The organism is Commensalibacter sp. M0355 (genome assembly GCF_016101365.1).
Taxonomy (GTDB): Bacteria; Pseudomonadota; Alphaproteobacteria; order Acetobacterales; family Acetobacteraceae; genus Commensalibacter; species Commensalibacter melissae.
The window spans coordinates 288357-346027 of the sequence record NZ_JACFQQ010000003.1 but is presented as its reverse complement, the minus strand read 5'-3'; the positions used below and the strand labels follow the sequence as shown (position 1 = coordinate 346027).

Annotated in this window: 56 protein-coding genes (1 of these 56 only partly in view); 23 read left to right on the top strand and 33 right to left on the bottom strand. The window is 39.1% G+C overall.

The features are described from left to right. Positions 1 to 646, bottom strand: the 5' portion of a protein-coding gene (locus H3T44_RS07470; RefSeq protein ID WP_198196771.1) for a diacylglycerol kinase family protein. It extends 329 nt beyond the left edge of the window; 646 of the gene's 975 nt are visible here — the first part of the coding sequence; the start codon lies at positions 644 to 646; its stop codon lies beyond the left edge, outside the window. A gap of 195 nt (positions 647 to 841) precedes the next feature. Between H3T44_RS07470 and H3T44_RS07465 the strand changes: the two genes are divergently transcribed. From H3T44_RS07465 to H3T44_RS07445, 5 genes are all read left to right on the top strand, one after another. After that, positions 842 to 1729 carry a metallophosphoesterase gene (locus H3T44_RS07465; RefSeq protein ID WP_198184992.1) on the top strand — a complete coding sequence of 296 codons (888 nt, stop codon included), beginning with the start codon at positions 842 to 844 and terminating at the stop codon, positions 1727 to 1729. 67 nt (positions 1730 to 1796) lie between these two features. After that, positions 1797 to 2954, top strand: coding sequence for an LptF/LptG family permease (locus H3T44_RS07460; RefSeq protein WP_198196770.1), 1158 nt, complete (start codon positions 1797 to 1799; stop codon positions 2952 to 2954). Next, positions 2954 to 4051, top strand: coding sequence for an LptF/LptG family permease (locus H3T44_RS07455; protein ID WP_155565976.1), 1098 nt, complete (start codon positions 2954 to 2956; stop codon positions 4049 to 4051). The genes H3T44_RS07460 and H3T44_RS07455 overlap by 1 nt, the downstream gene beginning before the upstream one ends. Beyond that, the gene (locus tag H3T44_RS07450) at positions 4048 to 4872 is read left to right on the top strand and encodes a sterol desaturase family protein (RefSeq protein ID WP_230873472.1); all 825 of its coding nucleotides are present in this window, start codon (positions 4048 to 4050) and stop codon (positions 4870 to 4872) included. The genes H3T44_RS07455 and H3T44_RS07450 overlap by 4 nt, the downstream gene beginning before the upstream one ends. 17 nt (positions 4873 to 4889) lie before the next feature. After that, the gene (locus H3T44_RS07445) at positions 4890 to 5663 is read left to right on the top strand and encodes a nucleotidyltransferase family protein (RefSeq protein WP_198184994.1); all 774 of its coding nucleotides are present in this window, start codon (positions 4890 to 4892) and stop codon (positions 5661 to 5663) included. A gap of 60 nt (positions 5664 to 5723) precedes the next feature. Here the strand turns inward: H3T44_RS07445 and H3T44_RS07440 are convergent, their stop codons facing one another. Together H3T44_RS07440 and H3T44_RS07435 are read right to left on the bottom strand one after the other, a co-directional pair. Continuing rightward, entirely contained in the window at positions 5724 to 6614 is an 891-nt protein-coding gene (locus H3T44_RS07440; protein ID WP_198196769.1) for a formyl transferase, read from the bottom strand. A gap of 13 nt (positions 6615 to 6627) precedes the next feature. After that, entirely contained in the window at positions 6628 to 6924 is a 297-nt protein-coding gene (locus tag H3T44_RS07435) for a putative quinol monooxygenase (protein ID WP_110439034.1), read from the bottom strand. Positions 6925 to 7090: 166 nt separating this feature from the next. On the opposite strand from H3T44_RS07435, the gene H3T44_RS07430 reads away from it, so the two are divergent. Both H3T44_RS07430 and H3T44_RS07425 read left to right on the top strand, forming a co-directional pair. Next, positions 7091 to 7879: an inositol monophosphatase family protein gene (locus H3T44_RS07430; protein ID WP_198196768.1), complete on the top strand. Its 789-nt coding sequence runs from the start codon at positions 7091 to 7093 to the stop codon at positions 7877 to 7879. Positions 7880 to 7948: 69 nt separating this feature from the next. Further along, the gene (locus H3T44_RS07425; RefSeq protein WP_232347561.1) at positions 7949 to 8809 is read left to right on the top strand and encodes a lipid-binding SYLF domain-containing protein; all 861 of its coding nucleotides are present in this window, start codon (positions 7949 to 7951) and stop codon (positions 8807 to 8809) included. 38 nt (positions 8810 to 8847) lie between these two features. Here the strand turns inward: H3T44_RS07425 and mltG are convergent, their stop codons facing one another. The 9 genes from mltG to H3T44_RS07380 all read right to left on the bottom strand — a co-directional run bounded on the left by mltG (position 8848) and on the right by H3T44_RS07380 (position 17317). Next, positions 8848 to 9807: an endolytic transglycosylase MltG gene (gene mltG, locus H3T44_RS07420; protein WP_198196767.1), complete on the bottom strand. Its 960-nt coding sequence runs from the start codon at positions 9805 to 9807 to the stop codon at positions 8848 to 8850. Positions 9808 to 9841: 34 nt separating this feature from the next. Continuing rightward, entirely contained in the window at positions 9842 to 11122 is a 1281-nt protein-coding gene (gene fabF / locus H3T44_RS07415) for a beta-ketoacyl-ACP synthase II (protein WP_155568531.1), read from the bottom strand. Positions 11123 to 11170: 48 nt separating this feature from the next. Continuing rightward, positions 11171 to 11413 (bottom strand): acyl carrier protein, encoded by a 243-nt coding sequence (locus H3T44_RS07410; RefSeq protein WP_110439039.1) that lies wholly within the window; start codon positions 11411 to 11413, stop codon positions 11171 to 11173. A gap of 191 nt (positions 11414 to 11604) precedes the next feature. Next, entirely contained in the window at positions 11605 to 12348 is a 744-nt protein-coding gene (gene fabG / locus H3T44_RS07405) for a 3-oxoacyl-ACP reductase FabG (RefSeq protein WP_155568532.1), read from the bottom strand. A gap of 24 nt (positions 12349 to 12372) precedes the next feature. Then, entirely contained in the window at positions 12373 to 13326 is a 954-nt protein-coding gene (gene fabD / locus H3T44_RS07400; protein WP_232347560.1) for an ACP S-malonyltransferase, read from the bottom strand. A gap of 23 nt (positions 13327 to 13349) precedes the next feature. Then, a complete protein-coding gene (locus H3T44_RS07395) occupies positions 13350 to 14603 on the bottom strand; it encodes a bifunctional 2-polyprenyl-6-hydroxyphenol methylase/3-demethylubiquinol 3-O-methyltransferase UbiG (protein ID WP_122124067.1) in 1254 nt (417 codons plus the stop codon). Further along, positions 14603 to 15364, bottom strand: coding sequence for a glycine betaine ABC transporter substrate-binding protein (locus tag H3T44_RS07390; RefSeq protein WP_198196766.1), 762 nt, complete (start codon positions 15362 to 15364; stop codon positions 14603 to 14605). The genes H3T44_RS07395 and H3T44_RS07390 overlap by 1 nt, the downstream gene beginning before the upstream one ends. Before the next feature lie 34 nt (positions 15365 to 15398). Beyond that, positions 15399 to 16226, bottom strand: coding sequence for an acyl-ACP desaturase (locus H3T44_RS07385; RefSeq protein WP_198196765.1), 828 nt, complete (start codon positions 16224 to 16226; stop codon positions 15399 to 15401). A 101-nt stretch (positions 16227 to 16327) separates the two neighbouring features. Continuing rightward, positions 16328 to 17317: an enoyl-CoA hydratase/isomerase family protein gene (locus tag H3T44_RS07380; RefSeq protein ID WP_198196764.1), complete on the bottom strand. Its 990-nt coding sequence runs from the start codon at positions 17315 to 17317 to the stop codon at positions 16328 to 16330. 209 nt (positions 17318 to 17526) lie between these two features. Here H3T44_RS07380 and bioB point away from each other — a divergent pair, with 209 nt between their 5' ends. Then, on the top strand, positions 17527 to 18534 hold the full coding sequence (bioB, locus tag H3T44_RS07375; RefSeq protein WP_198196763.1) for a biotin synthase BioB: 1008 nt from the start codon (positions 17527 to 17529) through the stop codon (positions 18532 to 18534). A gap of 50 nt (positions 18535 to 18584) precedes the next feature. On the opposite strand, the gene H3T44_RS07370 is transcribed toward bioB, so the two are convergent. Continuing rightward, positions 18585 to 20807, bottom strand: coding sequence for a cation-translocating P-type ATPase (locus H3T44_RS07370; protein WP_198196762.1), 2223 nt, complete (start codon positions 20805 to 20807; stop codon positions 18585 to 18587). Between the two features lie 109 nt (positions 20808 to 20916). Here H3T44_RS07370 and H3T44_RS07365 point away from each other — a divergent pair, with 109 nt between their 5' ends. Further along, positions 20917 to 21108: a heavy-metal-associated domain-containing protein gene (locus tag H3T44_RS07365; protein WP_155565989.1), complete on the top strand. Its 192-nt coding sequence runs from the start codon at positions 20917 to 20919 to the stop codon at positions 21106 to 21108. A gap of 37 nt (positions 21109 to 21145) precedes the next feature. Here H3T44_RS07365 and H3T44_RS07360 read toward each other — a convergent pair whose 3' ends face one another. Genes H3T44_RS07360 through H3T44_RS07350 form a run of 3 tightly spaced genes read right to left on the bottom strand, consistent with a single transcriptional unit; the run spans position 21146 to position 22929 of the window. Next, positions 21146 to 21778: a phosphoribosylanthranilate isomerase gene (locus tag H3T44_RS07360; RefSeq protein ID WP_155568540.1), complete on the bottom strand. Its 633-nt coding sequence runs from the start codon at positions 21776 to 21778 to the stop codon at positions 21146 to 21148. 4 nt (positions 21779 to 21782) lie between these two features. Then, entirely contained in the window at positions 21783 to 22484 is a 702-nt protein-coding gene (gene pyrF / locus H3T44_RS07355) for an orotidine-5'-phosphate decarboxylase (RefSeq protein WP_198196761.1), read from the bottom strand. Positions 22485 to 22536: 52 nt separating this feature from the next. Beyond that, positions 22537 to 22929 carry a LapA family protein gene (locus H3T44_RS07350; protein WP_198196760.1) on the bottom strand — a complete coding sequence of 131 codons (393 nt, stop codon included), beginning with the start codon at positions 22927 to 22929 and terminating at the stop codon, positions 22537 to 22539. A gap of 193 nt (positions 22930 to 23122) precedes the next feature. On the opposite strand from H3T44_RS07350, the gene H3T44_RS07345 reads away from it, so the two are divergent. The 6 genes from H3T44_RS07345 (at position 23123) to H3T44_RS07320 (ending at position 27699) form a co-directional block, all read left to right on the top strand. After that, the gene (locus H3T44_RS07345; RefSeq protein WP_122124076.1) at positions 23123 to 23422 is read left to right on the top strand and encodes a hypothetical protein; all 300 of its coding nucleotides are present in this window, start codon (positions 23123 to 23125) and stop codon (positions 23420 to 23422) included. 77 nt (positions 23423 to 23499) lie between these two features. Then, entirely contained in the window at positions 23500 to 24003 is a 504-nt protein-coding gene (locus H3T44_RS07340; protein ID WP_198196759.1) for a protein-export chaperone SecB, read from the top strand. Positions 24004 to 24029: 26 nt separating this feature from the next. Next, positions 24030 to 24632, top strand: coding sequence for an NUDIX hydrolase (locus tag H3T44_RS07335; protein WP_198196758.1), 603 nt, complete (start codon positions 24030 to 24032; stop codon positions 24630 to 24632). A gap of 67 nt (positions 24633 to 24699) precedes the next feature. After that, positions 24700 to 26010: a dicarboxylate/amino acid:cation symporter gene (locus H3T44_RS07330; RefSeq protein ID WP_110439054.1), complete on the top strand. Its 1311-nt coding sequence runs from the start codon at positions 24700 to 24702 to the stop codon at positions 26008 to 26010. Positions 26011 to 26061: 51 nt separating this feature from the next. Beyond that, positions 26062 to 26931, top strand: coding sequence for a bifunctional methylenetetrahydrofolate dehydrogenase/methenyltetrahydrofolate cyclohydrolase FolD (gene folD, locus H3T44_RS07325; protein WP_198196757.1), 870 nt, complete (start codon positions 26062 to 26064; stop codon positions 26929 to 26931). Positions 26932 to 27105: 174 nt separating this feature from the next. Continuing rightward, positions 27106 to 27699 (top strand): hypothetical protein, encoded by a 594-nt coding sequence (locus tag H3T44_RS07320; protein WP_198196756.1) that lies wholly within the window; start codon positions 27106 to 27108, stop codon positions 27697 to 27699. Between the two features lie 36 nt (positions 27700 to 27735). Here the strand turns inward: H3T44_RS07320 and H3T44_RS07315 are convergent, their stop codons facing one another. Then, on the bottom strand, positions 27736 to 28239 hold the full coding sequence (locus tag H3T44_RS07315; RefSeq protein ID WP_232342155.1) for a lytic transglycosylase domain-containing protein: 504 nt from the start codon (positions 28237 to 28239) through the stop codon (positions 27736 to 27738). Positions 28240 to 28348: 109 nt separating this feature from the next. Between H3T44_RS07315 and H3T44_RS07310 the strand changes: the two genes are divergently transcribed. Further along, a complete protein-coding gene (locus H3T44_RS07310; protein ID WP_110439058.1) occupies positions 28349 to 29095 on the top strand; it encodes a methylenetetrahydrofolate reductase in 747 nt (248 codons plus the stop codon). Here H3T44_RS07310 and H3T44_RS07305 read toward each other — a convergent pair. Then, complete coding sequence (locus H3T44_RS07305) at positions 29092 to 30468, bottom strand: dipeptidase (protein WP_198196755.1); 1377 nt, start codon at positions 30466 to 30468, stop codon at positions 29092 to 29094. The genes H3T44_RS07310 and H3T44_RS07305 overlap by 4 nt on opposite strands. A 63-nt stretch (positions 30469 to 30531) precedes the next feature. Here H3T44_RS07305 and H3T44_RS07300 point away from each other — a divergent pair, with 63 nt between their 5' ends. Together H3T44_RS07300 and H3T44_RS07295 are read left to right on the top strand one after the other, a co-directional pair. Continuing rightward, a complete protein-coding gene (locus tag H3T44_RS07300) occupies positions 30532 to 31737 on the top strand; it encodes an MFS transporter (protein ID WP_198196754.1) in 1206 nt (401 codons plus the stop codon). Between the two features lie 24 nt (positions 31738 to 31761). Beyond that, positions 31762 to 32322: a TIGR00730 family Rossman fold protein gene (locus tag H3T44_RS07295; RefSeq protein ID WP_122124083.1), complete on the top strand. Its 561-nt coding sequence runs from the start codon at positions 31762 to 31764 to the stop codon at positions 32320 to 32322. A 64-nt stretch (positions 32323 to 32386) separates the two neighbouring features. Here H3T44_RS07295 and H3T44_RS07290 read toward each other — a convergent pair whose 3' ends face one another. From H3T44_RS07290 to hpnA, 7 genes are all read right to left on the bottom strand, one after another. Next, positions 32387 to 33040, bottom strand: coding sequence for a hypothetical protein (locus tag H3T44_RS07290; protein WP_198196753.1), 654 nt, complete (start codon positions 33038 to 33040; stop codon positions 32387 to 32389). Continuing rightward, positions 33040 to 35004, bottom strand: coding sequence for a squalene--hopene cyclase (gene shc, locus H3T44_RS07285; protein ID WP_198196752.1), 1965 nt, complete (start codon positions 35002 to 35004; stop codon positions 33040 to 33042). The genes H3T44_RS07290 and shc overlap by 1 nt, the downstream gene beginning before the upstream one ends. 90 nt (positions 35005 to 35094) lie before the next feature. Further along, complete coding sequence (gene hpnE, locus H3T44_RS07280; RefSeq protein ID WP_198196751.1) at positions 35095 to 36384, bottom strand: hydroxysqualene dehydroxylase HpnE; 1290 nt, start codon at positions 36382 to 36384, stop codon at positions 35095 to 35097. An 11-nt stretch (positions 36385 to 36395) separates the two neighbouring features. After that, a complete protein-coding gene (gene hpnD, locus H3T44_RS07275) occupies positions 36396 to 37271 on the bottom strand; it encodes a presqualene diphosphate synthase HpnD (protein ID WP_198196750.1) in 876 nt (291 codons plus the stop codon). A gap of 128 nt (positions 37272 to 37399) precedes the next feature. Continuing rightward, positions 37400 to 38287, bottom strand: coding sequence for a squalene/phytoene synthase family protein (locus H3T44_RS07270; protein ID WP_198196749.1), 888 nt, complete (start codon positions 38285 to 38287; stop codon positions 37400 to 37402). A 3-nt stretch (positions 38288 to 38290) separates the two neighbouring features. Then, entirely contained in the window at positions 38291 to 39547 is a 1257-nt protein-coding gene (locus H3T44_RS07265; RefSeq protein WP_232347559.1) for a glycosyltransferase, read from the bottom strand. 49 nt (positions 39548 to 39596) lie between these two features. Next, positions 39597 to 40589: a hopanoid-associated sugar epimerase gene (gene hpnA, locus H3T44_RS07260; protein ID WP_198196781.1), complete on the bottom strand. Its 993-nt coding sequence runs from the start codon at positions 40587 to 40589 to the stop codon at positions 39597 to 39599. Positions 40590 to 40745: 156 nt separating this feature from the next. Here hpnA and H3T44_RS07255 point away from each other — a divergent pair, with 156 nt between their 5' ends. The 3 genes from H3T44_RS07255 (at position 40746) to H3T44_RS07245 (ending at position 44446) form a co-directional block, all read left to right on the top strand. After that, a complete protein-coding gene (locus H3T44_RS07255; protein ID WP_198185019.1) occupies positions 40746 to 41798 on the top strand; it encodes a flippase-like domain-containing protein in 1053 nt (350 codons plus the stop codon). A gap of 39 nt (positions 41799 to 41837) precedes the next feature. Beyond that, complete coding sequence (locus tag H3T44_RS07250; RefSeq protein WP_155566012.1) at positions 41838 to 42740, top strand: prephenate dehydrogenase/arogenate dehydrogenase family protein; 903 nt, start codon at positions 41838 to 41840, stop codon at positions 42738 to 42740. 86 nt (positions 42741 to 42826) lie between these two features. Then, positions 42827 to 44446, top strand: a complete 1620-nt coding sequence (locus H3T44_RS07245; RefSeq protein WP_198196748.1) for an ATP-binding protein — start codon at positions 42827 to 42829, stop codon at positions 44444 to 44446. Between the two features lie 31 nt (positions 44447 to 44477). Here the strand turns inward: H3T44_RS07245 and pyk are convergent, their stop codons facing one another. After that, the gene (gene pyk / locus H3T44_RS07240) at positions 44478 to 45923 is read right to left on the bottom strand and encodes a pyruvate kinase (RefSeq protein ID WP_198196747.1); all 1446 of its coding nucleotides are present in this window, start codon (positions 45921 to 45923) and stop codon (positions 44478 to 44480) included. An 88-nt stretch (positions 45924 to 46011) separates the two neighbouring features. Beyond that, complete coding sequence (locus tag H3T44_RS07235; RefSeq protein WP_158523885.1) at positions 46012 to 46692, bottom strand: SH3 domain-containing protein; 681 nt, start codon at positions 46690 to 46692, stop codon at positions 46012 to 46014. Positions 46693 to 47146: 454 nt separating this feature from the next. On the opposite strand from H3T44_RS07235, the gene H3T44_RS07230 reads away from it, so the two are divergent. Next, positions 47147 to 47677 (top strand): DUF2939 domain-containing protein, encoded by a 531-nt coding sequence (locus H3T44_RS07230; protein ID WP_198196746.1) that lies wholly within the window; start codon positions 47147 to 47149, stop codon positions 47675 to 47677. A gap of 11 nt (positions 47678 to 47688) precedes the next feature. Here H3T44_RS07230 and H3T44_RS07225 read toward each other — a convergent pair whose 3' ends face one another. The 6 genes from H3T44_RS07225 to zapE form a co-directional block, all read right to left on the bottom strand. Further along, positions 47689 to 47916: a DUF3126 family protein gene (locus H3T44_RS07225; RefSeq protein ID WP_110439075.1), complete on the bottom strand. Its 228-nt coding sequence runs from the start codon at positions 47914 to 47916 to the stop codon at positions 47689 to 47691. A gap of 93 nt (positions 47917 to 48009) precedes the next feature. Further along, complete coding sequence (locus H3T44_RS07220; protein ID WP_198196745.1) at positions 48010 to 49020, bottom strand: L,D-transpeptidase; 1011 nt, start codon at positions 49018 to 49020, stop codon at positions 48010 to 48012. A gap of 82 nt (positions 49021 to 49102) precedes the next feature. Continuing rightward, the gene (lpdA, locus tag H3T44_RS07215; RefSeq protein WP_198196744.1) at positions 49103 to 50827 is read right to left on the bottom strand and encodes a dihydrolipoyl dehydrogenase; all 1725 of its coding nucleotides are present in this window, start codon (positions 50825 to 50827) and stop codon (positions 49103 to 49105) included. Between the two features lie 45 nt (positions 50828 to 50872). Further along, complete coding sequence (gene odhB, locus H3T44_RS07210; protein ID WP_198185023.1) at positions 50873 to 52078, bottom strand: 2-oxoglutarate dehydrogenase complex dihydrolipoyllysine-residue succinyltransferase; 1206 nt, start codon at positions 52076 to 52078, stop codon at positions 50873 to 50875. A gap of 44 nt (positions 52079 to 52122) precedes the next feature. Beyond that, entirely contained in the window at positions 52123 to 54978 is a 2856-nt protein-coding gene (locus H3T44_RS07205) for a 2-oxoglutarate dehydrogenase E1 component (RefSeq protein WP_198196743.1), read from the bottom strand. Between the two features lie 134 nt (positions 54979 to 55112). Beyond that, positions 55113 to 56216 carry a cell division protein ZapE gene (gene zapE / locus H3T44_RS07200; protein WP_198196742.1) on the bottom strand — a complete coding sequence of 368 codons (1104 nt, stop codon included), beginning with the start codon at positions 56214 to 56216 and terminating at the stop codon, positions 55113 to 55115. 216 nt (positions 56217 to 56432) lie between these two features. On the opposite strand from zapE, the gene H3T44_RS07195 reads away from it, so the two are divergent. Then, positions 56433 to 57452, top strand: coding sequence for an aspartate-semialdehyde dehydrogenase (locus tag H3T44_RS07195; RefSeq protein WP_198196741.1), 1020 nt, complete (start codon positions 56433 to 56435; stop codon positions 57450 to 57452). Positions 57453 to 57671: the final 219 nt, after the last annotated feature.

Below are 57671 nucleotides of genomic sequence, written 5' to 3'. Positions count from 1 at the left end.
CCTGATATGATTTCTTTTCATCAATGAAAAAAGAGCATATATTGCCGTTAAGCCATAAATCCCGTGTTTTTGAAAAAAATAATTTTAGTAAAGACGTTATAATGGTGATTGCCACAGCACCATCATGAGGAAAATTTTTTAAAATCGTCGGGTTATGTGCAATCTGAATAGCCTTCGTAAATGCCGCTGCACCTTGAAACATTCCCAAAACAGGCGGGCGAGAGGGATCAGACCATTCAATTTTTAATGCATGACGATGCTGAACCATAAAATGCAATCGCTGACGTTCTGCCAAAGTCCTGATACGCTTAAGAGCATTAATTCCCCGAATACCGAATCCAATATCCTTGGCTATTAAATTTGTATTTCCTGAAGGAAGAATAATGAGGCTTGGCAATTTATCATGTGGATAACAGCTATAAATAGCTGTCATGACATGACTAATCGTGCCATCTCCACCATCTATAATGATACAATCAACCCCTGTTGCGACAAAACGATTTAACGTTTGCATCATATCATCAACAGTTCGTGGCGTAGAATAATTTTCACCTAACCAGTTCAAGGCAAAATCTGTAAATTCCTTATCCTCTTTCTGATTTAATCGACTGACAGGATTTTTAATTAAGGCAATATTCTGATTCACGGATTGCTTCTAACATTCTATAGTATCTTGTTTTAATTTAATATGAGGAGTAATAAACGTTTGTATAGTTTTGATGTTATCATTCCTTCCCATTTGCTTCTTTTATGAAAAAAATTGTGCAAAAATCAACTATATTATCATGATTTCAAGTATGTTACATAAAATAGCATAGAATATATTTAAGGATAGTCTCTTTTGAAACGCTTTACAATTGCCCATATTTCGGACATTCATCTTCCCTTGGAAAGCATTCAATTTCCGAAATTATCCCTTGTCAATAAACGATTTTTAAGTTTTCTGTCCTGGAAAAAAAGACGCCTTTCTTTGCAAAAAAAGAGACTTGATATCATTATTGACGATATTTCCAGAGAATCTCCCGATCTTTTATTAATATCGGGAGATCTCACCAACTTGGCTCTGCCTGAGGAATTTAAACAGGCAGCTGACTGGTTGCATCATCTTCCTTTTAAAAATATAAATATTATCCCAGGGAATCATGATGCGCTTGTTAAAACACAATGGCACAATAGCTACGCTTTCTGGTCACCCTGGTCACAGGCTTACAATCATGACGATTACCCTATCATAACCCGTTATGGTTCTATCGCTGTCATTGGCATTAATACAGCTGTTCCCACGCCTCCCTTTTTTGCAAATGGCCAGGTTGGAAATTATCAGCTGAATCAAATCAGATATGCACTCCAACAACTTAAAAAAGATAATTTATTCAGAATTGTGATTTTGCACCATCCCCCTGTATCAGGAATTGTTTCGGAAAGAAAGGCCTTAAAAGACAGGAAAAAATTGCAAAAAATATTATATGAAGAGGGTGTCGAAATTATTCTTTTTGGGCATGTCCATCGTACCATTACCCGAAAATTTCTTAACACCAATATACCGATGCTGGGAATTGCTTCTGCCTCTTCCAATTCAAACCGTCCGTATCACCAAGCCGCTTGGCGTAAAATCGTAATTGAAAAATTGGATGATCACTTTCATACATTTTCAACGGTACGCTTTATAGACAAAAATGGTGATTTTTCTCAAACCCACTCCTTTTATATAGATCACTATTTTCAGTAAATCCTTGTTGAAATTTCATTTAAAAAACCAGAGTTTGACCAGATTTTTATCAACGATCCACATCAAGATGTTGGATTCCTACCTTTTTGCGCAAGCTCTACCAAGTTTTATTATTTCTCTTGGAGTTATCCTTGCCGCCTTGATGCTGGAAAGATTGCTTGTTTTACTTGACCTATTAGCGGCAGACAGCAGCCCCCTCAGTACTTTTCTTGGCTTACTGGCTGATCTGATCCCTCATTATCTTGGTCTTGCCATTCCGGCAGCCTTTTGCGTATCAATTTTTTCAAGTATTCGTCAGTTAAATCTTAATAATGAAATTGATGCACTATTAAATGCTGGAAAATCCCTTTTTCAATGTACACGGTCTTACATCATAAGTGGTATTGCCATCAGTTTTTTTTGTATAATATTATATGGTTATATTCAGCCATATGCCCGATATGATTTTCGCGCAGCTTTTTTTTATGCCTCTCATGCTGGATGGGCACCCCATATTCAAAGCCATATGATTGTTCAACCCAATAACCACACTGTTATGATCGTTGACAAAGCTAGCCAAAACGGAACCCAGCTTTCAGGAATCTTCATAAGACAAACAAAATTAAATGATAAAAAACAACTGGTTGAACAAATTATTCTGGCCGATAAAGGGAATTTTTATTCACTGGCCGATCATTCAAAAATAATGCTGACCCTTTATGATGGTCAAAATCTTACATTAAACCCGAATAACAACAATAATATAACAGATTTTTCCAATGCTTCACGAATAATACAAAACACAAACAAGAAAAACATTTTTAGGGAAAGAGGCAGCGATGAACGCGAACTAACCCTAACAAATCTCTATGAACAAATTCAGCACCATACCTATCAAGACATCCCAATTTTAGATATAAAGGCTGAATTTCATTTTCGTTTAGTCCGCGCCTTATCAATTATTGCCATTCCTTTTCTTGCTGTCGCCTTAGCCATTACACCAAAACGTCGTAAAAGAAATTTAGGTCTTGGAATCGCGGCAATCATTCTTGTTGCCTATGATCATATTCAACAACTGGGTTTAACCCTTGTTTCACACGGACATGACAATGCTTTTGTCGCTTTATGGCTACCATTTTTTATATTCTTGTTTTTTTGCTTTGGCTGTCTATTCTTAAAAAACAATCCTTTTCTCCTTACCTCTCGCAATTTGTTAAGACACTTTTCAAAGTCTTCGGATAAATAATGAAAAAATTATTGAAACGTTATGTGTTAACCTTTTATTTATCCAGTCGCTTGTTAGCAACGACTTTTACTACTGTCATTATTTTAACAGCAATCATGGAGGTTTTAACCCTATTGGAACAAACCTCTTCTATTTTGGAACGACAACTTGGGCTAAAAGGGGTTGTTCATTTCATGATGCTGAAATTACCTTTACTTTTTAATTCTGTTTTACCCTTAAGTACCCTTATCGGTTTCTTGATCGCCCTCACTCAATTGACAATCAACAATGAGATAACCATCCTACGATCCATAGGCCTATCGACATGGGGACTGATAAAAAAATTAATACCTGTTACGCTATTGCTAAGTTTTCTATGTTTTATTATGTCTGACCAAATTACACCCAAAACGGAACTGGATCTGGCAACATGGTGGAACAAAACCAACCCACATCCCGAAAAAGAAAATAATTTCTATTTTTACAGCAATCTTGATATCATCAATATTGATCATATTGCCTATGGAGGAAATAAAATTACAGGACTGACGATCATCAAGCGTCGTGATTTATCTCATATTGACTCGGTGCTTATTGCTGATGAAGTCATTCATAAAAACCACCAATGGATTTTCTCTCATGCAAAATTCCTGCAAAACAAACCGGATATTCCATTAAAATTTCATGAATTAACAAATGAAAAAGAAAGAATATGGAATATTAACCTGACACCACATACCCTTATAAGACTATCTTCAAAATCAATGCCACAATCCATCCATAATATGGTTCTAGAATTATCATATCAACAACCTTTCAAAATGCCTACGAATTATATAAAAACAACAATTTGGGGAAGATTGTGTTTACCCTTTACTTTTATCATGATGCTAATTATTACTGTACTTGTGACCTACATCCCGCCACGTGCCGGGTTACGTAGCTGGATCCCCATCTATTGTTTGGGATATGGATTGTTATTTATTATATTCCAAGAAGTCCTGCATGCTTTGGGGAAAGCAGGAACCATACCCGCCCCAGTGGCTTCACTTTCTGCCTTCCTTGTCTTTATGTTAGCTACATGCACTATCATTCTATCAGTTGAAGAAAAACAATGAGCAACCAATCTATCTTTCAAATTATGCGCAATCAAGACCTACGTTCCGGACGTAGTTACGATTTAGGTAAAATGGGACTAAAACAATTATGGGTGGCCTATTTGACGCATCCAACCATCCTATTATATTTCAGCCTTATTATTGGATGTATTGTCGCCGTCTGCTACACGTTCAATGGATGGGTTCCTGTCTTAAGTTCAATTATCGTCATGATATTTGGCTTTCCATTAATCTGGTATATTATCCATCGCTGGATCATGCATGTTTCGTTACTATACAGAATGAAATGGTCGGCTTCACTATGGAAACGCATTCACTTTGATCATCATCAGGATCCCCATCTTTTAAATGTATTATTTGGATCACCCTTGAATACCATACCAACCATCATTATCATTGGGGGCGGCTTGGGATATTTAGTTGGTGGATTTTGCGGTTTCTTTGCCTCTATTGGTACAGCTGTGTACATGTCATGTTTTTATGAATTTTTTCATTGCATTCAACATTTGAATTATAAACCAAAATCCAGGTATGTAAGTCATATTAAACAGGTTCATGTTTTACACCACTTTCATTATGAAAAGGGAAACTTTGGTATTACCAACTATTTTTGGGATAAAGTCTTCGGTACCTATTATGAAGATGCCAAGGCACGCCCACGGAGCCCAACTGTATTTAACATGGGATATACTGTGAAAGAAGCTGAACATTATCCTTGGGTTATGCTAAAAACCGGGGCTCCTCCACGTGATCGTCCCGCAGGATCTAATTTTCGGGAGCATAAAAAAGATTGCACCCAACACACTCAAAAAGCAGCCTAAAAGGAATTGGGGCCATTATGGAACGTGAACCCATCAATGCTTTAATTCTGGCTGGGTCAAGGCAAGGGAAACAAGATCCTTTGGCTTTGCATGCTCACGTTTCGCACAAAGCGATTATTCCCGTATTGGGAAAACCAATGATCGAATATGTTACCGAAACCCTTGCAAAAATAGAATCCATTAATAAAATTGCTGTTTCAATTGAAAAGTTCGAGGTTGTTAGGGATATTCTACCCAACTTTATTAAGTATCTTTCCACCTGTCCTGGTCCAAGTGCAAGCATCATCCAAGCCATTCAAGCATTGGGAACCCCCCTATTAATAACAACCGCTGATAACCCCTTACTTCAACCGGAATGGGTGGAATATTTCATACAGGAAGCGGAGGCCTCACAATGTGACCTTGCTGTTGGTATCGCCCTAAAGGAACAGATTGAAAAAGATGTTCCAAACACAAAAAGAACTTACATCAAATTGGCTGACGGTTCTTTTTCTGGTTGCAATATTTTTATGTTTCGAACACCAAGGTCCATTCAAGTCGCAAAACTTTGGCAAAAATTGGAAAGTTATCGCAAAAGTCCAGTAAAAATGGGCTTGCTATTGGGATATTCAATAATCTTGCGATATATCCTGCATCGCTTGACTAGAAAAGCACTTAAAAAAAGAATTTTCAAATTAACCAAGGTTAAGATCGATTTTGTAATTATACCTTGGGGGCAGGCTGCCGTGGATGTGGATAAACCTGATGATCTCCACTTGGTTAATAATTTGATGTCTGACCGATCAAATTAAATCAATTCTTACACATTTCATTGGTTTAAAATCAAAAAATCAATAAATATTCCAAGCTTTTTAAAATATTCCATGTATTTGATATCGCCTGTCAATCAAGAAACGCCTCACAGGCTGTCTAAGTATTTTTTTACCATCTATCAGACTATAGGGACCAGCCTTACTTAATGTATGCACCCCTTGATTATATTCGCCAAATATTGAACCTTTATTGAACTGGCCTGTAATTCTTGCTTCAAATTGATCAGGGGTTAATTCAATAATGTTTAAAAATGTCAGTCCCCCTCCATAAGTCAAGCTACAATCCTGTGTCGGTAAAATAATACCCTGAGATGTAATGACTGCATTACCACCAGGACGTGCACTTGAGGGGGAAATCCTTACGGGATTAAGTGAATGAGAATGCCATGTTCCTGCGAGACTTTCCGACCAGGCAACAGATAAAACGCTTTGCCGACTTAACCCTTCCCTTACAGGGGTATAAAACATCCACCATAAATCATTATAAAATAATATAGTCGGATCAATGGCCACTTCAGGAAAAGAAAAAGAGGATACCTTCTCCCAATGAAATGGAAACTCAACTGCTTTATATAAACTGGTTTCACCTGATTTGTATGCCTCTGGCAGCATGTAAACCAACCCCTGATCCTCAATTAACATTGGATAGGATAGATGCCAGGGTTTCTCCAATACAATTTTTCGATCAATAAGTGAAAGCTGTTGATCAAGAATTAATACCTCTATACGGCCATGACGATCTCTGTAATCATACGCTTCCGCAAAAACATATAGTTTATTATCTCTATAGAGGCCAAAAGGATCAGCAAGAAATTTGAACGTATCCTCCTCTTTTATCCAATGAATATCGCAAATATCACAAGCTATCACATCCTCAACCGGTGCCTTGACAATACCAATGCGCCATATATCCGTTTCAAAAATCGACATCAGAAATACAAATTTATTTTGCGGGTATTAAATTCAGTAATTCAAGGGGCTTCACAGCAAAAGGTTTTACCACGCGCATCAGATTCTGGAAATGTTCCGTTTCGCAATGCGCATCCAAAGCCTGTTGATTTGCCCAACATTCAATAAAAACAATTTTATTAGGCTTGTCACTTTGAAAATAGGCTGTATAGCTGTGATTTCCTTTTTCCTCTCTTGAACGAGAAACACACACATTCACAGCATCTGAAATTTTTGACCAAGCCCCTTCATCAATTTCCAGTATAGCAACCAAATTAACTTCCTGAGACATAATTTGTTCCTTGTTTTTTAAATAAAAATAATACGTTTCATCTTTATCAGGTTTTTATCTTAAAATAGTAAACAATCTGATTCTATAAAAAATTAAATATTTCTGATAAAATTCACTATAATCACATGATTTAAATTCATTCAATCATTTAAGGTTAAGACCAATTATGAGTGACGCACTTTCACGTCGTTTTATAGCTGCACAAGAAATTGTCAAAAATGCATCTGAAATTGCCTTACAAATGCGGCCCAGTCCAGGGGGACCCCAAGGATCCCTCAAACATGCCCAAGACTGGTTGACCGAAACAGATGGCAAGATCGAGTCTTATATTTCAAAAGCAATTCAATCCCTCTTTCCCGAAGATGGTTTTCAAGGAGAGGAAAAGGGGAAAACACGTTCAGGGTCATTAAGATGGATTGTCGACCCTATCGATGGAACATCAAACTATGCACGTGGCAGAAATCGGTGGTGTATTTCTCTTGGCCTTATGGAAGAAAATGTTCCCACTCTCGGTATTATTGCAGCTCCATGCGTAAACGAATTCTATACTGCCCGTCTAGGAAAAGGGGCATTCATGAATGAAAAGCCCATTCATGTTTCCGATGTTAAAGATCCAAAAATATCCATGATTGAACTGGGCTGGAGTCACGTCAGTAAAATCGATGAATTTCTAAAAAGTGCAGAAGCTATCTTAAAAACTGGTGCAATGATTCGCACTTTGGGTTCTGGCACCATGTCCCTCGTCGATGTTGCGAGCGGTAGACTGGATGGACATTTTGAAATGGCCATTAATTTATGGGATGTGGCGGCAGCACTCGTTTTGCTTAGAGAATCTGGTGCCTGTATTTCACCTTTCTTGGAAAATGGTGGCCTTCATCAAATGACACCTATTTTAACCGCAGCTCCAGGAATTTCGGATATCCTCTCGAAAACACTTCATATGTCCTTATCATAAATCGCTTTTATGTTAAACTACCGATCTGTTTTTTCTTTTTCATCAAACCTGAACTAAATTGTTAATCCTATGAAAAATAATTTCATCTTTAAATATGGTACGATGTTTTGCTTTTCAATGCTGTCAATTTTTTCTCTTCAGCATGCCAAGGCCAAAACTGACAAAGTACAATCTATTGTGGACCATTCTCTTTTAACAGTTGAGGATGTCTTTGCAAATATTCCCACATCCAGCCGTGTCTATACCCGTTTAAAAAACGCCAGGGCAGTGATGATTTGCCCAAATATTACACATATCTCCCTCGTGTTTGGAGGCTCCGGGGGAGATTGTGTGCTTCTTTCTAGGGATGCAAGAAATTCTTGGTCCAGTCCTGCTTTTTACAAAATGTCAAGTGGCTCTTTTGGTATACAGCTTGGTGTACAAAATACAGAAGTCATGCTTTTCATCATGAACGAACGCAGTTTGCGCAAATTGTTGGACAGCCAATTCACAATGGGAGCCAGTGCCTCTGCAACAGCAGCAAAATCCAGTAGCGATGCCAACAAGGATACAGCCGATATTTATAACCTGCAAAAAGCATCAGGATTATTTGTCGGAGCATCTCTAAAAGGATCTAAATTAAAAATTAACAGTAGTGCCAATCATAAATATTATAACCAGATTGTGGGACCAGAAGATATTGTCATGGCAATGCGCGTTAACAATCCAGCGGCAAACCGTCTGCGTAAAATCCTGATCAAATATTCAAATATGGCAAAAAATGTCCAACCTGAAAAAAAATCATCCAAAAATCATAATGTAGAGGATGATAATGGCGATGCCAATACCAATGATGATTCAGGTGCGATTGACCTTGCCCCACAAAAAGGCCCCTCATCACATAATATTAAATCTGAAAATTTGCCCGCCCCTTCAAAATCCAGAAAATAAAAAAACCATACTATATTTTAAAAGATAGTTTTTAAAAACTATCTTTTTTTCTCCGCGGCAACATTGTGATTATGTTCTGCAAGACTTGTTGAAAAACTATGTCCACCCGTTCCATTTGCAACAAAATATAATATTTTTCCTTCTGCAGGATGTGCAACAGCCTCCATAGCGGCTTCACCAGGAGAGCATATTGGTGTAGGCGGTAAAGCGCTGGTCCAATAAGTGTTATATGGGTTGACAATTTCCAGATCCTGTCGAGTTAGCCTGCGATCAAAATCATTTTTTCCATCAGTCAGGGCATAAATCACTGTGGGATCTGATTGTAATCGCATACCAAGATGCAGGCGATTGATAAATACACGGGCAACCATGGGACGTTCGCGTTTTAAAGCGGTTTCCCGCTCAACAATTGAGGCAAGGGTAACCAAATCCTGTTGCGTTTTTATCTCAGCAAGAACCTGTCGTTCACCCCAGATTTTTTGCAGTTTTTTCTGCATTGCCTGTTGCATACGGAATATCATCTTTTCACGAGACATACCCCATTCATAGGCATAGGTCTGGGGCAATACCGTTCCCTCTTCTGGTGGCTGTATCTGTCCTATCATATAGGGAGCATCATTAACCAAATTCGCAATCTGATAGGCTGTCAGCCCTTCTGGAATGGTTAATTTATGCTGTACAGGTTTTGCATACCGCAAGATATCGATAACCTGTTGAATCGATGCCTGCTTTGGAAAAGAAAACTCAGCCGCGTGTAACGTCCCGGCCTTATCTGTCAGCTTTATGCCACTACGAAAAATAAAACCGCCCCAATAGGATTGAGTGACAACCTTTTCTTTCTGAAGTTGGTTTAATATTGCCGCGACATTTCCCTTGGCAATAACCACATTTTTAGCATTATCCAAAGGACCGGGAGCAAAATAGGTATATTTTCCGTAAAAGAATACAGCAAGCAGGCATACAAGTAATGCACTGACCCCATATAACAATCGACGCATTACAATTTAACCCATGATATATCTTAGTAAATTTTCATATTCTTTTAAAAATCAGGCTCGCATTCGTGCCACCGAAACCGAAACTATTGGATAGGGCAGCATCAACTTTTCTTTGCTGGGCAGTATGAGCTATACGATCAATGACACTTTCCCTTGATGGATTATCAAGATTCAAAGTGGGAGGTACCTCATTATTACATATTGATAATAGAGAGAAGATCGCCTCAACCGCACCTGCTGCACCTAATAAATGACCAATAGCCGTTTTTGTTGAAGACATTGCCAAATGTTTGCTTGCATCCCCAAACAACCGCTCGACAGCTTCAAGTTCGAGATCATCCGCCATGGTTGATGTACCATGTGCATTAATATAATGGATATCTTCCAATGATAATCCTGAATGCTTAATGGCCGATGCCATTGCACGATAAGCACCTTCATGCCCTTCTGCTGGAGCAGTGATATGATACGCATCACCTGACATGCCATATCCAGCCACCTCACCATAAATTTTTGCGCCACGGGCTTTCGCATGTTCATATTCTTCTAACACAAGAACACCGGCACCTTCTCCCATAACAAATCCGTCACGATCCTTATCCCAGGTTCTTGACGCTTTTGTAGGTGTATCATTGAACCCCGTGGATAATGCTCTGGCAGAACAGAACCCTGCAATACCCAATTCACATACAGCCGCTTCCGCTCCTCCGGCAATCATTACATCAGCATCGCCAAGCGCAATCAAACGGCTTGCATCTCCAATAGCATGCACTCCTGTTGCACAGGCTGTCACTACCGCATGATTGGGCCCTTTAAAGCCATATTTGATGGAAACATATCCTGAAACCAAATTAATCAAGGCAGATGGAATAAAGAACGGAGAAACTTTTCGAGCCTGACCTTCATTAACCTTGATTGAGGTTTCATAAATGGTTTGCAGCCCACCAATTCCTGAACCAATCATGACACCGGTAGCCATTTGATCCGCTTCATTTTTGGGTGTCCAGCCAGAATCCTCCACTGCCTGAATAGCCGCCACTAAACCCAATTGAATAAAACGGTCCATTTTCTTTAAATCTTTAACGGGGATCCATTCAGACAGGTTTAACCTGCCCTCTCCCTTTGAACCTTCAGGAACTTCCCCGGCAATACGTGCAGCAACACGTGAAGCATCAAAACTTTTGATTTTATCAATGCCGCTTTCGCTTGCAACAAGTCTTTTCCAAACATTATCGATACCAATTCCAAGAGGGCTTACAATCCCCATTCCAGTAACAACTACCCTGCGGTGTGGCCATGAACTTGTACTCGTCATTAAATTATCCTGTAAGTTTTATGAATCGATAATGTTATAGACTTTTAATTAAGATGCTTGTTTCTGTTTTTCAATATAATCGATAGCATCCTTGACTGTTGCAATCTTTTCTGCGGCATCCTCAGGAATTTCCACATTAAAAGCCTCTTCAAAAGCCATAACAAGTTCAACTGTATCCAAGCTGTCCGCACCCAAGTCATCAATAAAGGAAGCTTCAGGCGTTACCTTTGATTCTTCAACACCAAGATGTTCAACAACAATTTTTTTTACTTTGTCAGCAATTTCACTCATTATATTCGTCCTTTTACAGCTATAAAGCTTACATGTTTATACTATATTACCAAAGTTCCAAAGAATTTTTAGAACTTTATACGATTTTATCACAACGGTATTGGGGAAATATCACATTTCCCCCAAATAACCAAGCAAAAGCAATATTATAATTTTATAAAATGTTCAAATGGTTCACAAAGCAAGGATCTTTACACCATATACATGCCACCGTTAACATGCAAACATGTTCCAGTAACCCAATCTGTCTCTTCAGAAGCCAGATAGACAGCTGCGGATGCAACATCCTCCACCTGTCCCATTCTATTTCTTGGAATTCTTTGTAATAATCTAGATTGTTGCTCTTCTGATAATACGGCAGTCATTGGTGTTTCAATAAAACCGGGGGCAATAACATTAACGGTAACGCCTTTTTTCGCCACTTCTAACGCCAGACTTTTACTCATAGCGATTAATCCGCCTTTTGCAGCTGAATAATTGGCCTGACCAACATTACCAATAAACCCAATGATCGAAGCGATATTGATAATGCGTCCTGAACGCCGGCGAACCATTCCCTTTAACGCAATCTGACATAATTGGAAGGGCACAGACAAATCCACATCCAGAACCTCGGACCATTCCGATTCCTTCATTCGGATTGAAAGATTGTCCCGCGTTAATCCGGCACTATTAACCAGGATATCGACAGGTGCATTTGCCTGCCTCTCTGCATTCGGGATAAGCGCTTTTAAAGATTCCTGATCCTTGAGGTTGGCTGTTTGAACAAATGCGTTCTGTTCACCCAACTCTTTTTGAACCTCTCTTAAAACGTTTTCCCTGGTTCCCGACAAAACAACCTTTGCCCCTTGCTGAACAAATGCCTTGGCAATCGCTTGACCAATTCCACCCGAGGCACCAGTAACCAACGCTACCTTATTATCTAGTCTGAACATAATCTTCATAATCCTTGTGTTCTTTTAAAAAGCAGAAAGAATTTTTGCAAATTCTTCAAGATCTGCAGGTGTATCAACAGAACAAACCTTGCTATCCCGTGCAGTACGCTGCATGATTTTAGACAAAACCTTACCTGCACCAACTTCAACAAAAAAATCAACTTCCTGATCAATCATATATCGCATAGTTTCTGCCCATCTTACAGAACCTGTTATTTGTCTAACCAATGAATCCCTGACAAAAGAAGAATTTTCATAAGGGCAGGCGGTTATATTTGCGATAACAGGAAAATTAAATGGTTTGGGATTTGTTTTAGCCAAGGCATCCCGCATTTCCCGGGCAGCGGGTTCCATTAACGGACTATGAAATGGTGCTGACACAGGCAATTTAACAACTCTACGGATACCAGCTTCCTTGGCTATGGCTATAATCCGTTCAATCGCGTCCATATGACCAGAAACCACAACCTGAGATGCACCATTATCATTGGCAACTACAGCAACCGAATTTCCCTGCGTGGCCTGTTTACATAAATCCTGAACCTGTCCAATCGTGACGCCTATAAGTGCAGCCATTGCTCCCTGACCAACCGGTACCGCATTTTGCATTGCACTGCCGCGCGTCCGTAACAAATTGACAGTTGTAACAAAATCAAACACATTGGCAGCACAAAGAGCAGAATATTCACCCAAGGAATGTCCTGCTGCCATTGAAACCAGATGATTGGCATCAATATTAAATTCTTTTTCCAAAACCCTGATTACGGCCATAGAATGTGTCATTAATGCAGGTTGTGTATTTTGCGTTAAAGTCAACGCTTCCACAGGCCCCTCCATCATAATTTTGGATAATGGCTGCTTTAACGTTTCATCCAGCGCTTCATAGACTTCTCTGGCAATTGGAAATGCTTCAGCCAATGCCTTACCCATACCAACATATTGGCTTCCCTGACCGGGGAATAAAAATGCACATTTCATAATAATGATTCCAATAAAATAAATTAAACGGCAGATCTTACAAAAAGCTGGTTAATACTTCGTAAAATTTCAAAAGTCTGCTTCCACAAAGGTAAAATACGGTGTTCCTCAATACCCCGTTTTTTGACAATCTCAATTATTTCTCCAACCGAACGGCGATTGTCAACAAGTCCCAAAAACCCGCGTGCCTGTGCAGGTAAAGGAAGCATAATCGTCAACATTCCAAAAGAATAAGGAAGCAGATTGGATGGTAAAATCTGATTGGCAAGTATTTCTCCAGGCGTTTCCCGCATAAAAGGAATTGAATCAGAGGCACATGGATCAGCAAATTGTATATTATCTTCCGCGCGACGCACATACACAACATGCGTTGACATATTCCCAGCCAAAGATTCAGCCAGACTAGCCTGTGTTCTTATATCAAACTGCCTGAATTTTTCTCTGATCTTTGGATCTGTTATTAAATAAGCAGGATCATAACGCGCAGGCTCCACCAAACAGTTTACCGCCAACTCATTTTTATCCAACAGATCCCATAATTCAGCAATTTTATAGGATCGGTCACGCGGGTTTAATAAAAGATCATACAGACCAGCGTCACCTCCAGTTAAATGATCACCAAAATTTCCATTAAATCTGAGCCAGGCAGTCGATGGAAGATGCTTCATGATTCTTTTTGCAACATCCAAACGCTTTACTGGTGGATCTGACAAAGAGGTCAGTTTGGATAATGCTTCCTGCACCATATAAACGCCAGTACGACCATAGGGAGCATAAACCATCAATCCCATCCCGCCGCCAGGATTTAGTTGTTCCCTTAATATTTGCAGGGCAGCAGCAGGATCAGGCAAATGATGCAAAACACCACAACAATCAATATAATCAAACAACCCGAGATTTAAATCTGGTAATTCAAGAATTGAACCCTGAACATAACGGATATTACTCAATTTCCGTGTAGCTGCCCGTTCTTTAACAATTTTCAAAACTGCCTCGGCCCGATCCAAACAGATCACTTCACCAGAACGTTGGTGTCGTGCCATTTGTTGAGCCACCATGATTGCTGCATCACCGGTTCCACAACCAGCAATCAAAATCCTTAATGGTTGCGTATAAGAACGATATCCTCCAAATACCCAATAATCAATTTCATTCAAATGGCTTGGACTGCCTATTAATAAGCGTTTGGTTTCATCCTTTGGATTGCGTTCGGGATACGGATAGGCCTCATATTGCCTTGCCAACCCCAAATCTTGCTGATCATTTTTATGGGCCATTATGCTCTTACAACCAATTTACCACGCTGCCAAGCTTCTGCCGCCTCATCGGCACTCATCCCCTGATTGCGTATTGCATTTTCCATGAACTGAACAATCTGATTACCCAACATCATTTCCTCAAGCTCATCAATCAAGTCACCCCCAAATCGCTGAATCCAATTGGGGTTTAATAGCATGGCCGCTTTTTGTTTCCGTATAAAAATATTCTCGGATTCCCTCAGACGATAAAAATTTCCTGAATCCGTGAACAATGCCGGTTCATAAAGCATCATTAACTCGGGTTCTTGTGAGTGGATTATTTCCTGATAATGAGTCAACGTCTCTTCATCTGCAATAGGTTTCAATTGATAACCAGCCTCGATCAAACCATATTCTTTCATGATTTTATTCGCGAAAACCTGCAAAGTTTCACAAACCGTGATTTCACGATGAAGAAATGAAGCTGTTATAAGTTGACCAATAGAACCTATATGTTCTTGAAACTTTTTTGGCAAAGCAAAAGAGATAGAGGGTTGATAAAGATTTCCAATCACCTTGAAATTCGGATTGGATTGAATGATATCGGCATGAATATCAGGCAACCATACACTTACAAACAAATCAATTTTCCCAGCAGTCAGCTCCTGAATCAAATCCTTACATTCACCGGTAATTAATTCTATATCCGTTATTCCATGGGCCTCTAACACACGTGTTATAACCGCTGCTGTTGCTTCATGTATCAAATTATCAAAAAAACCAAGCTTTAAAGAATCCATCCCTGTTAATGTCCCACTCTTGTTCAGAAAATTGTTATATTATAGATAAAACTTGTTTGGTATAGGCTTTCTGTTGTTTATTAATAATCATTAGTATCAATTTAGACAAATATCTTTGCCATTTTTCTGAAGGCATCCACCCAATAACCTTACAAACCATATTAACCACCCTGACAATATGATGGATTTTATATAATGACATGGCCTTTTCCATATAAAGGGCTATACATCGTTTATGATTATATGGCATTCCATGGGGCTCATTGGTGGCATGAAAGGCCGAGGCAAGCTCATCATCCTGACTTTCAATTATACGACCCAAGGCAATCCTGGCTCGTTGCAACCTGGAGAGCTTTTGAGATTTCAAATATAATTTAGCATAATCATAAAACAATTTATAATGACGATATTCATCTCCAGCAATCCGTCTGCATATCTCCTTCAGGACAGGTTCCTTTACATAATCTGCCAAGGCACTGTAATAAGATGAAGTGCCAACCTCAACCATAGCCCGGGCGATAAATTCTCCCGCCTGTGATCCACGGATTGAGTGATCCGTCTTTAAGTCAATTTTATAAAAATTTCTGAAACGCTTATAACTTTCCTGATAATCCCAAGCAGGATCAGCCATCATGGCCCATCGTCCCAATGTTTCACCATGTTGCACCTCTTCATCTTCCCATTTCCTGAAAAGCTTTGTCAATTCAGGATCATGACCAAATATATTTGTCAAATAAACCGTATAGTCTACACTATTTCGTTCAACAACAGCAGCTGTTTTTATCAAAGGAACAATATCAGCATCTATTAATGAAGGGTCAAATTTATCCCAGTTAACCTGTTCAATATCCCAATGTTTCATAGTGCCACGCTTTCCTTATCAATTTTATTTTTAATTAAGAAATTATAAAACAACTATAGTAAACCGTAGTATGAGAAAATGACTAGATATTTTTATTAAATTCAATAGTCAAAACAGGAATTAATCTCGGACTCTGAAATTGGCACCTGATTCCATTTTGGGTTATGATCCTTGTCAATAACTGCAGCCCTCACCCCTTCTAAAAAATCGGCCCGTTGGATAAGATGGTTTATCACACATTCATCACGCTTAATAACAGATTCCAAATTATATAATTTACGATGCCATGCCTGAAACGCAACTCTTAAAGAAAAAGGACAGGCCTTTAAAATAGAGAATAAATCTTTTCTTGACCATTCATACACGCTCCCCATTAATCTTTCGATTATCATATCAACTGAAGAGGCATCATACACTCGTTTTATTTGTCCCAGAAATCCATGATCAATTCGGTTTTCTTTTTTGTAAGGAGCCAAAACTTGCTTTATATTATTACTTTCCAATTCTGATAACACGGTTTCCAATTCAAACGAATAAATAAAATAATCAGCAAAACCAAGCTGAATCGCTTCCTCTGCATTTAAACGCTGCCCGGTAAGCATAGCTCTCAACCCCGTAAAACCTGGAGCTTTTTGAAAAATTAAACTTGTTCCTGCATCCGGTGCAATCCCTATCATGACTTCTGGCATTGCCAAAATTGAACATTCAGTAACAATACGATATGGAACATATGACCCCAGACCAATCCCACCCCCCATCGCAATTCCATCCATCAAGGAAATTATCGGTTTTTCATAATGGGCAACAAAACATGCAAGCTGATAATTATGCTGGAAAACACTTAATGCTTTTTTATAATTTCCCTCTCGTACAAAATTGGCAATCTGGCGAATATCACCACCTGCACAAAAAGCTTTTTTTTGACTACTTTTAATTAATACAGCATGAATGGAAGGGTCATCTTGCCATTTTTTTAAAATTGTTATTATTTGTCTCTGAAATAAATCATTAATTGCATTCAGAGCTTTGAAACGGTTTAATATTAAAATTCCTATCCCTTTTTGTTTCTGTGTAATAATCCATTCATCCATTTAAGATCTCTTATGTCACTTTTAGTTACGATCCTTACACATGAATATAATCAGGAATTATACGACCCAAAAATCACTTATCCTTGTTCAAAACCCTTTTTTATCCCATTTTTCCATATATATATTCATATAATTTTACAACAATATACGATATATAATGATTTTGATTTCATAATCATATATCTAATTTATTCATCAAGGATTTATGAATGTCACATAAGCAAGGCCATAAACTAGCGACAGAATATCATTTTCCAATTCGTCACGACTGGACCAAGGAGGAAATCGCTTCTTTGTTTCAGCTCCCGTTGCCCGAGCTTATTTACCAAGCACAAACTGCCCACCGATTAAATTTCGATCCAACACAAATTCAGGTTTCAACCTTGCTCTCGATCAAAAGTGGAGGATGTCCCGAAGACTGTGCTTATTGTCCACAAAGTGCAAAACATGAAGAAAAAATTAAGGCAGACCGTCTTATGTCCGTTGAAAAAGTGCTTGAAAAAGCACGCGCTGCCAAAGCGGAAGGTGCGACACGTTTTTGTATGGGTGCCGCCTGGCGTTCCCCGAAAGATCACGATCTCGAGACCGTTTGTGCCATGATAGAAGGCATTAAAAATCTTGGGCTGGAAACATGCGTAACCTTAGGAATGCTTAATCTGGAACAAACTGAAAAACTTAAAAACGCTGGACTGGATTATTATAATCATAATCTTGATACTTCTGAAGAACATTATGAAAAGATCATCTCAACCCGTACATACCAGGATCGTCTGGATACCCTCGCTTTTGTTCGTGATGCCGGTATCAAAGTATGTTGTGGAGGTATTCTCGGAATGAATGAGGATGAAACAGACCGTGTCAGCATGATTGCAACCCTTGCCAATTTACCCAGACATCCGGAAAGCGTGCCTATCAATATGCTTATCCGCGTCAAAGGAACACCTTTATGCAATGCAGACCCCATAGATCCTATTGATTTTATTCGTACAATTGCTGTCGCCCGAATCACGATGCCTAAAAGCTATGTCCGATTGGCAGCCGGCAGAACGGAGATGAGTAATGAAATGCAGACCTTGTGCTATCTGGCTGGAGTCAATTCTATTTTTCTGGGTGAACGTTTGCTAACCTGTCCCAATCCAGAAAAAAGCAGTGATTTGACCTTATTCAACAAATTAGGACTGCAAATTGCCAACCAGCAAAACCGGGCCATATCCTAAATTAACAACACTATTATAAGAATTAAGATTTTGAATTTTGGAGATCTTATCTAGACTCTTGCTTTCCAGCGTAATAACCTTAAAGCGTTCATAACAACACATACGCTACTTAAAGCCATGGCGCCCCCTGCAATAGCCGGATTTAAAAATCCGAGCATTGCCAAAGGAATACCGATAATATTATAGATAAACGCCCAAAACAACCCTTCCTTGATACGCTGATGAGTTCTTTTGGCAATGTCCAACGTATCAGCGACCAATTCAGGATTATTCCGCATCAATACGATCCCAGCCACCTCGGCCGCCACATCCGTCCCCTCGCCCATTGCAATGGCAAGATCCGCCTCTGCCAAGGCCGGAGCATCATTTATTCCATCTCCAACCATGGCAATTGACTGATGATCGATACCCTTTGAACCATGTTTCTTGATAAACTGTTGTTTATCTTCTGGTGTCAGATTCGCTTTAACGTCATCTATTCTCAATATATTACCAATTTTTTTGGCGACAGCTTCATTATCCCCCGTCAACATAATTGATTGGATTGAATGCTCTTTCAATCGTCGAACCGCCTCTACCGAACCAGACCGTACATGATCCTCAAAAGCTACAATACCCAATAAACGATAGGAATCTTGCATCTTCTCAAGAAGCCAGGATAAAGTTGATGATCGAATTTCTGACGGCACATCAGGAATTTTACACCCATGCGATTCAACCATCTGCTGATTGCCCAATAAGAAAACCCGTTCTTTTATCTTTCCCATGACACCACGTCCCTGTTCTTTTATAACCCGGAATTCTTCTGGTTGTTTCAAAGAAATAGTATAAGAGGAGGCTTCAGATAGCAGTGCCTTTGCCAAGGGATGTTCGCTTGATAAAGACAAACTGGCTGCATGATAGAGAATTTCTTTTTTTGAAAAATCGGATAAAGAAACAATTGAAACGACTGACAGTTTTCCTTCTGTTAAGGTTCCTGTTTTATCAAATGCCACCTTTTTGACATGCACCGCTCTCTCTAAAGTTTCAGCATCACGAATTAAAATACCAGAACGAGCTGCTGCCCCGCATCCAGTGGCTAAAGCTGTCGGCGTTGCCAAACCCAATGCACAAGGACAGGCAATCACCAATACGGCAGCGGCATGCATTAACCCTATTACAAAAAGACCGTTTATCAACCACCAACCCAGAAAGGTTAATAATGCCAGAATAATAACAACAGGTACAAAAATACTGCTTATCCGATCCACCATTTTTTGGATTGGCGCCTTGGAGGCTTGTGCATTTTCAACCAATTGGATAATAGCGGACAATCTTGTCTGTCTCCCGGTTTTTTCAACCTTAATTGATAAACGCCCATTATCATTTAATGAACCACCAGTAACTTTATCCCCAATTTTTTTCTCGATTGGCAGGCTTTCCCCAGTCAGCATCGACTCATCAACCGCACTTTCACCCTGTATGACCACACCATCACAAGGAATTGTTTCACCTGGACGAACAACAACCTGATCACCAACCATTAATTGATCGAGGGGAACTGATATTTCTTTGTCATCAACCAGTTTACAAGCTGTATCAGGACGCAGAGCCTGTAATGCCCTAATTGAATCAGCGGCTTTATATCTTGCCCGCTTTTCCAACCAGTGCCCCAGTAAAATAAAGGTTATAATCAATGAGGCGCTTTCATAATAAAGATCAGGCTCAACCTTGCAATAACCCAACAACCATGAAAGCAATAAACATGTGCTCAGAATCCAGGCGGTACCTGAACCAAGTATCACCAGCAAATCCATATTTCCATTTCCTGATTTTACCGCACGATAAGCAGCAATATAAAATGGTTTTCCTAACCAGAATTGCACAGGAGTTGCCAATAAAAACTGAACCCAGCCTGGAAGCATCCAATGATGGTTGAAACTGCCAGCAATCATTGAACCCAATAATGGTGCGGAAAATAAGGCCGCGATAATCCAATGATATAAATCCCTTTCATCACGATCCCCATTCAGGTTGATAGCTGCATGACCAGGATCAAGCCATTCCGCATGATAACCAGCCTTTGTGACAGCCGTCTCAATCTCAGCAATTAAATTTTGTTGTTGGATAGCTGGTTTTGGAATGACCCTGGCCTGTTCCAATGTCAGATTCACATTGACATCTTCAACTCCTGCAACACGCTTAATGACTTTCTCAACACGTCTGACACAAGATGCACATGTCATTCCACGAATTACAAAATCAATTCCTTTATTTTCCAATGCTGCAGACATAATCGACCAATCCTACACTTTATCGGTATGCAAATAAGAATTAGTATAAAATATAAAACATGCTATAATAATTAACTTTCATAGTCATTAACTAAATAGGATTTTCATCATGAAAATATATCATGTCGAAGGAATGACATGTCAACATTGTGTCCACGCTGTAAAAGAAGCTGTTGAAGCCCTTCCAGATGTTCAGGAGGCCAATGTCGACTTGAAAACCGGAACATTAAAAATCACCGGTTCTGTCAATGAGAATGAACTCAAAAAAGCGATTGAAGAGGAAGGATACACCCTTTCTTGAAATAATCCCATAATGGGCATTTCAGGTTCAATAATAATTATTCGCAATTATATTCTTGTCTGGCATTTTTTACAAAATGTTGAATTAGGATTGGATCCTTTTTCCCCGGTTCAGATTCAACCCCTGATGAGATATCAATTGCCTCTGTACCTGACTGCTGAATGGCTTCTTGCACATTATCGGGTGTTAATCCACCTGCCAGCAACCATGGCTTTGCCGGGTTCCAGTTTTTAGTAAGGGACCAATCAAACTTGCGTCCATTACCGCCTGGTCTTGTATCCGATTCATAAAATGGCGCCTCAATCACCATTCCATCAACCTGGCAAGGTTCAAGCAAATCATAACGCGTTTTAACGCCCCTTGCCAACCAAACTGGCAGACCGATTTCCTCTCGAATAGTTTCCGCCTGCTTGTCAGAACAATAAAGTTGCAGAACATCCAGCCGAACCTTGTCAAGAATTCTTCTTATATCATCTAATTTTGGCCTAACAAACAAACCAACCCTTAACAGACCTTCCTTACCATAATCAGGTAACTGTCTTGCTTGGGTAACAGATAAAAAACGCGGAGACGCTGGATAAAAAACCAATCCCACCCAATTGACCCGTAATTTTAACAATAAATCACAAGTCGCCGTTTCTCTTACACCACATATCTTGATAGAAACCATAAAATTAATCTTGTAACTGACAAATGATTTCCCCAGCCGCCTGTTGTGGATTAGCTGACTGTGTTATTGGCCGACCCACTACAATCCAATTTGCACCCGCCTTATGTGCCAACGCGGGTGTCATGATTCGTTTTTGATCGTCTGTTTTGGCATTTTCCAACCTTATTCCCGGTACCACTAATACAACTTTATCTTCATAAAACTTACGCAGAGTTGCAACTTCCTCGGGTGAACAAACAAGACCATCGACACCAGCGTCCAAAGCCATTCCTGCCAGTTTCATTACTTGTTCAATAGGTGTCGTATGAAGATTTACACTATTTAAATTCTCCTGATCCATACTGGTCAGAACCGTAACCCCAAGTAATAACGGTTTCTGATTTTCAGGAAAATTGACATCTATTGCCTTACGTGCGGCTTTAATCATATCTTTTCCGCCCAACGTATGAATAGTCAACATGGCTGGTTTTACAGAAACCAAACTGGCAATTGCAGATGCAACGGTATTGGGAATATCATGCAGTTTCAGATCAAGAAAAACTTGCCGACCCCTAGCCAGTTTCCTGACCGCATCAAATCCGCAAGCGTAGGTAAACTCCATACCTATTTTAATCATTTGCCCTGTTAAATCAGCAATTTGAGCCCATTGCTCAGCCAAATCATAATCTTTTGTGTCAATCGCAAGAATCAAGCCGGTTTTTGTCATTATATTTCTTAAGTGATCTATCAATTATTTATTATAATATGGGGAAATAAATCTATTCTTCTGAATTCTGTTGCGAAGGTTCAACCTCGGCAGAGGAAAAGGCAGACGTTGCTGTTGGAACTGGGGTCCCATTCTGTCCTGTTCCCTGCTGCGTTGTATTCTGTTGAGTCAGGGCTATATACTGGGCCCGCAATTCATTTAACTGTGTTTCCAAATCACGTATTTTCTGTTCTGCCTTTCTGGCTCTTTTCCATTGACTGACCAAGGAGGTGAAAACTGTTAAAGCTCCTATTGCAAAAGAAATGATTCCAGCCAGCAATACAATCATTCCGACAGAACTTTGCCAATTAGCAGAAAAGAAATTCATTGGCACAGGCGTCATATTTAACAAGAAAAAGATAATTAAAAGTACCAGGAATGGTACAACGATAATTAATCGCAACACGATATGATCTCCCTAACCCAACCATAATCAAACATTATGAATATGACCAGTATATAATACACAAACCCTTACATAAATAAGGAATTTTAATCCAGATAAAAAAAACATTTAAAATAATAATTTAAAAAAAACAAAAAATAACCATATAGTTATAAAAAGATAAATCGTTTTTTCTTATATAAATCAAAAAGCTATGCATGAAGTTGTTTCATTTAAAAAAATAAAGAACAAAATATGGGCCAACATTTTTTATATCGGAAACAAACGATACATCGCTAATATTTATCATTCTTATGAAAAAGCATATCAGGATTGCGAATGGCGGAAACAGGAAATTACTGCCTACAGACATTTACTAATCAATCATGAACAACCCGTACCACAATATTTGACAATCCCGATTCACCAATCAGAGATTCCAAAAAATTGGCAACCTTTGCCTGTATTCGGTTTTTTGCTTTCCTCAAAAAAACTTTCAAAAAAAACAATTTGATTTTATAAACAGGTCTTTCGATTCAATTTATTAATAATTTTATACCTATAAATATTTAATTTAAAAGAGAATGCTCAATGTCTAATAAACAACATGAAGAAAAAACGTTTTTTTTACCTATCATCCCAGTTAAGGATTTAGTCACCAACATTGAATATATTCGAGAATTAAACGTAAAAATTTTTAATACACCCAAAGTTTTTCTTAAGGTATCTCCAAAATCCGACATTACCGTAACCGTTAATGTCAATGCCCAGCAAATTGAAAAGGATTACCCCCAATTCGAAATTATCGTTATCCTAAATTGTACCAGCCAAAAACAACTTGAAGATGATGATAGACCAACTTCTATTTTTGAAATTGACTTGCAATATGGTGCAGTTGTGACTCTTCCCACTTTAAAGGCTGCCAATATAGAAGAATTGTTGATGATACATGCTCCAGAATTATTATTTCCAGAAATTCGCAATATCATCCTGAATATAAGCCGCACATCCAATCTACCTTCTATTCTTTTGCAACCCATTGATTTCGCAGAATTATGGAAAGAAAAAAAATCCACCCTGAAAAACAAAGATTAAGAAACCCTACAAAAATGGATACAACAATGCCCCAAAAACTAGACACGGACAAAAAAATTATTGGTCAAGTAGATCCAGGCGGGATTGTTCCGGAATCATCACGTATTGCCTATGAAAACCGTTGGCTAAAAATCCGTGAGGATATCATACGCTATCCTAATGGGTTAAAAGGCATGTTTGGTGTTGTAGAACGAAACGAATTCGCTGTTATTTTACCACTGCATATTAATAATGAGGGAATTAAAATAGTCACCCTTATTCGACAATACCGATATCCTGTGGGTAAATTTATGTGGGAACTGCCGATGGGAATGTGGGAATTAAAACCAGATGCCACCCCCGAGATGGTTGCTGCCGGAGAACTGGAAGAAGAAACAGGTTTGCGTGCCGCCAATATGGTACATGGAGGTATATTATATCAGGGGGCAGGCTATTCAACCCAAAAAGGTCACGTTTTCCTTGCCACTGATTTAACACAACATTCCCCGAAACGCGAAGAGACAGAACTGCATATGACCTGTCATACAATCCCGTTAACTCAATTTGAGGAAATGATTCAAAACGGACAAATAACTTGTATGGTCACAATCGCTGCATTCTGTTTGTTACGTAGTAAAAAATTAGTTTGACTCTCTCTTCCTTCGTTACCTAAAAAAGATTTAATCGTGTAATTTATGACTTGAGGAAATATAAAGTATGGCAGAAACCCAGCTCCAATATAATAACCCTTCTACATCACGTACCCTTGTCAAACATGCGGTTACAATTGGTTCCACCATGATCTTGGGACTTGTTTTTGGGTTGATCTGTCATGCTTTTGGAGATGTTATTATCTATAAGTCAGCAAATGGCTCAATAACGTTATCAAATTTTATTCTGACCTTGTCTGAATTAATTGTCAATTTGTTTTTGCGCCTGATAAAGATGATCGTGGCACCTCTGGTTCTGGCTACGCTCATTGCCGGGATTGGGAACGTTCAAGATACTAAAACCATAAAAACCATCGGGATCAAGGTTATTTTTTGGTTTATCGGTGCCTCTATCGTTTCCTTGGGTGTTGGAATGCTTGCCGCCAATATCATCCAGCCAGGCAAGAATTTTACGCATAATTTACCACCTGTCTCTGAGTCTCATGCAATTTATCATTTTGACCTTATTAAATTTACACTTCATATCGTTCCTGATAGTGTCATTGACGCAATGGCTCATAACGATATGTTACAGTTGGTAGTTTTCGCTGTCTTTTTCGGTTTGTCTTTAGCCGCTTTACCTGACAAACAATGTCAACTGGTAAGAGATGTAACAGATGGTGTAGGCAAAGTTATGCTGAAAGTCACCGATATGGTCATGATTATTGTACCATTGGTTGTCTTTGCTTCACTTCTTTCAATAGCAACCCGTAATGGATTACATGTAATTGAAAGCTATGGACTGTTTTTGATCGAGTTTTATGCTGTCATTCTCGTCATGTTCATTATTTTGATCGGAACTGGTTATTTCATGATGGGAAAAAAAGTGTTTAAACTTCTTCCATTCATAGCCGAACCTGTAATGGTGGGATTTGCAACCGCCAGTAGTGAGTCTGCCTTTCCAAGATTACTTGAACAGCTTGAAAAATTCGGTGTTCCACCCAAAATATCTAGCTTTGTCGTTCCTTTAGGCTATAGCTTTAACCTTTGTGGAACCATGATGTTCATTTCATTTGCCGCCATTTTCATCGCACAAGCCTATGGTATTCATATGCCCATTGAAAAACAAATCATGATGCTCCTGGTCATGATGATCAGCAGTAAAGGCATCGCAGGAGTTCCACGCGCCTCAATGGTAATGCTCGCCGCTGTCATGCCAGGTTTTGGAATACCCGAAGCTGGACTGCTATTAATTGTCGGAATTGATCAGTTTCTTGATATGGCAAGAACTGCAACAAGTGTTTTGGGTAATGGAATTATTGCAGCAATCGCCAATGAATGGGACATCAGGGCAAACAATACAAAAGAAACAATATGATTTTATCTTTCCCCAAAACCAGTTGAATATAATAAAGGTCACTGATATCTTATGAAAACGCAATTAATTGATGGCAAAGGCTTTGCCGCAAACATGACCCAGAAAATAGCTCTGGAAGTCAAGCAGCTGCAGCAGGAAAAAAATGTAACCCCTGGTCTTGCCGTCATTTTGGTCGGCAATGACCCTGCCAGCGAGGTATATGTCAGAAACAAGACAAAACAGACACACAGGGTGGGAATGCGTTCGTTTATGCATCTTCTTCCTGAAACAACCACACAAGAAGAAATCCTGAATCTAATTGCAAGATTGAATAAAGACCCTGATATTCATGGAATTCTCGTACAACTACCTCTTCCAAAAGGGTTGAATGCAGACACCATTATTCAGGCAATCACCCCTCATAAAGATGTTGACGGCTTGACAGCCTATAATACAGGAAAACTTGCGCTCGGACATAAAGACGGATTTATACCCTGCACCCCACTTGGATGTCTAATGTTATTGCAAAAAGAACTTTCCAGTTTGAAAGGATTACATGCAGTCATTATTGGAGCGTCAAACTTGATGGGCAAACCCATGGCACAACTTTTATTACAAGAAGGTTGCACTGTAACTATTGCCCACATTCATACACGCAATCCTGAAAAACTTGCCCGTCAAGCAGACATTCTTATTGTTGCGACTGGTTGCAGTGAGCTCGTTAAAGGATCATGGATCAGTGAAGGTACGACTATTATAGATGTCGGCATTAACCGTATCACGACAAAAGATAACAAGACCAAACTGATAGGTGATGTCGCTTTTGAAGAGGTTTTGGGTAAAGCTGCAAAAATTACACCTGTCCCTGGTGGTGTCGGTCCTGTCACTATTGCCTGTTTGTTGCATAATACATTACAAGCAGCAAGAAATACGATAAAATAATTTACACCAGAACTATTTCTTATTATAATTATTGCAATAATATAACAATAATTTCTTAAACCGCTTGATTAATATTAATAACTAAATCATTTAAAAGCGGTTTACAATTTATTAGATTGTTTTCTATAAACGAAACTAAAACTTGCTAATATAATATTTAAGTGAACAATTAAAATGACTGAAATTGATTTTCCCTCTTTACTGTTTGATTCAGCCTGGTATTTAAAAACCTATCCAGATATTGCAGCCGCCAATGCAGATCCTGTTGAACATTATCTGTTTTTCGGATTTCGAGAGGGACGAAATCCTAACCGTTTTTTTAATACCACCTTTTATCTGAATACCTATCCTGATGTTGCCGCAAGCACTATTAACCCTTTTATCCATTATATAATGTATGGTGCCGCGGAAGGGAGATTGCCCAGGGCTTCTGATCAACCACCTATACCTTCTACAACGGTAAGCACGGAATTATCAACCGGGACCGATATTCCGTATATGGTTGCCACCGAACCCAACCCACAATCTAAATCTGAAATTAATTTAAGTTTTAAAATTAGTGATTCAGAACCTCCCCAGCAATTGCAAGATAAAAAAACCGCATCCTATGATAAATTAACCTTGAATGCCGTATCTGAGATTAAAACAAAATTACCAAACAAGAAAACGACTGTAAAACCAAAAAACTCATCGGTAGCATCCTCTCGAAAACGAAGTCCGAGAGTCAAAACTCAACGCGTAGCACATGGTAATAGTATAAGCAGATAGGCTGATTTTTGTATAAATTCAAAACTAGATAAATAATCAGTTTCTAACGGTTTTCTTTTTAAATTTTCTTCTTTTTTTTACATTCATTAAACGATGCTGATAAGGAGAGAGATATTTTCCAGCTTTTTTTCTCCTTATTGAAAAATTATTGTTCAAATAAGAGGCTTGAATGATTTGAAACTGATAATGATTGTTTAGATCAGGTGTATGAGAATGATAATTGCCAATCGCCTGCATTAAATCTCCATTTGTCTCTGCAAGATACAATTTAAGAATCGCCCCCGCCACGGCTATATTATAACAATTATCCTGTTTTAATCGTTGATAGATGACTTGACCAGTTTCATGCGTTGTTTCCATCAATGGAACAATCCAACGTGTATTGATCTGCATTACCCCCAAATCCTGCGTGCCATTCTTGTTATTGGAGACAAGATTAGGAGCCCCACCCTCCACACGTTGTATTGCCGGTAAAACAGAGGAAGGCAAATGATGAAACGCAGCAACCATCATCATACATTTTAAATATGTCGCAACCATCTAACTAAATTAACTTTATTCTATTTTATTTTTATATTAACAGTTTAAACATTAAAGAAATTGAATCTATTATTTCAAATCCACTTATTTTCATTACAAGGAATTCGTTATGACACGAATCTCGGTAGAGTTAATTCCTAGAGATAGAAATCATATCATTAGTGACATGAAACAAGTCAAGGAATGTTTTCCAATTGCCGACAGCATCAATATTCCAGATCTCATGCGTTTTTCTTTAAGAAGCTGGAACGCTTTTCAGATTACCTCTTCATATTATACACGTTCCATTCCTCATATAAGAGCAATTGATATAAATCCCGACCTTCCATTGCCCGGACATGATATCAATAATTTACAAGAAATTCTGGTTATTCAGGGAGACCCTCCCTCCGATTTCAACAAACATACATATCCCAATTCAACTGAAAGCATTTTAAGACGATATCGAAGGGAACTCCCGCATCTGAAATTGTATGCTGCCTTTGACCCATACCGTCGTTCTCCCAAGGAAGAACTTGAACATGTCCTGTCAAAAAAAGAAGCGGGAGCCAGTGGTTTTTTTACACAACCCATTTTTGATGAGAAAATGCTTGAACTCTGTATGGATTGGTTACACAACAAAACCGTTTTTTGGGGTTTGTCACCTGTCATTGGACCAAAATCGAAATCATATTGGGAAATTACCAACAAAGTTGTCTTTCCACATAATTTTGAAACAAGTTTACAGGCCAACATTGATTTTGCAAAAAAAGCCTTACAAATGATCAAAAAAACAAACCAAAATGCTTATTTAATGCCTTTACGCGTCAAATTAACCACCTATCTATCACCATTACAGGAAATTTTTCAAAACTAGTCTCCCAACGCATATAAAATTCGAATCCAAGATCGTATCCCCTTATGAAATGAACGAAGATTATATTTTTCATTCGGGGAATGAATGCAATCATCAGCATTTGCAAACCCGATTAAAAAAGATTCTATTCCGAATTCACGCTGTAAATCATTAACCACAGGTATGGCGCCTCCACTGCCAATAATGACTGTTTTATGAAGCCATTCATCTTCGAGGGCTTGACTAATTTTACTTAAATTCTTTCCTTCAAGGGAAACCATACTTGCATTTGAAACACCATGAGAAACAAATTCAACTTTACAATCTTCGGGTATTCTCGATTTTACAAACTGCCGAAAATTTTTCCGAATTTGAATTGGATCCTGTTCCCCAACCAAGCGAAAAGAAATTTTGGCTGAAGCCTGAGCTGGAATAACCGTTTTAAACCCATGTCCTTCATATCCCCCCGTAATTCCATTGATTTCACACGAAGGACGACACCATGTCTGTTCAACGGCATTGAATCCAATCTCACCCGCCGGATATTGCAAACCGATTGGATGAAGCAGTTCACTATCGGTTTTACCAATTTCCTGCCATTTTTGACGAATCGTTTCAGCAATTTCAGGCACCCCTTCATAAAAATTTGGAATGGTGACCCTTCCTGTATTATCACGTAATGCTGCAATAATTTCAGCCAAAACCTGAATAGGGTTTTGAGCGGCATTTCCGTATAATCCCGAATGCAAATCCCGATTAGCCGCGTAAACGGTAACCTCTTCCCCAACCAAGCCACGAACCATGGCAGTGATTGCTGGCACATCCGGAGTAGCCATATCCGTATCACAAATAAAAGCAATATCAGGATGCAAGATTTCTTTCTGTTGCGCTAAAAAGGTAGGTAAATGTTCACCTCCACTTTCCTCTTCACCCTCCAAGATAAAGGTGATATTCAATGGAAATTGCTTGTCTTTCACATAAATCGCTCGACAGGCTTCCAGGAAAGTAAGAATTTGACCTTTGTCATCTGATGATCCACGCCCATGAATAACCTCTTTTCCTGTTGCGTCGGTTCGGATACAAGGTTCAAAAGGTGGTATTTCCCATAATTCCAGTGGATCGACAGGTTGTACATCATAATGTCCATAAAATAAAACATGCGGGGCTTCCTTTATTTCAGGAGAATTTGCCATGACGATTGGATGTCCCCCAGTTTCACAAATCTGCACATCCAAATCCATATTACGCAAGTAATCATGTAACCACTGTGCTGCCTTTCGACAGTCTTGGTTATAGCTTGGAATAGCTGAAATACTTGGAATGCGTAAAAATTCGAATAAACGATCAAGAGATTCTGTTATCCTATGATCAACATTGCAAAGAATTGATTGCAAAATAAACTCCTATTATTATAAAATTTTATTTTAAAGAGATACTTTTTTATTTAATAACCAATAATGATTTTATCCTATCTAAAACCAAAACCCATTACATTAAAGATTCTTGCCGCAGCCATTTTTAATCTTGTATGTTTCATAAATATCGGTATGCCTTTGGCTACAATACCTGTATTTGTTCACAGACAACTCGGATATAATAGTATAATTGCCGGAATTGCTGTTTCCGCAGCCTATCTTGCCACCTTTATAAGTCGCCCGGGGGCAGGTCAATGGCTGGATACCAAAGGAGCCAAAAGTGCAGTCATTATAGGTTTGGGAATTAGTGCATGCGGGGGACTTTTAACAATTTTGGCTTTATTGTTTATCCATCAACCTCTTATGGCATTAATAATCATCCTTCTAGGCCGCTTTTGCATGGGTATTTCAGAAAGCTGGGCATCAACAGGTGTTAATGTCTGGAATATCGGCAGAGTAGGAATTGAAAACGCAACCCATGTCATATCATGGAATGGCGTAACCACTTATGGCGGCATGGCTATTGGTGCCCCCTTAGGGGTTTATCTTGCTTCACAACCCATCGGTTTTATTGGAGGGTTATCTGGATTTTCTATTCTTACTGTCATTCTGGCTTCAGCATCAATGCTTCTAGCATCAACCTATCCAGCCATCATTCCCGTTCCAACCGCTAGACGTTTACCTTTTACCAAGGTTTTCAAACGAATTTCAGCTTACGGCTGCTGTCTTGGTTTATCAACTATCGGATTTGGCAGTATTCAAACTTTCATTGCCTTATATTTTATTAGCAACCACTGGACAGGATCTGCCATTGCCTTGACAATTTTTGGCGTTTCCTTTGTCATGATCCGATTTATTTTCAAAAATTCACTTTTAAAATATGGTGGTTATATTGTCTCTATCATCTCCCTAATTACAGAAACCGTTGGTCTTCTTCTGCTTGCCACACAAACCTCAATAATTGGTGCATATATCGGAGCGGCCTTGACAGGATGTGGTTTTTCACTCATCTATCCAGCCTTGGGTGTTATTGCCATATCAAAAGTCAGTAGTGAAAATAAAGGGGCGGCCCTTGCCTCATTTTCTTTATTTCTGGATATGGCCCTTTTTATTTCCGGTCCCCTACTGGGTCTAATCCAAAGTCATCTTGGATATGATTATCTTTATTTGTCAGCCAGTTTTTTTGCTTTTTGTAGTGTTCTGTTAACCTATGGGCTATATTATCAGAATAAAACAGCCTCTATTTAACGATGATATATTAAAGAAAATTTCATGACTCATTACAATTACTCAATTACCGTTTTCTGCGGTTCAAAATGCGGAAACAAATCCATCTACATTCAGGCGGCAAAAGAATTGGCAAGCCATTTTGTTCACAATCAATTACGACTTGTCTTTGGCGGTGGCAGTGTGGGTTTGATGGGAATAATATCAAATACCATGATTGACCTTGGTGGATCCGTCAAAGGTATTATCCCGCAATTCCTTATCAAAAAAGAGGGACAACATTCTCGTGTAAATGATTTAACCGTTACCGAAGATATGCATTCCAGAAAAAAGATTCTTTATGACGAAGGAGATGCCTATCTGATTATGCCTGGAAGTATCGGGACTTTTGACGAATTCTTTGAAATACTTACTTGGCGCTATCTAAAGCTCCATAATAAACCGATCATCATTGTAAATGTCGATAATTGGGCTAGGGGCATTCATGATCAATTAAACAATACCATCGAACAGGGATTTGCTGATAAGTCCCTGTTGAAACTCTTTGAAGTTGTTCCTGATGTACCTTCAGCAATAGAATCTTTGAAAAAACAGATGAAATTCTAGAAAATAAATATTCCTGTTACCATAAAATTCTGTAACAGGGATTTCACATATTATACAATATTTTCTAATGAAAATTGGCAAGATACCGTTTTAAATGCCAGTATGCTCGAGCCATATCCATACCCACGCCAAACAAATCCTTAATCTGGAATGGACAGGTTAACAGACTTCCGGCAATCCTGGAAAAATTCAACTTACCATCCTGTGTCAAGACTGAAGAAACAAGAGGTGGAAGATTCCGACTTGCCGCATCACATACAACACGTAAAACAGCAAACGGAATATGTTTCTCCTGAGCAAACTGCGCAACCAGACCACTTTCCATATCAACTGCCAAACAGGCCGAATCTTTAAAAAGCCTTTCTTTTTTTTGGGCAGAGGTTACAATTTCATTGCTATGCAATAAACTTCCGAGCTTAACTTCTGATTTTTCCGCCCCCAACCAGCTCCTTAATTCGGCATCCGCATGATATTCCCTATTCTCGGCAACTACACTATGCGGCAATAATATTGTACCTGCCTTAATAACGGGATCCAAACCGGCAGCAAATCCAAAAGATACGATTGAATCAATTTTTTCCACCGACAATCGCTCAAGGGCCTTTTTTGCACCCAGATAGGTCGCCCCGCTCGTTTCAACAGCAGCGGGAGCTAAAGTTGAGGTTAATCTCGCCTCAAAATCCATTCCAACCAAAATGCCAAGGCGGTTGTATATCATTAAAACCCAACCTCGACTTTTCCACTGTTACTCGCTTGAAGATTGCGAAAACGTGATAAGGCCAATAAAGGAAAAAACTGTTTATATCCATGATAACGAAGATAAAACACTTTTGGAAACCCCACGGCATTATAGGGGTTTTCTTCCCAGTGACCATTTTCTTTCTGGACGCTCAACAGCCAGGCCATTCCTTTTTGCACCGCTGGGTGTTTGACTTGTCCCGCTGCCATTAATCCGAGTAATGCCCAGGCAGTCTGAGAAGGCATGCCTTGATTATAAACGCCTTTTGGCGCATCCTCATAGGAGGCTTCATCTTCACCCCATCCTCCCTCTGGTCTCTGTACATAAAGTAACCATTTAACCGCACGTTTTACCATTGGATCTTCATGAGAAACTCCAGCTGCATTTAAGGCGCATAAAACCGACCATGTTCCATAAATATAATTCGTTCCCCAACGCCCGAACCAGCAACCTGCATCTTCCTGTTCAGAACGTAAATATTGAATTGCCTTATCGATTACCGCTTTATCTTCGGGATAATTAAGCTGTGCCAGGAAAGAAACACAACGCGCCGTTACATCAGCCGTAGGAGGATCCAGCAACGCGCCATGATCAGCAAAAGGGATATGATTCAGGATCATTTTATTATTGTCGATATCAAAGGCCCCCCAACCACCATTCGAGCTCTGCATGCCAATTATCCACTGACGGGCACGTTCAATTGATTCGGCATGATCCGGATCACCATCACGATGTAGCAACATACCGACAACAGCCGTATCATCAACATCTGGATAATAATCATTTCTATATTGAAATGCCCATCCTCCAGGAGCTGTTTCGGGAGAATTAATAATCCAGTCTCCCTTTACATCCAAAATCTGGCGATCTTTCAGCCATTTCAAACTTTTCGCCAATTTTTGTGAAGTTACCTCTCGATCCACTGCTCGATTATGACTTATGGTTTCAATTACGGCATGTCCAGTCAAGGCAGTATCCCAAATAGGTGAAACACAAGGTTGACAATAGGCTTCTGTATCCGTCTCAATCAATAATTTTTTCACAGAACGCCAGGCAATCGCAGCGCGTGGATCATCATCGGCAATTCCCAACGCATGATATGCCATCACAGAATTTGCCATGGCTGGGTAAATTGCTCCCAGCCCGTCTTCTCCATTCAATCGTTCATCAACGAATTCCAATGCTTTCTGAATGGATTTTTTTCGTAAAACAGATGGAATATATTTTTCAGCAGGTCTTACAACTTTATCCAGTCCTTTAAAGACATGTCCCCAATAAGACCGGAACGGACCCTTAATCCAATCGCTGACCTGATCAGGCGGAGTTACAAACAATTCCTGAATATGAATACTACGAGGATTAATCGCCTTGGGTTTCAAAGCGGCCAGAATCAATAAAGGAACAACAACTGTTCTGGACCAATATGACATATTCCAAATGGAAAACAATGCTTTCTTGGGCATCAGCATCAATTCAATCGGCATTGCAGGAGTGGCATGCCATGGAACCTCACCAAACAACGCCATTTGAATACGTGTGAAAACATTGGTTCTTTCCGCACCGCCATGCGCAAGAATGGCCTCTCTGGCACGTTTCATATGGGGTGCATCAATATCATCCCCAATAGCCTTTAAAGCAAAATAAGCCTTTACGGAAGCCGAAAGATCAAATTTTCCTTGATAATAAAGAGGCCATCCACCATGATCCCCTTGGATACGGCGCAAGTAAACGCCAATTTTATTTTCCAAATCCCGGTCTATACGATTCAGAAAATGTTCCAACAATACATATTCAGCAGGGATAGTTGCATCCGCCTCCAGTTCAAATACCCAATGTCCATCTTCATTCTGATGTTCAGTTAATACATGCTGTGCTCGAGAAATTGCAGCGTCCAAATCGTCATTATCTATTCCCTTTCCCAAATCACCAGTATGATCTAGCATAATTGAATATTTCCTTATTTTATTATAAATAAACCATTACTATTTGAATTTTGATAAAAAATCTAACCTTAATTATCCCGAGTTTATAAGCTATAAAATCGCCTGAGCCGCCTTATATCCCGAACGGATAGCCCCCTCAATTGTTGAGGGAAGACCTGTAGCGGTCCAGTCTCCTGCCAAAAACAGGTTTGAACATATCGTATAACAGGAAGGACGACGTTTATTTTGTTCTATCGTTGCGGCAAAACTGGCCCTTTTTTCCCACAACAGACGATAGGACGGCACGTATTCAGGCAAAGGGGAAAAAAGGAAAGGTTCAAGAGTTTTCCTGATTTCCTGCCAAATTAATTTTGATAAATTTTCAGGATCGGACCCCGTAAAACGATTGGCGGCACTTACAGTTACCGAAATCACCCCGTCTTTAACAAAAATCCATTCACTAATTCCACCAATAACACCGATGAACCTTGCCTTTTCGACACTCCCCTTCATTTGCAAGGCAAAATCAACTTTATAATGAAGATTCAATATACTTTCAAATTCATCTGGCAAGGGAATGTCAGGTAAAATTGGAGATAAAACCTGTCTTGCCGTATAAGGATTAACCGCAAGAATAACCTGGTCCTCTGAATTAAGTTCTATTTTTTCATTATTCACGGTAAAATAATCAATATATCCGTCTTTCCGATGCAATTCAGAAAGACGGGATGTCGCATGAACTTTGCCCCCTTGCAATTTTATCAGAGATAAAGCCGGTTTTACAAAGGTTTCTGACAATCCCTCCCTTGGGAAATAGGGAACACAGGCCTTTCCTCCCTTTAGCAAAGACTGACGCACAACAGAACCCAGCAAAATTGCGCTACCAACCTCACAAGAAGTATTCAAAACAGAAATGGCAAACGGTTTCAGAAGACGACGGGAAAATTCACCATTTACCAAACAATCGGCAACAGTTTGACTATGATTGGCCTTAATTAAATGCCACAAAGCCATCAATTCGGGAAATTTAAAACCTGGAACCCGACGGTTTTTACTAAATAGCCACCAAGGGAATCTTCCATTTGATAAACTAACATCCCAATGTTTGTTTTCATCAAGATCAAAAAAGGGAAATAGGGGAATTCCTGAACTGGTCAGACTATTCATGGAATCTATTTTGTTCAAATAATCAAAAACGGCATCATTTCCAGAAAGAATTAAATGATTACCGTTATCGATCAAACGATTCAATTTTGAATCATAAAAAGAACGGGCCCGCCCACCAAATGTTGGACTTCCTTCATAAAGCGCGATTTGCGCATCTGTCCTTGAAGATAAAAAGACAGCGGCAGACAAGCCAGCCAGCCCCCCACCAATAATATGAATATGTTTCTTTGCCATATTATTGAACGCTATACCATCAATCCAACCATACCAACAATAACTTTTTCCCCTGTCGATAAGGATGCTCTTTTAAAAGGTTTTTTCCACCCTAATTTTTTTTGTTTACCCAATAAAAAGCGATAAGTAGCTGCCATAATTTTTGCAGGCCGAATGGCATCAACTTCACATTGCCTCATATAGTTCGCGGCAGAACGAAAATGATCCAGGGCACGATATGACATAATATTGCAAACTTCTTGAATTGAGGGATTCTCCATACATCGTTCAGGAATCAGGGAAATATGAAAACGTTCCAACAATTCTTTCGGTAAATACAAGCGCCCTCGTTCGATATCTTCCTCTAGATCGCGCAAAATATTTGTTATCTGTAGTGCCCGGCCCAAATGATAAGCGACTTTTTCAGCCGCTTCTGATGAATCCCCAAAAATCCGGATTGCCAAACGACCCACTGCCGAAGCGACCCGATCACAATACAAATCTAGTTTGACTTCATCAGGAGCAATAACAGGATTTAATACATCCATTTCCATACCATCAATAATGGCAAGAAAATCTTCTTTCCTCAATCCAAACTGTTGAATTGAGCCCAGCAATACATTCTCAACGGAACCATCAGCCTTTCCATTATACAGAAGCTCAATTTTATCGCGCCATTTCTGCAATTGTTTCTGTTTAACCTCAGGTTCACCCATATCGTCCGCAATATCGTCAACAATGCGACAAAAACTGTACAAAGCGAACATACCGTAACGACGCTCAGGGGATAACATTTTCATGCCTGCGGCAAAAGATGTCTTGGCATGACGAACGATTGCCTCGACAAAGATCAAATCAAGCTCGCTACATCCCATTATCTGTGCAGTTTCAGCTAGCGGCTTTTGCATAATTTGATCGGACCTTTCCATAGTTAAAAATAAATTAAGTCAGTTTTAAGCAAGAAAACAAAAATTAGCAAATTAAATAATAGGATAATCTATTACCCTATATCAATAATTTATCTTTTTCAGGACTATTATCTTAAAATATGTGGACAAGCATATAGAACAGCCTTGATCGCATCCTTATAATTCAGTTTCACTCTTGTTGCCAATGGATCCTCTTTTCTCAAATGCTCAGTCAAGGAACATGCAAGCGTAAGAATTACAGAACTCTCCATTCTTAACCGTCGATTGGACGTCAATCGTATTAATTGTTCAGCTTCCCTGTTTAAATCATCAATATAGTCAAGAATATAATCAAATACATTCCTTAATCCGCTTATTGTTCCCTCGTCTTTAACCGCCTGCACATCAACATTTTCTGCACGCAGCATATCCAACGGGATATAACAGCGATCAAGACGAATGAGGTCAGACCTACAATCCTGCAAATGATTAAGAATTTGTAAAGAGGTGCATAACGCATCTGCAGCTGGCTTTGTATCAGCATTTTCCTTATGAAGATCAAGTAGATAATGACCAACAGGATTGGCAGAATATCGACAATATTCGAGAAGCTCGGCAAAAGTTTCATACCTATTTTTTACTGCATCCTGACGAAATGCAATCAATAAATCCGTTGCAGTATCAAAAGATACACCCGTTTCCAACAAACTGTTACGTAAATATCTTGCAGACTGGACATCAGCCCGATCGGGTGCCGGCACATCATCACATAAAACAGCCTGCATTCCATTCAATCGTTTAACTTTTTCTTCCGAACTTAACATTTCGGAATCAGCCATATCATCAATAACCCTTGCGAAATTATAATATGCCTGTACATGAGGTCTCAATTTACGGCTAATCAATAAAGATCCTACTGGAAAATTCTCATCTTTTGCCCCCTTGCCAGAAGAAACATCTTCATTCCCCCAAATTGAAAAATCATACAGATCACAATGATTATTCACTGAACGCATAAATTAATCCTTCTGTTTTGCATTTTTGTGCCCATTCCGTACTGAAACCAGATCTCCTAAACCCATACCGGTTTCCTGTTCATGAGCTGTACCCGAATTGTCTGTATAAGCCCTGCCTTTCCAGACCATTCCCTTCCCCCGGTAATAATTAATTGCTGAACCAATTGTCGCAAACAAATAGAACAAAGCAATAAATGGTAAAACCAAAATCCATAAATAGGAAATTTGAAAACGAGATAAGGTCGGAACAAATGACAAAATTGACATCATATAAGTGATAAATGCCAGTTGCTGCACACGTCCCTGGGAAAAAACAACCTGTAAAAAAGGCGTGAACCAAATCAGCGTCATCAAGATAATGGTTACCATTAACCAAACCAATGAATAATTCAACTGAACATAAGCAGAACGTGTAATCATGTTCCAAATGGATTCAACAGATTCATAAGGCCTTAATGAAACAGCTTGAGAACTATGTCCCAGATAAATTTTTCCGCAATTTCTTTTAACCAAAGACGCCAAGGTTACATCATCAATCAATGCATCTTTCAGCGCTACAATACCACCAATCCGATCCAAGGCCTCTTTTCGAATTAAAACTGTTCCGCCCGCCCCTGCCGCAACAGTGCTCGAAGCCTTATTCACCCTTGAAAAGGGATAAAGCATACAAAAGAAAAAAATAAAGGCAGGAATCAAGGCTTTTTCAAAAAAACTTTCACAACGAAGCTTTACCATTTCGGATACTAAATTCAAATTATCCCGTAAAGCCTTATTTACCAAAGAGGAAAGATGAGTCGGTTCATGAAAAATATCGGCATCAGTAAAAAAGAAAAAAGAATTTTTCATTGACCTCTGTTGGGTAACTTTTGTTATTCCTTGTGACAAGGCCCACAATTTACCACTCCATCCATCGGGACGAAAAGATGCATCAACAATTTGTAGTTTTTCACGTTGATCTTCCGACAAGGTCTCCCTCAGTTTCCTGACCAGTGTTCCGGTTCCATCAGTACTTCCATCATTAACCAATGTAACATCATACCGTCCAGCATAATCCTGATTTAACAAGGATAAAATGACGTTCTCGATTGTTTCCGCCTCATCACGTGCCGGGACAATAACATGCAATTCTGGCCAACAATCCTGCTTCTTTTGCTCTTCCCGGGATAGAGGATATAAAATCGGTCCCCTACTCCAAAAACGACCATGAAAAAAAATCAATCCTATCCAGATTGCAAAAGAAACACCTGCCAATACTAACATAATATTGCACCATTTATATTCATCTTAAATTTCAAGTCTTTAAATTATTTTATTGTTTAAGATATCCTTGCTTCCAAAACCATAACAGGGAATCTTTCAAGGCCTCTTTTGCAGGCCTGAATGTATAACCGAGTTCCCTTTCTGCCTTGGCAGGAGAGAAAAACATTTTTTTATAAGACATCATCAGCATTTCACGCGTAACCCGTGGCTCTATATTGAATGTACGAGCCAACCACTCTGAAATAACAGCTACCGGCCACAAAACCTTCTGATTAAGTCTTATTAAGGGAGGTTTTACACCAGCAATTTCAGCGACAATTGAAAAGAGTTCCCGTAATAACATATTTTCACCACCTAAAATATATTTTTCACCAATACGTCCTTTTTCCAAAGCCAACCGATGCCCATTGGCAACATCATCAACATGCACAATATTCAAGCCTGTATCAACATAAGCGGGCATTTTTCCAGAGGCACAGTCCAAAATCATTTTTCCCGTAGGAGTGGGTTTTATATCGCCAGGACCAATGGGGGTAGAGGGATTAACAATCACCGCCGGCAATTTTTTGTTTTTTACAAGCTCCAATACAACCTGTTCAGCCTGATATTTGGACTGTTTATAAGCACCAATTATATGATGAACAGGTGTTGTTTCATCAGCAACACTGCCGTCCCCAACCAATCCAAGGGCTGCCACAGAAGAGCAGTAAACAATTTTTTCAATGCCGGCTTCCATTGCGGCCAGCATCAGCTGACGTGTACCTTCGACATTAATATGCATCATTCTGTTAGGATCCGGTACCCATAACCGGTAATCAGCTGCCACATGAAAAAGATATCGACACCCTTGCAACGCATCGGCAAAACTTTTGGGATTAGCCAGATCCCCCTCGACCAATTCAGCCTCCAATCCCTGCACATTTTGACGATTACTATTCGCCCGAACCAATAATTTAAGTTGATGTCCATGGGCAATTAAATTGCGGGCTACGGCAGAACCTACAAAGCCTGTTGCTCCTGTCACAAACGTTGGCGCGACCATCTCGACCTCATTCATCATGTTTATATTTTTTAAGTTTTGCAAATCAATAACTAAGATACGTAGGAACGTGTATTGTAATTAGCTCTATTTCTAACTAGTATGCAAATAATTTAATAATATAAAATAACTTTCTAATAAAATAACATACGGTTTGTTTTGAAAAAAATCTCAATTATTTTGTTCTTTCTCGGACTTACCCTTCTCATTGGCGGAGCTGTCTGGGTTGGTATGGACAGTATTGTTCAATCTTTTTCCTCGGTGGGAATAAAAGGATTACTCATTCTTTCTTCATGGCAGGTTATTGTCATTCTTTTACTAAGTTATGCCTGGCATGTCATCTGTCCTGATATAGGCATGCTGCGCTTGATATGGGCCCGTTTCTTACGGGAATCTGCGGCAACCTGTCTACCTTTTTCACAAGTTGGCGGAATTCTTTTAAGTATCCGCGCCGTATGTTTTAGAGGTTACCGTTATATTAAAAACCCTAAAGATCTTTCAATTGCCCATGCCGTCAGCTCGAATATCGTTGATATTACCACCGAGACACTTGGACAAATTGTTTTTATCATTGTTGGCATATGCTTCCTGATAATTGGACAATATCATGAGACCTTACAAAATATTACCGTTCCCGGCACCAAACTCAATCTTAAATGGTTTATCATCATTGGAATTTTTTTTCTGTTGATAGGCAGCATTTCCCTTATTTGGTCCCAACGACAAGGAAGCGCCTTAATTAAAAAACTTGTCAATTTTCTCAGCAAAAATATTGCCCAACAATGGGAAGATCAAGTTAATGCCAATGCAGATTCCTTTCAAAATTCAATCAATCAAATCTGGTCGAATCCAAAAAATGTTTTGTTAAGCTGTATTATCCATTTAATAGGCTGGTTGGCTGGTGCAGTTGGAACATGGCTTTGTTATAAATTCCTGGGAGCTTCAATCAACATTCAGGAGGCCGTCATTATCGAGGCTTTTGTATGTGTTGCCCTTTCCATCGGGTTTCTTGTTCCCGCTAGTGTTGGTATACAAGAAGGCGCATACGTTCTTTTAGGCAGTATATTTGGCATTGATCCCCATTTATCCTTCAGCCTCTCTCTCTTGCGCAGGGCCAGAGATATTTTAATTGGGGTGCCAACCCTTCTATTATGGCAAATTACTGAAATTCATTATTTGAATAAATATTCAAAAAATAAAAAAAATTGTTGATCCCTCTTCTGAATAATTTCAAGTAAACAAATTAACATTATGACCAATAAAATTACATCAATTCCAATTTTTAAAAATATCACCGTCATTGGCCCGGGATTAATCGGTTCTTCAATTCTTCGACGCATTCAAAAAGATCCCACTATTTCAGAATATACGGTTGCTGTTGATAATCACCCTGAAGTTTGTCATCGCGTTAAGAAATTAAAAATCGCCAACAAAGTCAGTTCAGACCCTGTTGAGTCAGTTAAAAATGCAGATTGCGTCATCCTCGCAATACCTGTTGGTGCCATGCAAGAAGTTGCCAAACAAATTATTCCACATATGAAAAAAGGAGCCATTCTTACCGATACAGGATCCACCAAGGCTTCTGTCATCGCCGCCATTACTCCCTATCTAACTTCTGATATTTCCTTTGTTCCAGCACATCCCATGGCCGGAACAGAATTTTCCGGTCCTGATGCTGGTTTTGAATCTCTGTTTGAAAATCGTTGGTGCCTGATAACGCCCACCACCTCAACCGGAAAAGAAAGCGTTTATAAGATCGAGCGATTCTGGCAGGCCATGGGGGCGAATACGCGCATTCTTGATATAAGACATCATGATAAAATCTGCGCAATTGTAAGTCATTTGCCACATCTACTTGCCTTTACTATCTGCAATACAGCAGATAGTCTGGCCGATGAAACACGTTCCGAGGTATTGGATTATGCGGCATCCGGATTTAGGGATTTTACACGGATTGCAGCATCTGATCCAATTATGTGGAAAGATATTTTTCTCAATAACCGTGAAGCCATTCTGGAAATGCTGGCTCGCTTTACCGAAGATGCCCAGGCAATGGCAAAAGCGATTCGCTGGCAAGATGAGGACTATATTGTAAAAACAATTAAAAAAGGACGGGAAATTCGTAAATCCCTTATCAATAATAAGCAAGCATAATCATTTTATTGGTCTTATTCATTAAGATATCTTATTTTAATTTATCGGCTTTTTCCTCAGCACCCTTAAATTAAGATAATCATAAAATGAACGTATTGCCATCAAAACTCCCATCGATTCAAAAACTGATGAATACATTTGAATGGAAACACACAACGCTGGGAGAACAAAAAAATTGGCCGTCCACATTACATACAACGATTTCCCTGTTAATGAATTCTTCACTTCCCATGATTCTTTTTTGGGGAGAAAAGTATATCACGTTTTATAATGAAGCCTACATTCCCTTTATTGATTTTAAACATCCTGCCCTTTTGGGGCGTCCTCTACTGGAGGTTTGGCCAGAACAGAACAAGAATTTCAATAAAATTATCAAACTTGTTTATCAAGGAGAATCCTTCAGTTACACATTTCAACAGCAGCACGCCAAAAATTCATCCTCTCATCCCTTACAAAAAATTACCATTACCTTTAATCCTGTTCATAATGAATATAATAAAATAAGCGGTATCCTTGGAATCATTACAAATATAACCGATCACAAAAAACCAGAAACAGAATCAATCGAGCATTTAATCGGTGGCATAGCTCATGATTTCAACACTCTGCTTGGAGGAATAATTGGAAATCTGGAATTAATGGAATTGCGAATTCAACAAAAAAAACTGGAAAAATTACCCACTTATATCAACGCTGCCCAACAAGCGGCATCCCAAGCTTCAGTCATTACAAATCAGCTTCTTTCCTTCTCAAGAAGGCAAACTCTCATTCCGCACGTTACGAACCCCAATCACATCATTCAAATTCTGACTGATGTTTTTCAAAACATACTTCATAAGAATTCAGATAAAACCATTTTTCTTGATTTTTCTTTGAGTCAAGATATTTGGCCTGTTTTTTGCGATCCAGAACAATTTAAAACCGCACTGATCAATATTTTTACAAATGCTTGTGAAGCGATACAATCCCTGACAGGAAGAATAAATATATCCAGTAAAAATTTATCTATTGACCATACTCTTGCCAATCAGCTTTCCATTAAACCTGATGACTACGTAAAAATAAGTATAAAGGATAATGGTAAAGGCATCAAGCCTGAATATATTGACCGTGTTACAGATCCATTTTTTACAACCAAACCCTTGGGAAAAAGAGCCGGACTCGGCCTTTCAATGGCTTATGGTTTTACCAGACAGTCACGCGGATATTTAAAGCTGCATTCCAGGTATATGGAAGGCACTATTATTGATTTATATCTTCCACGATATCGACGCCCTTTGGTTGTGGAAAATTTTTTCACAAATGATACCCGGCAATTATGCTATAAAACATTAATTATTTCACAAGATTACCATCTTCGTACACTTTTAGGCGAGGCATTTGAAGATCTTGGTTATACAGCGACCATGGTTAAAACTTATCCAGAGGCGACAACATTACTAAACAATAGCTCAAATTTCGATTTTATCACTATTGATACCAGGATATTACAGCAATTCAACAATCAAAATATAATTTCAACACTTCACAACAATTATCCAGATCTACTAATTCTTTTCATTACCGGTTATGAAAAGAACTTTGTAAATTTATCCGATTTTACAGACGAGAAAAATTTTATTATTCGACAACCGATAACATATTCTCTTCTTGCCGATCAAATTGAAACAATAAAAAAAATACGGGAAAAGAAATTCCCGTATTAAAAAATGGAATTATTTTATTTTTATTAAAATACTAGTTGATTTCCGTAACACGAATCAAATTCGTGCTGCCTGTCTGACCAAAAGGAACACCGGCAACAACAACAATTTGGTCACCCTTTTTGACAATATTGTGTTCTTGCGTCGTTTTACGGGCTTCATCAACAATATGTTCAACAGTACAGGAAGGTATGCAAGCCTCATTTGTTGTACATGGATGAATACCCCAAACCAATGCCAACCTACGAGCCACTTCAACACTTGGCGTTAGACTGAAAATCATACTGTTTGGACGTTCTCTCGACATGCGCAGGGCTGTTGTTCCCTTATGCGTATAGGCAACAACAGCGGGTGCAGACAAAGTCGCACAAATTTTCTGGGCAGCGGCAACAATAGCATCAGCAATATTACGTTGAGGTTGTTCACGCGTGGCTTCCATTAATTTTGTCCACTCTTTATCTTTTTCAACCCGTGTAATAATACGGTTCATAATGGAAACTGCTTCTTTCGGATATTGACCTGCCGCACTTTCAGCAGACAACATGACCGCATCAGCGCCCTCCAATACAGCAGTTGCAACATCAGAAGCTTCAGCACGGGTAGGTGTTGGTGATGAAATCATGCTTTCCAACATCTGAGTGGCCACAATCACTGGTTTACCAAGACTGCGCGCCTTGCGAATAATCTGAATTTGAACCAGGGGCACCTCTTCAGGAGGCATTTCAACACCAAGATCACCACGGGCAACCATTACACCATCCGTAACTTCAAGAATTGAATCAAGATTTTCAATTGCTTGTGGTTTTTCCATTTTGGTAATAATCCAGGCTCTACCATTGGAAATAGCCTTGGCTTCCTGAACATCCTCTGGACGCTGAACAAAGGAAAGCCCGATAAAATCAACACCCAGATCCAATGCAAAACGTAAATCTTTATGATCTTTTTCTGTCAATGCTGGAATGGGCAAAACCATATCAGGAACATTCACACCTTTATGATCAGATAAAACACCGCCGACAGTAACTTCGGTTTCCAAATAATCTGCACCAACATTCAGAACCGTCAAACGTAACTTACCGTCATCAAGCAATAATCTTGCCCCTGGCTTTGCACTTTGGATAATCTCTTTGTGAGGTAAACAGACACGATTTTCATCACCTAATGCCGGATCTAAATCTAAACGAAAAATTGCTCCATTTTTTAGAGTAACCTTACCATTTGCAAAATTACCTACGCGCAGTTTAGGTCCCTGAATATCGGCCAAAATACCAATAACCTTACCTGTTTCCTCTTCGATTTCACGGATAATACGATATCGTTCTGCATGATCCTCATGTGTACCATGGGAAAAATTCAAACGAAAAACATCAACCCCGGCCAAAAACAAAGCCTTGATCATTTCTTTTGTTGAGGAAGCGGGTCCCAAAGTTGATACAATTTTTGCCCGACGATCTCTTAAGATTAATGATTTATCTTTCATAATATTAGTTCCTTACATTTTTAATTGTGAATTCAAACGTATCAAATTTGAATTCTTTATTCCTATATATCATTATTCAATAAGAAAATTAATGAGGTTGGATAATTTCCTGGGGAAGCAAGCCCCAGATATTTGATCTTGGTATCCATCCTATATAGGTATTAATTTTAACTTTACACCAACTGGCGTTGGGTTGGCATTCTTTTATACTTCCAACAACTCCGGGTTTCAAAATCGCAACTGGATCAGCCGACTCTTGTGGAACAGTTCTTACAATAATACCCTGACCCGATAATTGGGAATTTTGTGTTTTGGATACATATTCTGAAATATAGCTGTCTGTGCTTTTTACTTCTGATTTCTCTTTTGTTTCGTCTTGTAATTTATCTTTATCATCCATGACACTGAGCGGCATTCCAGTTGTAATGAAAAAACGCTCTCTGGATAAAATAGCCTGCTGGATCCATCCTTTTTGTCCATCCACGTCCTCAATAAGACGCCAGACATCAAATTCCCTAAGAATTTTTACTGGCATATGACGTCTGTGATAAATCATGATAATAGGATAACGGGTTCCAGGACCTGCTCGCATGTTCACCACATCCGCACGTAAAGAAAGAAAATGAGGAATAGGCAAACCTGTTACAGAACCCTTTTCTGGTTCCTGAGATGGAATGCTGCTTGCAGCAGGGATTGCGGCCGCTGAAGCGGTTGCAACTCCCACTGCTGTTCCAGCTGCAGCTGTGCCCCCCCCCTCATTATTATTCACAGATTGAGTCTGAGAGTTTTCCTGTGTATGAACCTTTTTTTTCTTGTGAGAAACTGGGTGACTTTTTTTCCTGATACTTTTTTTATGAACAAGCTGTTTATGCTGATTTTTTTCCTGAGTAAAAGCGGTCGAGGAAAAACATAAAATATTTAAACAAAATATTGATATAAAAAATGAAATGTATAAAAAACAATTTAAGCTTTTTTTAATAAGATGATCTAAAAAACCGCATTGCATTTTATCTTGTCTTTCAAATATAAATCAAGGGATTAAATCGTTACTATAATATAAAATAATAATTATGTTATAATAAATTCAATGCTTTCTTTCAAAAAGGCAAAAGACATATTACCATAAATCTTATTCAAACAGGTTAAATAACAAGAATATGACTTTTTTATACATATCCCTAAAAAAATATAGAAAAAATCTGTTTTTATATATAAAATGGTTAATGGTTATAATTGTATTATGTACGATATACGTTGCTTATCCATATTTGACCCTATGGTCAATTTCTAAGGCGATACAGACCCACGATACTAAATATCTAACCAAAAGTTTGAACTGGCATTCTATTCAAGATCACTTAAAAAAATATCTCACTCAGGATTTTCACAGCCCTTCAAAAGAAGACTTGGATGAATTACCGGATTTTGGAACGTCTTTTGCGACTGAAGCGATAAGTAATGCTATTGATCATCATATCAATCACAATAGTTTACATGTTTTACTTGATTATATATCCCCGCCTACATTGCCATCATCCTCTTCTTTGAAAAATAAGAAGAATGCATTACAAATTTATATGTCGAGCCATATCTATTTTTCTTCGCCTTTTACAATGCACGCAAAAATTATCATTCCTGGTGAAAACATGCCACCCTTAAGCCTGACAATGAAATTACAAAGATGGCGTTGGAAAATTACAAACATATCTTTACCTGATCAGGTTATTGCCCAACTTTTCCAACAGAATAAATAGACTAGTTCTGATTATACAAGATCTTCTTCTAATATTGTCATTGAGATCGCATAAGAAATTTCACCTTCATCCTCATCACGATAAACTGTTCCAATTGACTCAAGTGTTTTTCCCTCTTGAATACATAATTCAACAGGCTGTCCCTGACGTTTAGGCAAAATAACCTTCAAATTGTTATTCCCTAATTTTTTCTGTAAATATGACTGTAATGACTTGCCTTCTTTTTCAGTAATATTCATAGACTTTACCTTATCTTGAAATCGAAAATTGAAAATAATTCTATATTAGTTAACCAACCCTTTACCAAATTACCAGTTCTTTATTTGAAATTATCATTTAATTTTCTCTGAAGAATCAACAACAACCAACAGGTCACCAGCAATTGGTGTAACCTGGCGATTTCTAGATAAAATAGCTTCAAACCGTTTATTCTGTTTTGCAGCCTGCTCATATAAAACATCTATGATACCATAATGATCTATAAAACGGTTCATATGGGCAGAAATACGAACGCATCCTTCAGATGCAGAATTGCCCAGTCTTGGTTCCAAATATACAGGATCTGTTGCATGCATTTCCAACCGAATCTGACCTTTTACATGATTAGGCAACCACCCTTTTTCGGCCCATTGCCAACCAAAATCCCATACTCGCATTCCTTTCGTTCCGTTACCACGAATCCCTAATTTATTCTTGGTACCCAACGCGCGATATCCCAACCTTTCCGTAGTATTCATGAATACACCTGTCGGTGTGACATAATATAATTTACGTCCTTTTTTTCCTGTAGATACATGCCCTCCCCCAAATGCCATCCATTGATCCGTGCCTTGAGGAAAAGCCAGCACAAAACATAAAGCTTGAACCTTGGGATTGCGATCAACCACAACTAAAATCTGTGCCCGTTTCAATAGAATACCTGATTTTTCAACTTCTTTTTTGGCCAGTCTAATCCATTCCATATTTTGTTTATTGCTATAAATTCGTGCACGGGGAACATTCTTGCTTAATAAACGCTGAAGCCTTCTGGCCTCTAAATAGGCCTTTTCCGGCGCAAGGACTGGTAAAGGAGGTAAAATGACAAAATGATTATTACCAAAGATCGAGAAATTATTTTCAAACTGAGTATAATCAATATGACATTGATTTCCTGTCAGACTTGAAAAACAGTCATATATAATTGGAGAAAAATCACGATCATCAATTGGACAATAATAATGTCGTCTTAAAGAGTTCAATTGATCAGTAACATTGAAAGAGGAGAGAGATGTTTTAGCAAAAGGCTGCATAATAAAGATTAAAGAGCACAATAATATGCAAACCCTTAATCGATAAAGCTTCATCCTCTCTCCTTATTATGTAAAATATTACAATTATTCATTAATTATATATAATATTTTACAAATAAAAACAGAATAATTTAGTTTACATATGGATTGCCTGGTTCTGTGTTGCCAAGGCCGCCTCTTTAACCGCTTCGGACAAGGTAGGATGCGCATGACAAGTCAAGGCAATATCTTCGGCAGAAGCACCAAAAGCCATTGCCAATACGGCTTCTGCAATCATTTCACTGCAATTTGGACCAATCATATGAACACCCAAAATTCTGTTGGTATGTTTATCGGCCAGAATTTTTACAAAACCGTCTGTTTTACCCATTGCACGGGCACGACCATTAGCGCTGAATGGAAATTTGCCAACCGTATAGGCTACATTTTCTTTTTTCAATACTTCTTCTGTTTTACCAACCATGGCAACCTCAGGTTCTGTATAAACAACACCTGGAACAAGATTGTAATCAACATGCGGCTTTTTACCTGCAATGAATTCTATAGCTGCCACACCATCCTCTTCTGCTTTATGCGCCAACATTGGACCAGCTATCACGTCTCCAATCGCGTAAATACCCGGAATATTGGTTTGGAATTGAGCGTCTGTTTTAATTCTTCCCCTTTCATCCAATTCCACACCAATTTTATCTAGTCCCAGACCTGCAGTTACAGGACGGCGACCAACTGCCATCAAGACTACATCTGCCTCAAGAGTTTCCTGATTCTCTCCTTGAGCGGCTTCAATTGCGATCTCAAGCTGTCCATTTATCTTGTCAATTTTACTAACTTTATGAGACAATTTCAGTTCAAAACCTTGCTTGATCAAAAGACGGGCTAATGTAGATGAAATTTCATGATCAAAACCAGGCACCAACCGATCAAAGTATTCAACCACAGTAACCCTGGCACCTAAACGTTTCCAAACACTTCCAAGTTCAACCCCGATCACACCACCACCAATAACGACCATATGACGAGGTATTTCAGAAAGAGCCAAGGCTCCTGTTGAACTTACAACCTGTTTTTCATCAATTTCAATTCCCGGCAATCCTGCCGTCTCACTGCCAGTTGCAATGATAATGGAACGCGCGCTAATCTCTTGCCCATTAACGGAAACTTTTCCTGCGGCAACAATGGTTGCCTCGCCCTCAATACGCGTTACCTTATTCTTTTTGAATAAGAACTCGATCCCATTAACATTCGCCTCAACGACTGACTGTTTGTGCTCCTGCATTTTTTTCAGATCAACTGAGACATTCTTAACAACAACCCCCAATTTTTCAAATTGATGCCGGGCAGCTTCATATTGCTCGGAAGCATATAATAAAGCTTTTGAAGGGATGCAGCCAACATTCAAGCATGTTCCACCCAATGTTTTCCGTTTTTCTACACATGCGACTTTCATGCCCAGTTGTGCGGCACGAATGGCGGCAACATATCCTCCTGGTCCCGCACCAATTACAAGAACATCATAATCATATTCACTTGCTGGCGCGGAAGCGTCAACTGGTTTTTGCTCAGGATTTGAGCCCGAAACAGATGACACTCTTGTATCATTTCTTGTGACTGTTTCTCCTTTTCCCAATGGTTCCAATGTCACCAATAATGCACCTACTGAAACCTCACTGCCCGCTTCGACAACATGTTTGCCGACAATTCCCGCAGAGGGGGCCGGCACTTCAACATTTACTTTATCCGTTTCAAGCTCAACAATCGCCTCATCCGCAGCAACTTGATCGCCTGGCTGTTTCAACCATTTTGAAACAACAGCAGATGTTATACTTTCCCCCAAAACAGGTACGACAATATTTATGGTCATGTTTTTTACCTTTCCTATCCTTTATAATAAATTTCACACGACCCCTTAAACATCCAACAACAAGCGTTCTGGATTTTCAATACGTTCCTTGATATGAACCAAGAAACTGACCGCTTCCTTACCATCCACGATACGATGGTCATAAGAAAGAGCAAGATACATCATTGGACGGATAACAACCTGTCCATTGACTGCAACTGGACGCTCTTTGATCGCGTGCATCCCCAGAATTCCTGATTGCGGCATATTTAAAATTGGGGTGGACATCAAAGAGCCGTAAATTCCTCCATTTGTAATCGAGAAGGTGCCCCCTGAAAGGTCAGCTAATTTCAGCGTATTACTGCGTGCACGTTTTGCAAAATCAATGATCTGCCCCTCAATCTGAGCAAAACTCATTTGATCCGCATCTTTGAGCACGGGAACAACCAGCCCATTTGGGCCACCAACCGCAATTCCCATATTCACAAAATGACGATAGATAATATCTTCACCATCAATTTGTGCATTGATTGCAGGATATTCCTGAAGGGCAGATACAGTTGCCTTTACAAAAAAAGACATAAATCCCAAACGGCTACCTTCATGTTTCTTATTGAAGGCTTCCTTATACAGGGTCCGCATATTTATGACGGCAGACATGTCAACCTCATTAAAGGTCGTCAACATTGCCGCTGTTTCCTGTGCTTCTTTAAGGCGACGTGCAACCGTACGACGTAACCGGGTCATTTTGACACGCTCTTCACGAGGATCATCCTGACGGGGCGCAACAGGACCAGATGCCTTGGCCGGATTTTCTTTTTGATCCAGAAATTGTACCACATCATCCCGTGTAATCCGGCCACCCCGTCCCGTACCAGCCACCTGATCAACCGTAATATTTTTTTCTTCCATCATTTTACGGGCAGCCGGCATTGAAACTGGCTTATTATCAGCAGCCACTGAAACCGAGGGTTCTGCCTGTTTAGCATCCTGTACAGACACACTTTTAGATTGAGCTGATTCAATAACCGAAGCCCCATCCTCCAATACAGTCAATAAGGTCCCAACACTAACCTCCTGCCCTTCTTGTACCAGCTGTGCACCCATCACACCTGTTTTAGGCGACGGAACCTCTACACTGACCTTATCTGTTTCAAGCTCTACAATCGCTTCATCCATATTCACAACCTCACCAGGTTTTTTTAACCACCTGGCAACTGTGGCCGTACTGATACTTTCGCCTAATTGCGGTACTTTAATTTCAATGGACATATTTGTTTTTCCTAATTAAATCTTATTATTTCTCAATATAGTTCTTATAAATTCAAGGCTTGTTTAACCAATTGTTCCTGACCTGCCTTATAAACAGACATCAACCCTGCTGCAGGACTTGCCTGAGCCGTACGTCCGGCATATTCAATTTTGATTGGACTATTTTTAACCGTTTGCACAATCGCTTCAATCTTACCAGAAATAAACTGCCATGCCCCCATGTTCTGAGGTTCTTCCTGGCACCATACAAATTCCTGTGCCCCAGAATATGATTGTATCAATTTCTTAACAATATCGATTGGGAATGGATATAATTGTTCGACACGAACCAAAGCCACATCATTTTTCTTGGCTTCACGACGAGCTATCAACAAATCGTAATAAACCTTACCAGAACAGAATACAACTCGTTTGACTTTTTGACGATTTACAGAGGCATCTATTTCATCAATAACTTGTAAAAATTCTGTTTTATCCGCAAATTCTGCCAATGTTGATTGTGCAAGAGGATGTCTTAATAAAGATTTCGGGGACATGACAACCAACGGTTGACGATAATTCCGTTTCAACTGCCGACGCAAGGCATGAAAATAGTTTGCGGGAGTTGTAAAATTACAAACCTGCATATTTTCCTCTGCACATAGCTGCAAGTAACGTTCAAGTCGAGCAGATGAATGTTCAGCCCCTTGTCCTTCCTGGGCATGTGGCAATAAAAGCACCAACCCCGATTGCTGGAGCCATTTACTTTCAGCAGCCGAAACAAACTGGTCAATGATAATCTGTGCGCCATTGGCAAAATCACCGAATTGCGCCTCCCACAAGACCAAGGCATTTGCATTTTCACAAGAATAACCGTATTCAAATCCCAGAACCGCAAATTCAGACAGCAATGAATTATAGATGTCCAATTTCGCTTGATCAGTGGCAATATGATTTAAAGGAATATAAGGTTGCTGCGTCTTCTGATCAAACAGCATTGCATTACGATGACTGAATGTACCCCGTTGACAGTCTTCGCCGGAAAGACGAACCGGATGCCCCTCCAATAAAAGGCTACCAAAGGCCAAGGCTTCACCAGTCGCCCAGTCAAACCCTTTTCCTGTTTCAAACATTTTGGCCTTAGCTTCAAGTTGACGAACCAATTTCGGATGGCAATTAAACCCTGTTTGGTATGAGCTAATCGCTTTACCAATCCGCTTTAAATCATCAATTGAAACTGCCGTGGAAAAATCTTTACGATTTTTTCCACGCCATTGCATTTTTTTCCAGTCACCTTTTAACCATTCTGGAGTTCTTGGATGATAATTATCAGCCTCTTCATAGGATTTTTGTAAATAATTCTGGAAATCAGACCAATATTTTTCCGTTTCTACAGCAGAAATCACTCCTTCATCTTGTAATTTCGCTGCATAAAGCTGATAAATATCCTTATGTTTATGAACAGCCTGATACATGATTGGCTGGGTAAATGTCGGTTCATCTGTTTCATTATGTCCAAATCGACGATAACAAACAATATCAACAACGATATCCGTTGCAAAACGTTCCCGATAATCAACGGCAAGCCGCATGACTGAAACAACAGCCTCAGGATCATCCCCGTTGACATGAATGACGGGAGCTTTAGCAACTTTAGCGACATCCGTACAATAATATCCAGAATGTCCATATTCTGTAGATGTGGTAAATCCAATCTGGTTATTTGTAACAACGTGAATTGTCCCGTTTGTTTTATATCCGGGAAGCCTGGACATGGCAAAAGTTTCATAAACCACACCCTGTCCGGCAAAGGCAGCATCTCCATGCATTAAAACAGCCAGATGTTTCTGACCATTAGCATCTTGCATGGCACGAACCCTTCCCTCTACAACAGGATCAGCCGCCTCAAGATGGGACGGGTTAAATTCCAGGACAAGATCGACATCCTGTCCATTCATTTGAACCTGTTTTCGATATCCAAGATGGTATTTCACATCTCCAACACCAGGAATATCGTCAGATTTATAAGATTTTCCTGCAAATTCACTAAATAAGGCAGGAAAAGACTTGCCAACGATATTGGTTAAAACATTTAAACGTCCACGATGTGCCATGCCCATCGCCACAGATTGAATATCATAATTTGCAACTGCATGTCGAATAAGGGTACGTAAGGCAGGAATAAGTGATTCCCCGCCATCCAATCCAAACCGCTTTACACCAACGTAACGTTTTTGACAAAAAGTTTCAAACCCTACAGCCTCTGCAAGTTCCTGTAAGATTGTTTTCTTATCATCCGCATTCAGAACATGGTTTTTCTGACTTTCAACCTTTTCACGAAACCATTGCTGTTGTTCACTATTTTGCAGATATGTATATTCCCAGGCAATTGAACTGCAATAAATCCGCCTTAATACAGGAATGACTTCACCAAGAGTATGAATTTCACCTGGAAGGAAATTCTTAGTAACATCTCCCATAAAAACTGGGCGATCCAAATCCTCTTTTTTAAATCCATAAGTTTCAGGATTTAATTCCTTGCACTCTGTAGGCTTATGAATGGACAAGGGATCCAATACAGCATTAAAATGACCAAAGCTCCGATACGCATTTATAAGCTCTACGGCTCGCAGACTGTCATTCGCGGCCTGATAAAGTTGTTTGGCTGTTACTTTTCCCTCTTTCGTCAAAGCGGGCTTGTCATCGGGCTCCAATTCAATTTTTACAGGTTTGCGAGGGGCCCATGAAGGTCCCCTTACATCATCCATTACAACTGTCTTATCATCATTCATCGCAGAAAAAATCTGTGCAAATGACGGGTCAACACTATTAGCGTCCTGCCTCCACTTTGCATATAATTCCGCAAGATACGCAGCATTCGATCCACTGAATACACTGGCAATTTGATCAGCAATCGCCATAATATTTCCCCTTAATTATTTCTACTAAAAACTCACTATTCAGAGTTTAATTTACCTATTAATATAACAAGTGCACCTATAAGCCACTTCAATTTTTCTTTAACAAATGTCAGAGAATCTTTACTCTCGAATGCCTATTTTGTCCAATCTAGACTTTGCATTTCATACAAACGTGATACAGTACGCTCAAAAAAAGCCGCCCTATTTTCCTCAGGATAAATATGCTCCCAATCCGTCTCCGCAGATACATAGAGAATTGTATGCCGTTCGTACAATACATCAATCAAAGTGGTAAACCGTTCAATTACATTCATATTTTCAGGATTAAATATCGGTATGTTATCAATAATCAATACTTCATATTTTTGAGCCAAAACCAAATAATCACCAGCTCCCAGTGCCGCATCACATAATTGTTCAAATTGAAACCGGGCCACCTTTCCTGCTGCGCAAGGTATGGTAAATTGACGTCCCATAACGGTTAAGATTGTTTTTTCGCCCTCTTTGCCACCTGATTCCTGTAGGAATACTTTATCCAGAAGAGCATGGTTTTCCGGATTACAGCCGATCAACCATTTGGTTTCAATTTCCTTGCGACCCAATCGATAGTCATGTGCCGAACATAATTCAAGTTCAATCATATTTTGTGATAATAAAGCAATAAACGGCTTGAAAGCATCAGCTCCCGGTCTGTTTTGAAATAAATCCCTGATGTGAACATTCGAAGTGGCAACAATGATAACTCCTAATTTAAAAAGATATTCAAACAGTCGTCCCAATATCATTGCATCAGCTATATCATTGACTTGAAATTCATCGAAACAAAGCAACCATGTCTTTTCGACAATTTCCTCAGCCAGTTTTGGAATGGGGTCCTCACCCTTTGGATACTGTATTTCCAACGCATGAAATTTCTTATGCACTTCCTGCATGAAAACATGAAAATGTGTTCTCATCTTTTTTTCAACAGGGGCCTGACTGTAAAATAAATCCATCAACATTGATTTACCTCTACCAACAGGCCCTACAAGATATATACCCTTGGGTTTTACAATAGGCTTGTTCCACAATTTTTTAATTGAATTCAAAAGCCCGCCAACGTTAGTCTGTTCTGGCACATAATCAGACAATTCAACACAAAGATGATCCAGTCGATCTGCAATTTGTTCCTGTGCCTTGTCTGGTTTAAGCTCACCATTCTTTACTTTTTGTGCATACAACACATTTAAACGACTCATAAATAATAAAAACCTGGTTAACAATTAGTATTAAAGACCTTTTAAATTATTTCTAAGAAGAACATAGCTTCTTTTTTTTTCCTAATAATTTTCTTTATTTTCAAACAATTTTGATAAAATTTATTTACATAAATAATAAAAGAGTTAAAATATTTGGCTGGTTTCTAAAGACTTCTTTAAAATTTATTAAACTTTATTATCTAAGGATTATATACTATGGGATATCGCATAGCCGTTATTGGAGCAACAGGGGCGGTAGGTAGAGAAATCTTAAAAATTCTGGCGGAACGTGATTTTCCAATTAAGGAAATTGTTGCCTTGGCTTCTCCACGTTCGGCAGGAAAAGAAATATCCTTTGGTGACAAAAAAATTCTAAAAGTCCAAAATCTTGAAACCTTTGATTTTAAAGGATGGGATATCGCTTTATCCTCTCCTGGCGCATCCATATCATCCGTCTATTCACCCAAAGCAGCCAAGGCAGGCTGTATCGTGATTGACAATACTTCCCATTTCCGTATGGAACCTGATGTTCCATTAGTGGTTCCAGAGGTTAATCCGGAAGATTTAAAAAAAATCAAGCGGAATATTGTTGCAAATCCAAACTGTTCAACCATTCAGATGGTTGTTGCCTTAAAACCTTTGCACGACTTGTTCAAAATTAAAAGAATTGTTGTTTCGACATATCAAGCCACAGGCGGGGCAGGCAAAAAAGGAATGGACGAATTATATATCCAAACCAAATCATCATTGGTTGGGGATTCCATTTCAATAAACAATTTTACCAAGCAAATTGCCTTTAACTGTATACCTCATATTGATAAATTCATGCCAGACGGATCGACAAAAGAAGAATGGAAAATGAATGTGGAAACCAAAAAAATTCTTGATCCAGATATCAATGTTTTTGCAACCTGTGTTCGGGTTCCTGTTTTTATTGGACATGGCGAGGCAATTACCATTGAATGTGAACGCCCCGTTGATCTTGCCAAGGCACAAAAAGCCTTACGCAACGCTGAAGGTGTCATTCTATTCGATAAACAGGAAGATGGCGGCTATATTACCCAGATTGAGGCGGCAGGAGAAGATGCCTCCTATGTTTCACGACTCCGTATCGATCCAACAGTTCCAAATGGCTTAGGACTATGGTGCGTTTCCGACAATTTACGTAAGGGTGCAGCATTGAATACAGTACAGATTGCCGAAAAATTAATAGAAATGAATCTAATTTCTAAATGATGGTTTTTAACCAACAGATCATAAAATTGATATGATTTGTTGGTATCGAAATTAAAAACATAAATAAATTAATGATTACCAATTTCACGTTTCTATAGCCATTAATCCAATTTATACAAATTAATTTGATATTTATTTTATTATCCTGAAAATTGTTATTATCATATTCTTATTGTTACTTTAAAAATAAAACAAAAAACTGTTTAGTCATCAAATAAC

Coding starts and splice junctions, on each gene's coding strand:
- H3T44_RS07270 (WP_198196749.1), bottom strand. CDS start 38,287: ATGCGTTCAGTGAATAATCATTGTGATCTGTATGATTTTTCAATTTGG.
- folD (WP_198196757.1), top strand. CDS start 26,062: ATGAAAACGCAATTAATTGATGGCAAAGGCTTTGCCGCAAACATGACC.
- hpnE (WP_198196751.1), bottom strand. CDS start 36,384: ATGGCAAAGAAACATATTCATATTATTGGTGGGGGGCTGGCTGGCTTG.
- H3T44_RS07310 (WP_110439058.1), top strand. CDS start 28,349: ATGACACGAATCTCGGTAGAGTTAATTCCTAGAGATAGAAATCATATC.
- H3T44_RS07455 (WP_155565976.1), top strand. CDS start 2,954: ATGAAAAAATTATTGAAACGTTATGTGTTAACCTTTTATTTATCCAGT.
- H3T44_RS07340 (WP_198196759.1), top strand. CDS start 23,500: ATGTCTAATAAACAACATGAAGAAAAAACGTTTTTTTTACCTATCATC.
- H3T44_RS07370 (WP_198196762.1), bottom strand. CDS start 20,807: ATGTCTGCAGCATTGGAAAATAAAGGAATTGATTTTGTAATTCGTGGA.
- H3T44_RS07205 (WP_198196743.1), bottom strand. CDS start 54,978: ATGGCGATTGCTGATCAAATTGCCAGTGTATTCAGTGGATCGAATGCT.
- H3T44_RS07330 (WP_110439054.1), top strand. CDS start 24,700: ATGGCAGAAACCCAGCTCCAATATAATAACCCTTCTACATCACGTACC.
- H3T44_RS07320 (WP_198196756.1), top strand. CDS start 27,106: ATGACTGAAATTGATTTTCCCTCTTTACTGTTTGATTCAGCCTGGTAT.
- H3T44_RS07290 (WP_198196753.1), bottom strand. CDS start 33,040: ATGATATACAACCGCCTTGGCATTTTGGTTGGAATGGATTTTGAGGCG.
- pyrF (WP_198196761.1), bottom strand. CDS start 22,484: ATGACAAAAACCGGCTTGATTCTTGCGATTGACACAAAAGATTATGAT.
- shc (WP_198196752.1), bottom strand. CDS start 35,004: ATGCTAGATCATACTGGTGATTTGGGAAAGGGAATAGATAATGACGAT.
- H3T44_RS07460 (WP_198196770.1), top strand. CDS start 1,797: ATGTTGGATTCCTACCTTTTTGCGCAAGCTCTACCAAGTTTTATTATT.
- H3T44_RS07335 (WP_198196758.1), top strand. CDS start 24,030: ATGCCCCAAAAACTAGACACGGACAAAAAAATTATTGGTCAAGTAGAT.
- bioB (WP_198196763.1), top strand. CDS start 17,527: ATGTCACATAAGCAAGGCCATAAACTAGCGACAGAATATCATTTTCCA.
- H3T44_RS07220 (WP_198196745.1), bottom strand. CDS start 49,020: ATGAAGCTTTATCGATTAAGGGTTTGCATATTATTGTGCTCTTTAATC.
- pyk (WP_198196747.1), bottom strand. CDS start 45,923: ATGAAAGATAAATCATTAATCTTAAGAGATCGTCGGGCAAAAATTGTA.
- H3T44_RS07230 (WP_198196746.1), top strand. CDS start 47,147: ATGGTTATAATTGTATTATGTACGATATACGTTGCTTATCCATATTTG.
- H3T44_RS07295 (WP_122124083.1), top strand. CDS start 31,762: ATGACTCATTACAATTACTCAATTACCGTTTTCTGCGGTTCAAAATGC.
- H3T44_RS07425 (WP_232347561.1), top strand. CDS start 7,949: ATGAAAAATAATTTCATCTTTAAATATGGTACGATGTTTTGCTTTTCA.
- mltG (WP_198196767.1), bottom strand. CDS start 9,807: ATGCGTCGATTGTTATATGGGGTCAGTGCATTACTTGTATGCCTGCTT.
- H3T44_RS07245 (WP_198196748.1), top strand. CDS start 42,827: ATGAACGTATTGCCATCAAAACTCCCATCGATTCAAAAACTGATGAAT.
- H3T44_RS07195 (WP_198196741.1), top strand. CDS start 56,433: ATGGGATATCGCATAGCCGTTATTGGAGCAACAGGGGCGGTAGGTAGA.
- H3T44_RS07390 (WP_198196766.1), bottom strand. CDS start 15,364: ATGGATTCTTTAAAGCTTGGTTTTTTTGATAATTTGATACATGAAGCA.
- fabF (WP_155568531.1), bottom strand. CDS start 11,122: ATGACGAGTACAAGTTCATGGCCACACCGCAGGGTAGTTGTTACTGGA.
- lpdA (WP_198196744.1), bottom strand. CDS start 50,827: ATGACCATAAATATTGTCGTACCTGTTTTGGGGGAAAGTATAACATCT.
- H3T44_RS07430 (WP_198196768.1), top strand. CDS start 7,091: ATGAGTGACGCACTTTCACGTCGTTTTATAGCTGCACAAGAAATTGTC.
- zapE (WP_198196742.1), bottom strand. CDS start 56,216: ATGAGTCGTTTAAATGTGTTGTATGCACAAAAAGTAAAGAATGGTGAG.
- hpnA (WP_198196781.1), bottom strand. CDS start 40,589: ATGGTCGCGCCAACGTTTGTGACAGGAGCAACAGGCTTTGTAGGTTCT.
- H3T44_RS07250 (WP_155566012.1), top strand. CDS start 41,838: ATGACCAATAAAATTACATCAATTCCAATTTTTAAAAATATCACCGTC.
- H3T44_RS07380 (WP_198196764.1), bottom strand. CDS start 17,317: ATGGATGAATGGATTATTACACAGAAACAAAAAGGGATAGGAATTTTA.
- H3T44_RS07385 (WP_198196765.1), bottom strand. CDS start 16,226: ATGAAACATTGGGATATTGAACAGGTTAACTGGGATAAATTTGACCCT.
- H3T44_RS07300 (WP_198196754.1), top strand. CDS start 30,532: ATGATTTTATCCTATCTAAAACCAAAACCCATTACATTAAAGATTCTT.
- H3T44_RS07395 (WP_122124067.1), bottom strand. CDS start 14,603: ATGGCCCATAAAAATGATCAGCAAGATTTGGGGTTGGCAAGGCAATAT.
- H3T44_RS07450 (WP_230873472.1), top strand. CDS start 4,048: ATGAGCAACCAATCTATCTTTCAAATTATGCGCAATCAAGACCTACGT.
- H3T44_RS07225 (WP_110439075.1), bottom strand. CDS start 47,916: ATGAATATTACTGAAAAAGAAGGCAAGTCATTACAGTCATATTTACAG.
- H3T44_RS07365 (WP_155565989.1), top strand. CDS start 20,917: ATGAAAATATATCATGTCGAAGGAATGACATGTCAACATTGTGTCCAC.
- H3T44_RS07410 (WP_110439039.1), bottom strand. CDS start 11,413: ATGAGTGAAATTGCTGACAAAGTAAAAAAAATTGTTGTTGAACATCTT.
- fabD (WP_232347560.1), bottom strand. CDS start 13,326: ATGAAATGTGCATTTTTATTCCCCGGTCAGGGAAGCCAATATGTTGGT.
- H3T44_RS07345 (WP_122124076.1), top strand. CDS start 23,123: ATGCATGAAGTTGTTTCATTTAAAAAAATAAAGAACAAAATATGGGCC.
- H3T44_RS07360 (WP_155568540.1), bottom strand. CDS start 21,778: ATGGTTTCTATCAAGATATGTGGTGTAAGAGAAACGGCGACTTGTGAT.
- H3T44_RS07440 (WP_198196769.1), bottom strand. CDS start 6,614: ATGTCGATTTTTGAAACGGATATATGGCGCATTGGTATTGTCAAGGCA.
- H3T44_RS07435 (WP_110439034.1), bottom strand. CDS start 6,924: ATGTCTCAGGAAGTTAATTTGGTTGCTATACTGGAAATTGATGAAGGG.
- odhB (WP_198185023.1), bottom strand. CDS start 52,078: ATGTCCATTGAAATTAAAGTACCGCAATTAGGCGAAAGTATCAGTACG.
- fabG (WP_155568532.1), bottom strand. CDS start 12,348: ATGTTCAGACTAGATAATAAGGTAGCGTTGGTTACTGGTGCCTCGGGT.
- H3T44_RS07445 (WP_198184994.1), top strand. CDS start 4,890: ATGGAACGTGAACCCATCAATGCTTTAATTCTGGCTGGGTCAAGGCAA.
- hpnD (WP_198196750.1), bottom strand. CDS start 37,271: ATGCAAAAGCCGCTAGCTGAAACTGCACAGATAATGGGATGTAGCGAG.
- H3T44_RS07265 (WP_232347559.1), bottom strand. CDS start 39,547: ATGTTAGTATTGGCAGGTGTTTCTTTTGCAATCTGGATAGGATTGATT.
- H3T44_RS07315 (WP_232342155.1), bottom strand. CDS start 28,239: ATGGTTGCGACATATTTAAAATGTATGATGATGGTTGCTGCGTTTCAT.